The following is a 54,589-nucleotide window of genomic DNA, read 5'->3' on the forward strand; positions in this document are numbered from 1 at the left end:
GGCGAAGGGCGAGGCGGTCGTCCTCAAGGTCTCCAAGGGCATCGAGACGGTCCTGGTGCCCGATGTGACCGGTAAGACCAAGGAGGAGGCCACGGCCATGCTCCAGGACGCGGGCTTCTCGGTGACGCTGGCCTACAAGAACTCCTCCGCCGAGCAGGGCAAGGTCATCGAGACCAAGCCGGCGGCGGGCGCCGAGGCGCCGAAGGAGAGCAAGGTCCGGATCATCCTGCCGACCGAGCTGGTGGAGCTGCCGAGCGTGGTCGGCATCACCATCGAGGACGCCAGGACCACGCTGGAGCAGGCCGGCTTCAAGGTGAAGGAAGTGGAGCAGGCGAGCGACGTGGTGATCGCGGGTCAGGTCATCGACCAGTCCCCGGCGGCCGGGAGCAAGCACCCGCCGGGCCGGACGATCACGCTGATCGTGTCGAGCGGCCCGTCCAACGACTTCCCGACCGACCCGCCGACCGATGATCCGACCGACTTCCCGACCGACACCCCGACGGACGGCGAAGTGGACATCGGCGTCGATCCGAATCAATGATCGTCCAGGGCCTTCCCCTCCGGGGGGAGGCCCTGTTTTTGGCGTGAAAAGAGGGTTTCCGCCACTCGGGGGCGATGGCGGAAACCCTCACTCAGATGTCGTCTGGCGGTCGGCTGGTGTTACACGATTTGAGCGAGCCAGTTTCCGAATAGTTGATGGCCGTGTTCGGACAGGACCGATTCGGGGTGGAACTGCACGCCTTCGATGGGGGCGGTGCGGTGGCGCAGGCCCATGATGACGCCGTCCGGCGTGGTCGCGGTCACGTCGAGGTCGATGGGGACGGTGCCGGGTTCGACGGCCAGCGAGTGGTAGCGGGTCATCGTGACCGGGGTGGGCACGCCGCGGAAGACCCCGCGCCCGTCGTGCTCGATCCTGCTGGTACGCCCATGCATGAGCTCCGGCGCCCGGCCGACCTTCGCGCCGTACGCGATGGCGATGGCCTGGTGGCCGAGGCAGACGCCGAGCAGCGGGAGGTGGCGGGCGGCGCAGTGGTGGACCAGCGGCACGCTGACTCCGGCGGCTTCTGGGGTGCCGGGTCCCGGCGAGACGAGCACGCCGTCGAAGCCGTCGGCGTCGGCGGTGGAGACGACGTCGCGGGGCCGGACGTCGCAGTGGGCGCCCAGTTCGCGCAGGTACTGCACGATCGTGTGCACGAAGCTGTCGTGGTTGTCCACGACGAGGACGCGCATGGCGACTTGCTCCTTACCCGACGGTGACCCGGTCCAGCGGAATGTGGTGTTCCGCCCAAGGGAACACGACATACCAGAGTAGGGCGGTGATGACAGCGATCAGCACCAGGGTGGCGCAGAGCCGGAGCGTGGTGCCGCCGGGAAGCTTTCGCCAGATAAATCCGTACATGTCAGCTTTCGGTTAGGTACGGCGTTCGTGGGTGGCGTTGAGGACGCCGTACACGATCAGGCGTTGCCGGGCCGAGTATTCGGGGTGGCAGGTGGAGAGGGTGAGCAGGGCCTGTTTGGGGCGTTTGCCGGGATGTTCCGGGACGGGCTCGATCACGTCGACCTGGGTGGGGTAGACGATCTTCTTGCTGGTGACCCGGTAGGTGTAGCGGGCCTCGCGGGCGTCGATGATCACCTCGTCGCCGGCGCGGAGCTCGCCGATGCGGTTGAACGGGGCCGCGTACGTGGTGCGGTGGCCCGAAACCACGAAATTTCCTACTTCGCCGGGGAGGGCGGTGCCGGGGTAGTGCCCGGGGCCCTGGCGCAGGTGTTCGGCGTCGATGCCCTCGACGATGGCGTACTTGTAGTCCACCCCCAACCGGGGGATGCGGATCATCGCCAGCGCCCGGCCCAGCTCGATGCTGTCGAGCTTGCCGTCCCCCGTGATCGTGGTCTCCTGCGTCAGCTCGCGCTGGAGCATCTCCTGGTGCTGCTCGGTGTAGGCCGTGGTCCCCCACAGCAGATACGCGCAGAACATCAGCAGGACCAGGCCGAGGGTGATGCTGACCTCACCGAACGTCCGGAGCACCGCCCGCACCGCACACCCCCTCCTGTGACGATGCCCCACGCTATGACCGGCGGCGCCGCGGAGCCCGCCCGCCGGGCCCGCGTTTGGCGCATTGTTTGCATTTCATCGCCAGGGATCTGATCCCCGTCAACAGGATCGAACCTGCTCGGAATGGCCCTGACGACGGGCGGCGACTATTCTTACTCCGGACTTCGCTCGCCAGCGACTACGCTTACTGACAAACCCGCAAGACAGCGCGGGTGACCACCAGGAGACTTCCCGTGCCCAAGTCCAACGTACGCAAGAAGGCCGTCTACACGCCGCCGCAGAAGACCTCATCGGTCAAGGTCAGCCCGCGCTGGCTGGCGCCCGTGATGGTGGCGTCGTGGATCCTCGGCATCGGCTGGATCGCCGCGTACTACATCGTCAGCAACACCGGACCGGTCTTCGGGCCGCTCGGAAACTGGAACCTGCTCATCGGGTTCGCCCTGATCATCTTCGGTGTGGTGCTCTCCACGAAGTGGCGCTAGTCCGTCCCGGCGTTCCGGGCTGGAACTTTCCACAGGCTTTATCCACAGCCTGGGGAAACAGCCCGGAACCCTAGCCGAACCTGCGTTCTATCTCCGCGATCAGCGCGTACGGATCGCCGAGCACCACGGCCGCCACCAGGACGGCAAGGATCACCAGCGCGCCGGCCAGCTGGATCGTGTTCCTGTTTTTCTCCGGTGCGTACGCGAAGACGGCCGACACCAGGACGCCGACGACCAGGCCGCCCAGGTGGCCCTGCCAGCTGATCCCCGGAATCAGGAACGTGAGCACCACGTTGATGCCGATCAGCCAGACCACGCCCCTGGCGTCGTAGCCGAGCCGCCGTGAGACCACGAACAGCGCCCCGAACAGGCCGTAGATCGCGCCGGACGCGCCGACCGACGGGTAGATGCTGAACAGGAAGACGGCCACCGAGCCGCCCAGCGCCGACAGCAGGTAGAGCGCCGCGAACCGCACATGGCCGAGCCGCCGCTCCAGCTCGGGGCCGATCGCCCACAGCGCCCACATGTTGAAGAGGATGTGGGTGATCGCGAACGTGCCGGTCGGGCGCAGGTGCAGGAACGCGCCGGTGAGCAGCCGCCACCACTCGCCCTGCTCGATGGCGCCCGGCGAGGTGTTGAACTCGCTGACGAAGTCGCCGCCCAGCACGATCTCCCCGAAGTAGGCGACCACGTTGATGATCAGCAGCGTCCAGGTCACCCGGGGCACGCTCACCGCGGCGCCGCCGAACACCGCCTTCGCCTGCCGGACGCCCTTGTTCCCGTCCCGCACGCACTCCACGCACTGGAAGCCGACGGCGGCATCGCGCATGCAGTCGGGGCAGATCGGGCGGTCACAGCGCTGGCAGCGGACGTAGGTCTCTCGTTCGGGGTGCCGGTAGCAGGTGGGGACCGCTTCGGCACCCGGTTGCATCGAGGGTGGCTGGGTGGTCATGGGGTCCTTCCAAAGGGGTCTATCCACAGACTGCCACACGAAGACGCCGCCCTGGCCGCGAGATCAGCGGCCAGGGCGGCGTTCAGCGTGGGTCAGGAACGTTCGATGGTGACCGATTCGATCACGACGTCCTTGAGCGGCCGGTCCCGGCTGTCGGTCTCGGTACGGGCGATCTCGTCCACCACGTCGGTGCCCTCGATCACCTCGCCGAAGATGGTGTGACCCTGGTTCAGGTGCGGCGTGAGGCCGACCGTGATGAAGAACTGCGAGCCGTTGGTGCCCCGGCCGAGGCGCTTGCCCGCGTTGGCCATGGCCATCAGGTACTTGCGGTTGAAGATGTTCTCGGTGTGGATCTCGTCGTCGAAGTCGTAGCCCGGGCCCCCGATGCCCAGGCCCAGCGGGTCGCCGCCCTGGATCATGAATCCGCCGATGACCCGGTGGAAGATCGTTCCATCGTAGAGGCGAGCGGTGGTCTTGGCGCCGGTCTCCGGGTGGGTCCACTCCCGGGTGCCCTCGGCGAGCTCGACGAAGTTGCGCACGGTCTTGGGCGCGTGGTTCGGGAAGAGTTTGACGCGAATCGTGCCATGGTTGGTGCGCAGATTCGCGACGAGGTTCTCAGCCATGAGAAGCCGCCCCCTTGGTCGGTGATTGTTCCGGTCTCGGTGTTCATTCTCCGATGACAGGGTATCGAGGCTCCCGGCGGAGCCCGGCCAGGATTGAGGGCTAGTCAGGCGGGAAGGGGACGCAACGGGGCCCCAACCACAGGGGAGGTTTGCCGTGTCCCTAAATCTCAGAAGACGCCGCGTCGAAATGGTGATACCAACGACGTGGTCGGGCCGCATGAAGGCCCAGGCCGTGCGGGCAGCCGACAGGGTCGGCCCGATGGCCAGCAGCGCCCGCGAGGGCGCGTACCACCGATTGGAAGACGCCCGTTTCTGGGCTGCACCCAAGCTAGACCATGCGGCCCACTCGGTCGAGGATCAACTCGCGCCACGCCTGAGCATGTTGCTCGCGCAGGCGGCGCGTCGGGTGGATCCGACACCGATGAAGGTGAAGTCACGCTCCTGGCCGACAATGATCCTTTTCGCAGGGCTTGCGGTGGGAGCGGCCGGGTTCGTGATGTATCGCAGGAATGCCCAGCATTGGGCGGAAGTGATGAAGAGCAGCGCGGACGAGGCGAAGAGCAAGGTCGGCGAAACAGCTCAATCCATGGGTTCCATGGGCGAAAAGCTGAACAAGCGGACTGACGAGGTCCCCGGCAAGAAGCCGTAGACCTCTATCTCCAGGTACGGCCGGTTAACGGACCGGCCGTACCTTGATGTTGCAGGCTGGCTACTTTGTGGGGGCCTCGGCCGGTTTCGCGCAGATCGAGGCGTGGGTTATCGCGTCGGGGGGTGGCGGGGGGAGTTCGGTCGTGCCGTCTTCGTTTGTTGGGGCGGCCTTGCCGCTTATGTGTACGGCGCCGGCCTCGGTGGTCACGGTGAATTGGGGGGATCCGTCCGGTGCGTTTGGGGCGCCGGAGGGGACGGCCAAGGCCACCGAGTCGGGAAGGGTACCTGGTGCGGCATCGCCGGGCTGGGCGGGGATCGCCGGGATGGCGGGGACGGCGTCGACCTCTTCGCCGTTGACGAAGACCCTTCCGTCCTTGAGCTGCATGACTACGATCTTGCCTTCGCCCTTGGCTGCGCCGCAGACGGCGGTGGAGGTCGAGTCGGGGGTGGGTTCGGCGGCGTTGGCGGCGCCGGTGAGGGTGGTGGCGAGGGCGATCGCCAGGGCGCTCACGATGAGCACGCGTTTCGGGCGCATGCGGACTCCTTCTGATTGGGTGGGTCCACATTCGCGGGTCGTACCTGAAATGGAGCTTAAGGCGCCTGAAGTGATCTTCAGGCTGACTTTAGGTGGGTTCGGGCACGCTGAAGCGCATGCGCGTGCTGTTGGTGGAAGATGAGCGGCGGCTGGCCGACCTGATGAAAACCGGGCTGGCCGAGGAAGGGTTCGCTGTTGATATCGCCAACGATGGCGTAGAAGGTCTCTGGCTTGCCGGTGAGAACGCCTATGACGCGATCGTGCTGGATGTGATGTTGCCGCGTCTCAACGGGTATGCTGTGTGCCGGCAGCTCCGCGATGCGGAGAACTGGACGCCCATCATGATGCTCACCGCCAAAGACGGCGAATACGACGAAGCCGAAGCCCTCGATACCGGCGCTGACGATTTTCTCTCCAAACCCTTTTCGTACGTCGTGCTCCTGGCGCGGCTTCGTGCCCTGATCCGCCGAGGAGGCCGGGAACGCCCGGCTGCTCTGACGGTCGGGGATCTGGTTGTGGATCCCGCGAGCCTCACGTGCCGCCGGGGGGAGACCACGATTCCGCTCACCCCGAAGGAGTTCGCCGTGTTGCACGCACTCGCGCGCCGACCAGGGGAAGTCGTCTCCAAAGCGGAACTCCTCGCTCAGGCCTGGGATTTCGCCTATGACGGTGACCCCAGCATCATCGAGGTGTATGTCAGCGCGCTTCGCCGCAAAATCGACGCACCCTTTGGGCGTACCACCCTGACGACGATCAGAGGCGCCGGATACCGGCTGGAGGCAGGCCGATGAAGAGGCTGATCAAGGGGCGCTCAGCGAAAGAGCTGGTCCCACGATGGGCGGCGAGAAAGCCAGTCCCACGGCGGTCGGCGAAAGGGCTGGTCAGCGGGCGGTCGGCGAAGAGGCTAGTGCCACGGCGGTTGGTGAAGTGGCCAGTCCCACGATGGCCGGTGAAAGGGCTGGTTGGGGGGTGGTCGTTGCGGGTCCGGGCGACTGTGGTGGCGACCTTGGTGGTTGCGGTGGCGCTGGCGGGGGCGGCGTCTGTGCTGAATGGGGTGTTGCGGGGGAGTTTGGAGAGGAGCGCGACTGACCAGGCGGCGATGCGGGTGACCAGTGCGGCGGGGCATCTGGGTGTGGCCGCGGTTCCGGCGTTGCCTCTCTCCGGCGTGACAGGACCTTCCACCACAATCACCACCTCTGGGGAGGGACCACTCAGTGCGGTACTCGATCCGGACGTGCAGGTTCTGCCGGCGGGGACGCCGGGCAAGGCGTGGGCCGAAGAGGGTTACGTCGTTGTCGCGGAGACGGTGGCGACCAAGTCCGGGACGCTGGTGATCCACGGGAGAGCCTCGCTGGAGCCCGCCGAACGCGCCCTGACCGCCCTTCGGACACTGCTGATCTTCGGAATTCCTGCCCTGTTGATCCTGGTAGCCGTGCTGACCTGGCTCTTCATGAGCAAAGCCCTGGTTCCCGTATCCGGAATTACCGCCAAACTCGCCGACATAACGGCACGCGACCTGCACCAACGAGTTCCGGTGCCGAGCGGCCGCGACGAGATCAACGCCCTAGCCTGTACGGTCAACGCCACGCTTGACCGTCTGGAAACCGCGGTCGGACACCACAAACGATTCGTCGCCGATGCCGCGCACGAGCTGCGAAGCCCGATAGCCACCCTGCGTACCCGCCTTGAACTGGGCGAACGCGCCGCACCCGAGCTGGCCCGCGAATCCCTGACCGATGTGGCCCGGCTCCAGACCCTGGCCGCCGACCTGCTGCTCCTGGCCCGCCTGGACGCCGGCGAACCCTTGCGCACCCAAGAGGTCGACCTGGGCCAGTTGGCCACAGAAGAGACCCTCCACCTCAAGTCGGCACTCGCGACCGAACCGACGGCCGCACCCAGCCAACTAGCCGCTGAAGAGACCCTCCACCTCAGGTCGCCGCTCGCGACCGAACCGACGGCCACGCCCGGCCAGCCAACCGCAGAAGAGACCCTCCACCTCAGGTCGGCACTCGCGACCGAACCGGTAGCAGCACCCGGCCAATCAGCCACGGAAGAGACCCTCCGCCGCGGACCGTATCGCCGAGATCGAGGACGCACAGAAGACGCGGGCCAACCAGCCGCAGAAGAGGCCACCCGCCCACCGATCCCGATATTTCTGGATATAGCGCCCGATGTGCTCGTGAACGCCTCCCCCGCGCACCTCACCCGCGTGATTACCAACCTCCTCAGCAATGCCCTCCGCCACGCCGAATCGTCGATCACCGTGCGTCTCACCCCTGACGCCACCCTGGACATCATCGACGACGGCCCCGGCATCCCCCCGGGACACCGCGAATCCATTTTCGATCGCTTCACCCGCCTCGATGAGGCCCGCGACCGCGACGCCGGCGGCGCCGGGCTCGGCCTGGCGATCGCCCGCGACATCGCCCACGCCCACGGCGGCACCCTCACCGTCGCCGACACCCCGGAGACCACTCTGCGCCTTCGCCTCAAACCACTATGAACCACATCATCCCGGCGTCCGTTCACCGGTACGGGGGCATCCGTGTTCGTGCGATCAGAAGGGCACTTCCATGGAGGAACCGGGAACTTCCCGCCGCAAGTTCATCTTCCGCAGCCTTACCGGCGGTCTCACCGCCGCGCTCACCTCAGCCGTCGCGCTCGTCAGACCCGCGACCGCCGACACCGAAACCGAAGCCGCGCAGGGCGCCTTCCTGGCCAAGACCAAGAACATCCCGCTCCGCGGCGGAAAGATCATCAAAGTCAAGAGCGCCAGATACGTGGTAACCCAGCCCAGCAAGGGCGTCTTCCGCTGCTTCACCGCCAAGTGCACCCACCAGGGCTGCACCGTCGCCAGCGTCAGCGGCCGCACCATCAACTGCCCCTGCCACGGCAGCAAGTTCGCCATCACCGACGGCCACGTCGTCCAAGGCCCCGCCACCAAGTCCCTCCCCAAGAAGCGAATCACCATCAAGAAGGGCTCAATCCGCCTCGCGTAACCGGCCTGCACGTCGCCGGACGGCTTGGCGTAACGGATCTGTCCAATCCGTCTCGCGTAACCGCGCGCAATCGGTGGGGGCGGCCTCCGCCACTGTCGGATGGCGACGACCGCAATCCACCGCGTAACCCCGCGCGTAACACCCCTACGGATCCGCTTCAGGCCGCTGAGCCGCCCCGGAGCGGATCCCCATTTCCCTCGATAAGCGGTCCACCCGCGACCCAATTGCTACCGTGACCACCTGTGAACGTGTACGTAGGCAACGCGACCGTGGACGCGGCAACCGACCGAGGCTGGCTCCTGGGCCACTTCAAATCCCCCGACGACGTACGACACAGCGAGGACGTCGAGATCAAATGGGGCATCCACCCTGCCGGTGACGAGCGCGCCCAATGGGTGACCGGCGAACACCGCACCGCCCTGCTCATCCTGATCAGCGGCCGATTCCGCGTAGAACTCCCCGGCCAGACCGTCCTCCTGTCCACCCAGGGCGACTACGTCCTCTGGGGCAAGAACGTCGACCATTCCTGGCACGCCGAAGAAGAATCCGTCGTCATGACCGTCCGCTGGCCGTCGATCCCCGGCTACGCCACCCCGTAGGCCACCCAACAGAACAAGCGGGTCGCCAAGTCACTCGCCGTTATCCGGCGCCGTTCACGCAGGCGATGCTTCTCGCCGCACCGGCGCCTGCAGCGGTGGCGGCATCCTGTTGGGCTCTCGGGGTATCGGTGCCAGCAGTGGCAGTGAGTTGAGGTTTAGACGTGCACGTCGAGTCTGGCCGTGTAGCCGTTCGTGGTGTCGCCGGTGATGGTGGCGAGTTGGGTTGTGTAGCCGTCGCTGAATACGTTGTCGTTTTCTAGGGAGGAGCCTGCCAGGTTGGTGGCGCTCTGTTCGTAACCGGGGTTTGCGTATACCTCGGTGCAGGATTCCTGGGGGAATGCCAGTTGGGTGGTTTTTACGGGTTCCGAGGCGGTGGTTGCTTCGGTGAGGTTGCCGTACACCTCGAAGTGGATGTGTGGCCAGCGGCCGGCGTAGGCGCCGGGGAAGATTGTGGTGAAGCGGATCAGGCCGTCTGGAGTGGCTTCCTGGACGCCGCGGAGATAGTTCTCCTCGGTGATGCCTTCGGAGTACATCGAATATCTGCCTTCGCGGTCGCAGTGCCATAGGTAGACGGCGGCGCCCGCGTATGCCGCTCCTGCGTTGATGATGTTGAGTTCTACGACCAGCGGAATTCCTTGGGCTGTCCCCGTTGCGGAGCCGAAGCTCGATCGGATGTCCTGACGGACGACGCCGCTTTGGGTCAGCGCGTTGGGTCCGTTGGATCCGTCCCCGGGATAAGGCCCGGCTGTCTCGTCAGGAATCTCTTCCTGGGAGCTCACTGGTTGGCCGGTTGACTGGGTGGATGTGTTCTGTTCGGGTTCGGAGCAGCCCACTGCGCCGACCAACACTGCGCCGCCGAATAGCCCGAGCATCCCTCGGCGGCCCATCAAGCGGGAAAGATCGAACGCGAGTCCCCGGTCGTGATCGTGCATGTGCCCCTCCTCCGTTTGGTAGCGACCACCCTTCACCTCGCATCTGAGAATTCGATGACACCAACGCCAGATTCCGCTTAGCAGGCCGCTCCCCCTGTCGCTCAACGCCACGGGGAAGATCAGCGGTCTGTTCGGTTCTCCGGATACGGGGAGAGCTCAGCCTTCTTCTAGTTCGGCGGCTCGTTCGTACAGGCGGGCGGCCTGGAGGGGCTGGTTGTGGCGGTTGTGGAGTTCGGCGGCTCGGATCAGTTGGCCGTCGGATTCCAGGGCCCAGGCTTGGTCTTGCCAGCTGCCGCGCTCCATCGGTGTCGGCCTGATGCCGCGGGGTCCGGACCGCCTGGGGCGGCGCAGACCGGGGAGGAAATCGACCCGCCGGGTGCGTTCCGGAGGGGTCAGTCCATCGTCGATCAACCGTAGCGAACGCTCCATTTCGGGCGGCAGTTGCATGTCGACCTCGGGTGGTTCGCCCGCCCACAGCTGCCAGACGGGTACGGCGGTCCTGAGCAGGAACGCGTAGCAGGCGTCCGCGGTCAGCACGATCGCGTCGCCCTGGTCGGTCGGGAACAGGGCCCTGCGTGCCGCGGGTGGGAGCCGGGGCTTGAGCCGGAAGCCGAGCGGAAGGTAGAGCTGGCCGGGTCCGACGCAACGCAGCGGCTCCCCTACCGGCAGGTCCTCCAGCACGCCGCCGGTGGCCGTCAGCAGGTGGCGGTCACGGCCGAGCGTGAGCTGGGCGGTCTCGGCGAGGGGCAGGCCCTCCAGCACCAGGGGCAGGGCGGCCAGTCCCTCGTCACTGAGCAGCACCGCGTCGATCTTCTGGCCGTGCGCCCTGGCGGGCACCACGGTCAGGGTGGGCGGCTCCGGCACCGCGTCAGGCCATTCCGGGAGGGATTCCAGCGGTTGCAGGGGCCGGTCGACGGGCGAGCGTACGAACGCGGTTCCCGATTGGGGCTCGCCGTGGGCGGTCAGGCGGGCGCAGCCGTACCCGTCGGCGGCGAGCACCCAGACGCCGTGGTCGACGAGGGCGGCGAGGACCCGGTCGGGGAGGGGTGACGCGTGGCGGTGCTGGATCAGCAGCCGGTCCCGCACCCTGCGGCAGACCAGCACGAACGGGTCGCGTTCCAGCGCCGCGACCAGGGACGGCGAGACGTTCCCCGCACCCGCCACCAAGTCCACGACATATCCGGATCGGCCAGACCTGCCACCTGGAGCGGGCGCATACCCGGATCGCCCACCACCCGCGCCGTGAGCTCGATCGCTGGTTTCGAACAGCGGTGTGAGATCGACCCGCTGGTAGGTGACTGTCAGGTTCAGGTCGAGCGCGCGCCGGATCAGCTCCGCCAGCCGCAGCCCTGGAACCACGATCGTGACCTGGGACACCGGCGTCGGCGGCGTCTTGACCAACCCGGCGATCCTGACGGCCTCGACGAGCGGCGTCTCGGTGAGGGACGACAACTCCAGCCCGACGCCCTCGGTGGGCGGCTCGCCCCAACCACGGTCTGGCACGAGTTGCCCGGCACACGTCACGTGCACCCGCCCACCACAACTGAGCGCCGCCTCCCTGACCACGTCAAGGGACAGATCCACCCGCACCCACCAGGCGTCTTCCGAGCGCAGGAAGCCCATCCCGGCAAGATCGTCCGAACGGTGCAACTGCGCCGCGAACATCAACGCCGTGGTCGCGGCCCCGAATCGCACCACGAACCCAGGCCGCGACGACCCTTCCGAACCCAAAGGAAACCGCCCTTCCACGTCCTCTACCAAGGACAACCACTCGTCCGCCCGACGGAAACCACCCATTCGCGCCCCCCGCTCAAGGACAACCACTCATCCGATTCCCCACCCGAGGACGTCCGCGCCATTGCGAATGGGCAACCACATCCCCGCCCGAGGAAACCGCCCTGCCATCGCGACTACCTTTCGGGGATCACCAGCGGAGTGGCGAGCACCCGCTTGGCCCATTCGGTCCAGCGTTCCCCCGCGTTGTGCCGCCCGCCCTTGACCGCGGCCGCGAAGATCAGCGCGACCTGGTCGAACCGGCCCGCCAGCTCCGCCACCACGACTCCCCACAGTTCCAGCTCCCGATGCGGGAACGGGACGCTGATCGGATCGGCGAGATCTGCCCTGACCAGGTCAAGCGCGGGCACGACCAGCTCGAACGGGCGATGCTCGGCCAGATCGCACCGAGCCAGCACCAGCGCGCGGCGAGCACCGTCCTCAGCGGCCTCGACCGCCTCCCTGGCCGGTTCCGGCTGGTTCAGGTGGTGCACGCGCAGCCAGCCCGCGATCTCGAACTCGTCGGCCGCCAGGTAGTCCGTGGCGGCTTCGTCGTACCTGCCGATCTGCTCGTGCAGCGCGGCGGCGCGCAGCGGGATACCGGCCGCGCGGTAGCAGCGCGCCGCGTCCTCCCAATGCCTGGCCTGCTCATAACAAAGCGCCGCCTTCCGGTACAGCGTGGCGTCAACCATCACGACCCCGTCCCCGCAACGCGCAGTAAAGCGCCGCCCTCCGGCACAAGGTGCCTCGCAGCTCATAACAGAGCGCCACCTTCGGGCACGGCGTTGCGTCAACCATCGCGGCGCCGTTCCCGTTGTTCGTCCTCGGTCTCGGGTGTCTCGGTGGGTTCGATCATTCGGTCGGGGAGTTGGCCGGGGGCGACCTCGACGATGTGCGCGCCGCGTTCGATCAGGCCTGCGATCTCGGACGTGATCCGGTCGTGGCGGGCATTGTGGTCGGCCTCTTGGGGGCCGGTGGACACGTCCTCGACCTGGAACATCGCCACCTCGCCGGTGACGGGGTCGTACCGGAATTTGACCCGGACCCGCACCTCAGACCTCCAGCTCGAATTCGATGTCCAGGACGCCGTCGGGACCCTCCGTGGAGCTGATCCCGGTGGCCCTGCGGGTCCTCGCGTACGCCAGGATCGCGTCGCGGTAGGCCTCCGCCAGAGCGCGATGGAACAGCGCGCGGGCGTCGGCCCCGATGTCGGTGAGCAGCCGGGACGCCTCGTCGGCGAGTTCACGTTCCCGGGCTCCGCGCAGTACGGCCAGCGTGTCGAGGGCGTTGCGATGGGCCTGGCCGGCCAGGACGTCCCCGTGTGCCTTCTCAGCCTGTTCCCGCTGCTTGGCTCGTTCGGTCTCTGCTGCCGCATCGAGGGCGAGTTCGGCGTCGCGGTTGGCCTCCCTGGTGGCGTCCTCCTCGGTGATGCCGCCCCACTCGTCGTCGTAGTAGGTGCCGACGCCGGTCGCGGCCACGGTGTCCCTGATCTCGGCCCGGACCGTCGCCCTGGCCGCGCCGGTGGCACGCACCCGGTCACTCACCCGGGCCACGATCTCCAGGTCCCGGGAGTCGGGATCATAGGAGAGCACACCCCCGTCGAGCGGGTGCCGGAACACGCCGTCCTCGCCTTCCTCCCAGCCCTCGGTACGGCCCAGCACGCGGGCCAGCGCGGTCAGGGTCGGCAGCCCGACCGACCGGCTCAGCCGCTCCCGAACCCGGGCCTCGCCGACGACCTGGTCGGTGAGTTCGACCGACCGGCGTACCTCGTGATCCCAGGACTCGGCCAGCAGCCGGGTAGCGCGGACACGGATCCGGCGCGGGTTGCACATCAGCTCAGCCACCTTTCCGGGTCCAGTTCCCGGAGTTTGGTGATCAGCGCGATCTGTTCCTGCTCGACCGCCTTGATCAGGTCTGCCTCGCCCGGATGCTGCCGCAGCTCGTGGGCCAGACGCTTGTTGTCCTGCGCGAGTTTCTGCAGCTCCGCACCGGTGGTCGCCTGCTCCCGCAGCCGGGCGATGCTCCGCAGGTCGATCTTGATGAGCACCGGATCCCTGGCCCCGCTGCCGGGGGCCTCCACAGGCACGCCGTGATCGGCCACAATCCTGCGCAAGGTGCTCTCATCCGACAGATCCGTCCACAGGTGCACCAGCCGGGCGAGGTCGCTCTCATCGGCCGTCATCCGGCCGCGCAGCAGCGCCGACGCCGCGAACACCTTCTGCGCCTTCACCGCCCGCCGGTCGGAAAAGGTGACCCCCTCCGCCCGCAACGATCTGAGGATCTTGGTGTACGTGGCCCGCACCGGCGCCAGCTCCACCTTGCCGACCGCCTGCTGCAGGTCGGCGAGCTCCGCGGGCTGCAACGGGACCAGCTCCCGGTCCCAGCGGTCGTCGTCAGAAGACACGTCCGCCTTGATGCGGTTCTGCTCGTCCTTCCAGCCCTGGGTGAGGACGTCGTCCAGGTCGTCGTCGCCGACGTACTGCACGGTGCAGCGCAGCAGGAAGCGGTCGCTGAAGGCCTCCAGCTCGGGGTCGTTGGGGATCTCGTTGGCCGAGCCGACCAGCGAGATCAGCGGGCTACGCAGCACGGTCTGGCCGGTGTGGAAGGTCCGTTCGTTGATCAGGCTGAGCAGCGTGTTGAGGATGGCCGAGCTGCCCCGGAACACCTCGTCCAGGTGGGCGATCCTGGCCTCGGGCAACATCCCCGCCGTGTTGATCTTGTAGACGCTGTTGTCCTGGAACTCCTTCACGTCGATCGAGCCGAAGATCTCGGCCGGTTCGGTGAACCGGGTGAGCAGGTAGCTGAACGGCTTGGTCTCCAGCAACCGGCAGAAGCGTTCCAGCAGCCGCGACTTGGCGGTGCCCGGCGGGCCCACCACCAGCACATGCTCCCGGCTCAGCACGCCGAGGGCGAGCACGTCCACCACGTCGCCGCGGTCGACGAACATATCCTTGACATCATCGAGACGCCCCGCGAAAGCCTTCCCAAGCTTTTCCGGCGTACGTTTCACTCATCCTCCCGCGATGTGGGAACCGTCAGTTCCGCCAGGATCGGGCGGTGCCGCGGCGTGAGCGGCAGGTAGGAGGCGGCCTCGGCCGGCCGGCCCGTGGGGCGCCGCTGGTCGATCTCGCGCTGCTGTGCCGCCCGGCGAAGGGCGCCGATCAGCTCGCCCAGCCGTCGCGCGTCGGGGCGGGCGTCGGGGCCGCCGATCAGCTCGTCGGCGCGGGCGTCGCGGAAGATCGAGCGGATCTCGTCGCCGTTCATGCCCTCGGTGGCCCGGGCGATCGCGGCGAACAGCTCGTCGTCGGGTTGCTCGCGCAGGAACGTGCCCGCGTGCACGCGGGCGATCGCCGCCCTGGCCTCCTCGTCCGGCAGGTCGATCTTGATGGCCCGGAACCGGCTGGGCCGCAGCAGCGCGTCGTCGATGATGTCGATCCGGTTGGTGGTGCCGATGATGAGGACGGGTACTTCCGGGCGGAAGCCATCCAGTTCGGTCAGCAGCTGCGCCACCACCGCGTTGCCCGCGCGGCTGCCGCCGTCGTCCCGGCCGGTGCGTTTGGCCGCGATCGAGTCGAACTCATCGAAGACCAGCACCGAGGGGGCGTTCCGGCGGGCTTCGGCGAAGAGTTCGCGGACTTTGCGTTCGCTCTCGCCGACGTACATGTCGGTGACCTCGGGTCCTGACACGACCAGGATGGTGGCGTCCAGCTCGCTGGCCACCGCCTTGGCGAACAGCGTCTTTCCGGTGCCGGGCGGGCCGTGGAAGATGAAGCCGCGCGGCACCAGGTCCTGGCGCACCTCCTCGGGCAGGTCGGCCAAGCCCGCGGCGGCGCCGGAGATGATGGACAGCGCCCGGTTCAGCTCGTCCTTGACCGGCTGGTAGCCGCCGATCTTCCGGAAGGGCACGTTGGGGACCTCGAAGGAGTTCGAGGTGTGCGCCTTGAACAGGGCCAGCTCCTGGAGCAGGTCGGCGAAGGTGGGTTCGGGGCGCTGGTGGTGCTCGTGGTAGGCGAAGCGCAGGCCGTGCCGGAGGCGTACCGCGTTCATGCCGGCGATGTTCTTGTAGAGCGCGATCGGGTCGAAGTCGCGGAACAGCTCGGCTTCCTCCCGCCGTACGAGGGCTTGGCCGACGGGGACCCGGCGGCCGCCGGCGGTGGCGACCTCGCGGGGCAGCACGTCGAGCGAGAGGCGGACCGCGAACCGGTCGGCCAGGACCTCGGGCAGCACCAGGGACGGGTCGGTGAAGGCGAGCAGCACCCGGGTGCTGTTCTCGTAGAGGACGTCGGTGAGCTCGCGGGCCTCGGAGCTGATCGCCGTGTTGCTGCCACCCGCGAGCAGGTCGAGGTGGGGGACGACGACGATCCGCTCCTCGTCGGCGTCGTTGACCTCCTTCTCCAGCGCGGCCAGCTGGGCGCTGCGCCGGCCGGCGGGGGGCAGGCCGAGCGTGGAGTCGGTGTCCGGCTCCGCCTTGATCACGGTTCTGGCCCGGTCGGACTGGTGCACGATCTCGTCGATGAGATGCTCGACCAGGAGTTTCTCGCACTGGATGAGGACGGAGAAGCCGCGTTTGAGGTAGGCGCCGGCGCGGTCGATCTCCACTTGGTGGGCGATCAGCACGGCGGCGCGCTCGCTCAGGTGCTCGGGGTGGCCCTCGTCCGCGAACTCCCGCAAGGGTGCGGGCGCTGTCTCCACGATCAGTTCGGCGGGGGGCGGCTCGGCGGGCGTGAGCGAGGTCAGCGCGACACCCGGCGGCAGGTAGAGCGGACGGCCACCCGGATCGCCGGTCACGGTGAGCTTCAGCGATCTCAGGCCGACGTCGAGATGGGCGGGATCGAAGTCCGGTTCGAGCAGGAACGCGGGAACCTCCGCCAGGAGCTGCCCGAGCGTCCAGTCGTCGGAGTGCATGATGACGAGATCGTCGAACCGCTGTGGATCCGCGCTCACGAACCGGAAGTGCGGCCGGGGCGCCATCATCTCCCTCTCCAGGTGCGGTAGCGGTGGACCAGCCGGAGTGCGCTGTCGTAGCCGCGCGCGACCGGTCGTGTTCTGCCGAGGTCCACTCGCTCGGCGGCCGCCCAGTAGGCTCCGGTGGCTTTCATCACCGGGGTCGGCTTGCCCTCCCAGCGCAGTGCTTGGCCGATCTGCCTGGCCCACGCCTTGCCGTGCCGAAGCCAGGCCGTGGCGTAGACGTCCCGGACGAGGTCCAGCTCGCCGTGGCGCAGCCACTGGTTGAGCAGGTACGCCCGCCAGCTGAGCACCCGGACATCCGAGTCGCATTCGGCCATCGTGCCCACCACGACAGCCCGCCCACGTGGCCGCGCGACCAGCTCGGCCACGCGTTCCTGCACGGCGCGGTACTCCGAGGAATCCGGATCACCCGGCGGATGGTGCAGCACGGCGGTCAAGGGTGAGGCGCGCAGCAGGATGTCCGGCAGTCCTTCGACGCCCTCCCACGCCGGAACCCCGCGCAGCGCGGGCAGCACCACCGCGTGCCGGGCCGTCGCGTCCGGCAGCCACGACCGCGTCCGTACCAGCGAGTTCGCGATCATCATCGCCGGTTCCGGGTGATCGCGACCGCCGATCACAGCCGCCAGCAGCACCCCGCCGAGCCCGACCCGCGCCGCCTCCCCGAACGGCGGATTGCCCATCCCCCGCACCGCGTTACTCCGCCACGTGATCTCCGCAAGCCTGCGGACCACGTCCGGCGGCGGGTCGGCCAGCCGCGCGGCCTTCCACAAGGTGCCGTTGGGCACGTTTCCGGCCGGGCGGGCCACCCAGTCGAGCACCCGCTGCGCCGTCTCCACCGCCCCCATCAGGGCACCGTCCAGTACGGCGCCAGCATCATCCCCCTGGCGTCATCCCGGCAGTAGAACCGCAGCACCCGGGCGCCCCGCGAGATGTTGACCAGCGCCGCCACCTGCCACGGACGCTGGAACGTCGACCGGTGCAGCCGTACATCGACCGACGACAGCCCGAGACCGCGACCGGCCGCGAACAGATGGGTGTGATACCAGCCGACGAGCTCCTCGCCCTGCCGCCGCACCGCCAGCAGCTCGCCGACGCTCAGGAAGCTCTCGCCGGTGAAGGTGAAACTCAGCATGGAGGCGCCGGTGCGCTGCGCGGGGATCATCGCGGTCAGCTCGATCAGGTGCCGGCCGGGGGCCGCCGCGTCCCGGTAGACACGCCCGGCGAGGAAGCCGCCTTCCTCCACTTCGGTGGAGAACGGGTGGGTTTCGGTGAATGCGGTGTACATGCTCTTGCCGAGGACTACCGCGATAGGTTTGCCCGGACTCGGCGTGGCATCCGCGCCGAGTTCGGCGAGAGTGCTCAGCGGCGGGTCCGGCGGGGGTAACTCCTCCAGGTCGAAGATGCGGCCCCGGTGCGCGCCGACCTCGATGTGCACACCGTGCTCCATCTCGGGCACCGGACGCACCAGCGGTCCATGGTCGAAGTTCGGCCCGTGCAACCCGAACCCCCAATGCCGTTCGTCGGGTGCCAACTCCCTGAGTGTGTCTCGCAGCGCGCGTCCCAGCAATTCACTTACCGGGTGCGGATGCTGGTACAGCAGTTCGTCGTTGAGGAGCACCCGCACCTGTACGTGGCCGTACCTGGGGCGGAGGTTGGCGACGGAGAAGCCGCCGGTGTTCTCCAGCGAGACCGCTGGTCCTGGTTCCGGCTCCGGCAGGAAGAGCAGCTGGATGACTGCGCCGCTCAGCGCCTGGTCGAGCTGGCTCTCGAAGAACCGGCGCAGCACGGGTTCCAGCGGCACCCGGCGCACCGGCGTCTGGTCCCCGCCCCGGAAAAGCTCAACCTCGTAGCTCATGCTTCGTCGGCCCCGAGCCACTCGATCACGTTGAGGTAGCTGCCCTTCTGCTGGAGCCTGGCGTTCGACGGGGTGCCGCCGATCCGCGCGATGCGCGGGCCGCCCGCCAGCTCCGCCCATCGGGCCGCGTCGCCGTCGAAGAAGTCCACCGAGCCGTCGTCCTTCCACACGCTGTAGTTGCGGTACGCGGCGATCTCGCGCAGCATCGCGCACAGGGTGCCGAAGTCCAGGGAGGATTCATACGATTCGTCCAGCGCGCCGAGGCAGACCAGCCCGGCCGCGGACTTGTTCTCCCGCATCCGCGGGCTGTCGTAGTTGGGCCACACGTTCGGATGGAAGAACGGCGTCATCCAGAACACCTTGGGCGCGACCACCGGGAACTCCGGCCCCAGCGTGATCACGACCACGTGGAAGCCGATGTCCACCGGCTCGCCGCCCGGCACCTCCGGCGGCCCGAAACTGGGCTGCTCGAACTCCAGCCGGTATTCGGTGGGCGCGAGCAGCGAATTCGCCTCCACCCGGAAATCGGGGTGGGCGGCCGCGTAGTCGAGCACCTGGTTCTTGACCCGGAACAGGGCGTCCTCCCGGTCCACCGGGTTCACCGCGGCGGCGGTGGCGTGGAACCCGACCCGCAGGTGGTCGCCGTCGTGCACGCCCTCCTCATGCAGGGTTCCGTCCGGGTTCAACCGCCGGCCCGAGCCGTCCGGGTTGACGTAGTCGATCACCGTCGGCCGCTTCCCGCCCGGGAAGTTCTGGCCGTACGCGCCGACGACCTCGGCGGCGACATGCCCCACCGTCTGCTGCGCCGGGGCGTCCACGATCCGGAACCGGCGCCCGTCCGGGCCTTCGATGAACAGCTGTCTGAGCAGGTAGTCGGGGATGCCGGGTGGCACCACCGTCCAGCCGAAGTCGGTGTGGTCGAGGATCCGGCGGATCATCGTGGAGTCGGCGGAGCCGACCCGGAAGGACACCGCGGACGGGGTCGACCAGACCTCGGCCGGGGCCAGTCCGGCGGCCTCCAGCAGGTCGCGCGCCGCGGCCCGGTCGTTCTCGTTGTCGGCTCGGAAGATCACGTGGCAGGTCTCCGGCGGTGCCGCCCGCGCGGGCTCCTCGCGTTCCTCAGGTTCCGGCGCGGGCGCTGGCCGGGGTGACGGACGCAGGTAGCGGTCGCGCAATCGTTGCAGGTGCGGATTGTTGCCGTAGACGCGCAGCGCATGCTCCAGCAGCCCCCGGTAGCCGGCCTGCACGATGCCGTTGTTGATCTCGCGGAAGATGTCGTTCCAGGCGCTTTCCGCGGTGTCGGCGAACGAGGGCCGGCGCAGCGGCGGGAATTCGATGGCGTCCAAGATCAGGTCGGCGCGGGCGACCGTGGAGTAGATGTTGGCCAGCACGCCGTGGAATTCCGCCCGATCGGCCCGGGACATCTGGATGTCCTCGACGGCGTCCGGTCCGTCGGGCTCCTCCTCGCGGCCTAGCCGCGACTCAAACGCACACATCGGCGCTCTCCCTGTGCTCCGCGGACGGGCAGGATCTCCTCTGGTGCGACGCCCAACTCCCGCAGCCGGAGGTCAGGTACGGCGTCCCGCAGGCGCACGCTGGTGACGGACCGCAGCAGCGCGCCGCACCGCGCGCACAGCCGGACGTGGTCACGGTCGGTGACTCCGTCGTGCCGATCTGCCAGTTGAGGATAAAGGCCGCACACTCGGCAGAACAGGGGAAGCGGGAAGTCGGTCCATGTTTCGGGCTCGTCTTCTGGGGCGAACTCGGTGAGGAGTTCGGCCACGGTTGTCTCGGCGCTCGACTCCAGCGGCGACGGGGGATCTGTCCATGGATGGTGGTACGGGCAGGAGGGGTCGCGGCGGATTTGTACCGGGCCGGTGCGCCCGCTCAACTCGACGGAGAGGAGCCGCCAGGCTGGGGGGCGGCCCATCAGGAACTCCAGCGCGGCGGTGGTGGCCCAGGCTCCGACCAGTGCCGCGGCCGCGATGCTGGCGGGCTCCGGGCCGGTGTCACGTGGTTCGAGACAGCTCCAGGGCAGGTCGCTGTGGCTGCGCTGGTGTTCGGTCAGGGTGCAGGCGTAACACGGCTCGTCCGGCTGGGGCGGGCGGAAGCGGACCTCGCCGCCCCAGGGCTGGGTGCCCGAGTCGATGAGCGCGGCGCCGACCAGCGCGCAGCGGCCGAGCAGCTGCATGCGCGCCCTGATGGTGTCCACGGCGCCGACCACCAGGGTCGCGTCCGCCAGCTCGCCGAGACCGACGCCACTGATCAAGGGCGCGATCCGGGGCTCCACCTGGAGCGTGGGGACCAGTCGGCGCAGGCTCTCGGCCGCTGCCTCGGCCTTCGCGCCGTGCAGGTCATCGGGGGTGAACAGGACGGTACGGCTCAGATTGGTGACGGACACGGTGTCCGGGTCGCACAGAATCAACCGGCCGACACCCGCGAGCGCGAGGTTCTTGGCGATCTCATTGCCGACAGCGCCCACCCCGGCGACCACCACCGTCGCAGCGGCCAGCCGGTCCTGATCCCAGCCGGGGATAAGCCGCTGCCGATCGTACGCGGACTCCCGGCCAGCCATTCCGGTCGCTGTGGACTCCCGTCCGGGGTCGATCACCGTGGACGCCGGGTTGGGGTGGCTATCAGCCATGGTCGGTCACCTTGGTCTTGGCGACCGGGCAGATGGCGACCACGCCGTCCGGTTGCCAGCGTTCCCAGCAGGACAGGCCGCGCGCCGGGTCGCGGTGCACGGCCGCGCCGCAGGAGGGATCACCGACCCGGCACGGGCACACCACGACGTGCTCGCCTGGGCGGAACGTGTGGGCGCAGTAGCGGCAGCGCGGGGCGGCCTGGCGCTGTCCCGGGCGTGGCACCCGCCAGTCGTCCTTCGCCAGCCGTATCAAAGGGACGGACGCGGGCCAGCCGTCCTGTAGGCCGGCGGCGAATTCAGCGACTGTGGCGGACGGCTCGGCGCCGGGTCCACCCGCGCAGTCCAGTCCCGGTTCGAGATGCCGCACCATACGGGCCACCAAGTCGACCAGGACCGCGTCGCCGCGCCGGAACGTATGCCCGCACGTGCGGCAGACCAGGTTGAACCACCAGTGCGACGGCACGGTCACCGCCCGGCCCTCGCGCGTCTCCGGTTCGCTCGGCGCCGGCGCGAGACCGGCCTCGATGCCGCGCGTCAACTCCTCCTCTAATCGCACGGGGCTTTCCTCCTCGCACCGGTGAGGGCGTCATCTACCGGCACAATGCCTTCAGGACCCGCGAGGGCGTCATCTAGCCGCACAGCATCTGCTCCATCTCGGGGCCTTCCTCGTCCGGGCCGTTGAGGGCGTCGAGCACCGCTTCGATCTGCTCGGGGCGCATCCCGTCGCCGAGCACCTCCACGCCCGTGTCCGTGACGGTGATCCGTAGCCGGATCAGGCCGCCGTCCGGGTGGGCGTCATATTCGGCGGGGTCGATCAAGTCGGGCAGGGAGGCGACGAACCTGTGGTCGGCCATCGGGCTGACTCCTCACGGGCGTGGTCGGGTGGAGGCTTGGCGGGCCGTTCCGGGGAGCAGGAGCGCGTTGATGAGCGCGGTGAGATCGGCGCCGCCCGGACTGGGCGACAGTTCGTGGTGGTACGCGTTTCCGGCGCGCGGCCCCACCGGCTCGGCCGGGTGCCGGGTGGTGACGAAAGGGACGGACGAGCTGGCGGTGTGGCCGCGGCGTGGTGCGTGCTGGTGCAGCAGGGCCACTGTCGTTCTGGCGGTCGCCGAGGCGGTGTCGAGGGCCTTCTCCAGGGCGGGATGCGGGGCTTCGAGAGTTCTGCTCGTCCACATTCGCAGGAGTTGCTCGATTCCTGCGAGGGGCATCGGCTGGTCGGGGTCGGTCAGGGTGATCAGGATGGGTTCCAGTCCGTACGCCCAGGAGGCCACCGTGAGGGCGTGGGCGGCCAGGCGCAGGGCTTGTTCTGCTGGGCCGTACGTGGGAGGGGTGGTGTCGAGGATGAGGGTCAGCGGGCGGGGGACCGGGGGTTGGGGGGTGGTGTGGCGGCGGTAGAGCAGTTGGCTTTGCAGGCTGCGGAGGTTGAACAGGTCGACCGGGAGGGCCAGGTCGGTGTGGAGGAGGTGGGTCGGCTGGCCATGGCGGATGATGCCCGCTGTACCGGGGGTGTGCCGGAGCGTTCCACCACCGGAGCGGCGTAACCGCCGGTCAGGGGTGTGGCTTTGGTCGGCGAGCAGGCGGAGTTGGCGTTCGGTGAGGGTTGGGAGGTGCGGGACGTGGTGGTTCATCCGGAGGGGGAGCAGCGGGTCGTCCATGGCGGTCTGTGACCCGATCAGCGACAGGAGGGTGATCGTCTGTTCGGTGATTCCGTAGGCGGCGCGGCTCAGCTGGTCCAGGTCGAAGCCGGTGGCGACGGCGCGGATGGGGTCGGTGGTGAGGGCGTAGGCGAGGGCTGTCTCGATCTCGTCCGATCCGTCGGTCGGCGGGGTGAAGATCGGGCTGTGGTCGAGGGGGGCCAGGAGCAGGGCGGCGAATGCGGTGCGGGCCGCTTCCGGCCAGGCGAGGGCGCGGAGCCGGACGATGCCCGGGTGCTGCTCGAAGGCTTTGAGCTGGGGATCGTGCAGCGAGCCGATCGCGGGGGCGGTGAGGCTGATCAGATCAGCGACCAATCCGAGCGCGGGCCACAGGGCTCCTTCGCCCAGTTTGAGCAGTCCCGCTGCGATCGACCCGGGAAGGACACGCTCGATCGGCGGAGGGGGTGCTGGCTTTACCGGCTCAACCGGTGGGAGCGGTGGGGTGATCTTGACCTCGAAGCGGTCGGTGCCGCTGGATGATCTGGTCCACAGCTCGATGGTGCCGTCCGGGCGGATCTCCCAGCTGAGCGAGATGACCGGCCCGCCATATCCGGTCACCTGGGTCAGCACTTTTCCGGTATGTCCGTTGTGGACGAGGACGACGGAGTCACTGCCGCCGCTCGCGAGCAGCAGCCTGCCATCGGGAAGCGCAGCCCACGCGACCGCATTGGCGGCCTTGCTGTGCTTGGACAAGTGCGTGACCTGGTCGTTGTCGGCATCCCAGATATTGACCTCGCCGTCGACACCGCAACTCGCCAGACGCAGATCTCCATCTGGAAGCACCGCCCATGCGACCGCGTTCGGCGAGGGAGTGTGGTGCAGCGTTGCGATGGTTTCGTTCATCCAGTCGCGGATCTCGATGCCCACGCGGGGAACCGCGACGGCCAACCGAAGCTGTCCGTCGGGGAGGTTGGCCCAAGAGACCGAACTAGCCCCCATTTCATGCATAAGCCAGGGTGATTGCCGGTCGAGCGTGGAGAGTACAACGCCCGCAGTACCCACTGCGGCGAAAATGGCCTCACCATCTGGACGCGTCCCCCAGGCCACACTACGCATCTGGCCGAATGATGGCGATGCAATGGCCACCCGACTGGCATCGGTGACGTCCCATGCTTGCCTACCGTCAACCACCGCGCTCCCCGACATAAGGGGCAACCGGCTGGGTACCGCCTCAATCCCTCCAGAGCGAGGGCTGACCTTCCACACGTGCGCTCCGTCATGCGCCGCGCTTCCGACCAGAAGTCGCCCAGCGGCGTCGAGATATCCCTCTACCGACAGAACCAATCCCTCGTGGCCTTCAAGATCCATCACCCACTCGCCGGTTCGGTTGACCACGCGTATCGTGTGGTTCTTGAGCGTGGTGGCGATCAGATCGCCGGGCAGGGGCCAGGATCTGAGGTTCGGGTCCACTTCGGCGGGCAGCGGGGCAAGGTCGGCGGTGAGCGACTCGATTGGCTTGACCTTCTTGGCCGCTTTGGCCTTGCGCGGGTCAGCCGTCGAGGTGTCGATGTTCAGCGTGAAGACGTCGAGGCCGCCGGCCGCGCCGCCGGCCACCAGTCTGAGCCTGCCGTCGCGGGTGGGTCCCCAGATGACGGCGTGGAGGATGTCGCCGAGCGGGGGGCCCTCGGTCAGGCGGGCGCCGGTCTGGCCGTCCCACACCCGGACGATCTGGTCGTAACCACTCGATGCCAGCAGCGCCCGGCCGTTGGGGAGCACCGTCCACGCGACGCAGGAGACCTCCATCATGTGGCCGGTCAGCGTGTGGATCAATTCGCCGGTGAGGGGGTTCCAGACGCGTACCTTTCCGTCCTGGGCGGCGGTCGCCAGGAGCATGGTGCCGTCGGGGAGTTCCGCGAAGGCCACGTGCGACACCCAGCCGCGGTGGTCGAGCGTCTGGAGGAGCCGGCCGGTCTTGCCGTTCCACACCTTGGCGGTGCCGTCCGCGCTCGCGCTGGCCAGGAGATCACGGCACCAGGCCAGGTCGACGACCCAGTCGCGATGCCCGAGCAGGGTGGAGTCCCGGGTCAGCCCATGGGACCGGCTCAGGCGGAACAGGACCACTTCCTTGCTCAGCCCGGCGGCCGCGAACAGGGAATTCTCCGAGGAGGCGGCGACGGTCTGAATGGCCGTGCCGAGGGGGGCCGCGCGGATCTCGGGCCGCTCCGGGGAATCGCCGTGCGGGTGGAAGAGCAACGCCAGGTCGCCGTTAGCGATCATGAGATAGTCGGCGTCCGGCTTTTTCCGCCGCCACCATCGGACGACCGCGGTGGGTGTCCCCCAGCCTGACATGATCGCGCCGGTCTCCCCGTCCAGCACGTACACCGAGGCACCGTCGGAGCACGCGAGCGCCGGGCGGCCGTCCTCGAGGAACGTCCAGTCCAGGGCGCGGATCGCGGTGTCGCGGGGGAGCCAGGTTTCCTGGTCGACGAGTTCGATGGCGCCTGCCGTACCGGCGGACTGGTGCATGCCCGAGCGGCCCGCCGAGCGGGCGTGGGCGGTGGCCCAGGCGCGGAGGCGTGGGTCGGTCATGGGCGAACCTCCCAGCGACCGGGGATGTGGGCGCCGCAGTTGGGGCATTTGTCGCCGCGGAGGTGGACTTCGTGGGTCGCCCAGATTCCGCGTTCGACCAGCGTGGTCGCGCAAGCCGGGCATTCCGTTCGTCGGCCTGGCGCGCCTAGTGCCCGTTCTACGTAGACGAACCGGAGGCCAGCCTGGTGCCCGATCTTCCGGGCGGATTCGAGCATGGCGGGTGGGGTGGGTGGGTCCAGCAGCATTTTGAAGTCCGGCGTGAAGCGCAGGAGATGCCAGGGCAGGTCGGGGGAGATCGCGGCCAGCCGGTGGGCGATGGTGTCGAGTTGTTCGGGTGAGGCGGACACTCCGGGGATCAGGGGCGTACAGACCTCAACCCAGACACCGGCGGCGAGGAAACGTTCGATCGCGTCCAGAACTGGTCGGAGTGGGGCGCCTGTGAGATCCCGGTGCGAGCGGGTATCGGCCGCTTTCACGTCGATGTTGACGCCGAGCAGCACCGGGGCCACCAGGTCGATCGCCGCCGGGGTAAGGAAGCCGTTGGTCTTCCACACGATCGGCAGGCCTTGTTCCGCCAGCGCCAAGGTCAGCTCGGGCGCGAGGCCCGGTTCGGTGTAGGACAGGCCCAGCATGGCGTCGGCCGCCCGAGCCTGGGCCGCGAGTTCGGCGGGGACCGCCGCGGATCCGAGCCATGGCGCCGTAGCTTCCCGGCCGTACTGGGAGAGCCGGTGGTTGATGCAGTATCCACAGGAGAACGTGCACCCGGGACTGGCCACCGTGAGCACACGCGCGCCGGGCCGCAGATGGTAGAACGGCTTGCGTTCGATCGCGTCGACGTGGGCGACCGCCGCCGTGAACGTGGCCGTCTCCAGCACCCCGTCCCGATTTCTGCGCACTTGGCAGGGCCCGGTCTGGCCCTCGTCAAGCCCGCAGTTGTACGGACAGAGTCCACACCGGACCCGCCCCCCAGGCAGAGGCGCGGTCAGCACCGCCGGACGCCACTCGGGTTCCACGTCAGGCCCGCCCCACGAGGACGATCACGTTGTCGCGGAAGTCGCAGCTCGGCTCGTCGTCCGCGCTCGCATTCCGTACTGCTGAGGGCAGGGACGGGGTGTCCCGCAACTCCTCGTACAACCGTCCGGCGAACAGGGCGGCGCAGGCGTCGTCGATCCGGCCCCGATGCGCGACGACGACCTCGGCGACGTCCAGGAACTCCGCGGCGACCGACTCGCTCTCGCACGACTGGAGGATCAGCCCGGTCAGCCTGACCTGGTCGGCGTCGCGATAACGCGCCAGCGTGGTCACCACGTCGCGGGCCGCGACGGGTTGCCCGTCCCCGAGCGCCGACTCGAAATACAGGTATGTCCCATCCCCATGCACGGACAAATGCAGAATGTCCGGCCGCTCCGCTAGTACGGCTCGCAAATCGGACACCTGCGCCGCGAGCACCGAGGCCACCTCCAGATGACCCAGCCGAGCCGCCTTGCGGATCTCCCTGAGCTCACGGTCGGCCCGCAGCGCGTCCTCCTCATCGGGACTGGCCCCGACCAGCAGAACTCGCCGAACCCGCCCGGCGGCGAACGCGGCGTTAGCCGGGAAACTGCGGTGCGCGATCGCGAGTAGACGCCGCCGCCCTCCCGGAAACGCGCCGTTGGCCAGCACGCGGGATACTTCGCTCCAGAAGTCACCGGCGTTCAATACGGTGCTTGGAATCACCGAGTCGGGAAATCTCGCGGTCCACAGGAGTTTCTCGGCTCGTACCGTCGGATAGGCGGCGGCGAATGCCGCCACCTCGGCGTCGGAAAGCGCGTCGCTCATCAGAGATCGGCCGCGAGCCGCAGCGGAGTGGGCAGCGCCCGATATCGCCGCAAGATCGATGACCTGGTGGCCGCCGTGACCTCCACGGCCATTGTGGCCACCGCCCCGGCGTCGGCCCGGACGACCAGCACCACGCGTTGCGTCCCGGCCAAGGGCAGATTCTTGGTCCGCTTGAGCTCCCACCGGGGATCGGACCGCAGTTCCCGCGTCGCTCGCAGGAACGGGGTGCGTGAACCGGGCAGATTCCCGCCCAGCATGCCGATCGAGGCCTCGATTCCGGCCACCTTGAGCTGCGGCTTGATCTCGAACTGGACGTCCCGCTGGCTCGGATCGTCGATCCTGGCGGGCGCCATCGACCACGCGATCGGCTGGTCCGCCGGAGCCTTCGCCGCGAGATTCACCCGAAGGGTGACCGAATGCAACGGCGGCCCGTCCTGCTTCTCTACGAAGGTGACCGACAGATGGACCTCGTGATAGCGATGGTGAGCGGCCTCCTGCTCGATGTAGGCGGCGACATCGGGATAGCGTTCGGCCGTCATCGGAAAGGCCACCGGCCCGCCGAGAACAACCCGGCCCGCCAGTTCGGGCGCCTCATCCTCCGGCTCTTCTTCTTCCGCCGCCTCCGGTCCGGACGGAGCACGCACCCGGCCGTCGACAACAAAGCTGAGAGTGTGTTCCGGCAGTTCAGGAAGCTGCACGTGGGCCATTGGCGTCCTTAGCCTGTCATGAACCGAGAGTGATGATATTGTCACCCACTCGCCCGTGAATTTCACGCCATATCCATAATGGAGGGTCCGGTGGGCGGCGACCCCGGGGCTATCCCTCGGCTTCGGTAACGTCGAGGTCATGCGGCTTCATGTGGGATGGGTCAAACCGCCTTCATAGCATGCGTTCTGGCCAGCGAAGTCGCGGCGGAACGGCATGGCAAGGTGTCCGCACGGGCCATCGCCGAGATGACCAGGGCGAGGCGGGAGCCAGACGGCAACTATCCGCGGGGCTCCCGCCTTATGCCGGGGGGCTCAGCGCCCGGTGGCGTCTCCGGGAGCGATCAGGAGCGCTTGGGGGGCAGCATGTGCGTCGGTGCGCCGATGCGGTTCCATGCGTTGATGGTCGCGACCTGGGCGACCAGGTGAGCGGCCTCCTCCGGCTTGAAGTGGGCGGTGACCTCGTCCCAGACCTCGTCGGTCACGCCGCTCGGCTGTTCCGTCGCCGCCTCGGCGTACGCGAGCGCGGCGCGTTCGGCCGCTGTGTAGAGTTCGGACTCGCGCCAAGCGGAGAGCTGGAAGATCCGGTCCTGCGTCTCACCCAGGTCCAGCGCCTCGTGGGAATGCATGTCGATGCAGAACACACAGCCGTTCAGCTGCGACGCCCGGATTTTGACCAGCTCGCGCACGGTGGGGTCCAGCGGTCCCTTGCGGATCACGCCCTCGGTGTGGACCAGTGCTCGGTAGAAGTCCGGCGCGGTCTCGGAAACGTTGATGCGCGACATGGCGTCTTCCCTTCTCTCTATCGGTTTCCTTATCGGTCGTCAGGGAGACGAGACGGCCGCCGTCGGCGTGACGGCACCGTCGATGTGGGCGAGCTTGTCGGGGTTGAGCATCCGGTGGATCGTGCGGATCTGGCCGTCGCCGGCGATATCGAACGTATCCACAACGAGCAACCCGGCCCGGCGGATGAGAACCGCTGGTTCGCCGCCGACCTCCAAGATGGCCGCGACGGCGAGCGGGTTGCGGCGCCGGAGCCGGACCAGCACGGCCGCGATCCGCTCGCCGCCGATGATGGGCTTGCGGGCCGCAGAGACCTGGCCGCCGCCGTCCGTAAGGTACACGGCGTCGGGATGGAGGAGCTCGACCAGTCCTTTCAGATCACCGCCGAGGTACGCGGAGCGGAATGCCTTGACCACCCGCTCGTGCTCCGCGCGGCCGGCCCGCGGACGCTCCTTGACCGCGGTGACGCGCCGCCGCGCGCGGGAGGCGAGTTGACGGCTCGCCGCGATCGTCGTGCCGAGCACCTCGGCAATCCGCGCGTACGGCACCTCGAAGACGTCGTGCAGCACCAGCGCCACCCGCTCCTGCGGGCGCAACTCCTCCATGACCAGCAGCATCGCGGTGTTCACCAAGTCATCGACGAGCACGGGCTCGGCGGCGTCCGGACCGGTCAGCAGCGGCGCCGGCAGCCAGGGCCCGACGTAGGTCTCGCGGCGCACCCGCGCCGATCTGAGGATGTCGTACGCACGCCGCGCGGCCACGGTGACGAGCCAGGCCCGCAGGTCACGCACGTCGGACAGATCGGCCGCGGCGGCGCGCAACCACACATCCTGCTCGACATCCTCGGCGTCACTGACCGTCCCGAGCAGCCGGTACGCCACGCCGAACACCGCCGGCCGATGCTCGGCCCATTCCTCTACGGTCACCCTTTCGACGCTACACAGCACCCGCCCGGGTGTCGTCACCAGCCACCTGCGACGCCCCCTTGGGTAGCGTCGGGGCCATGCGGCTTCATGTGGGATGCGCGATGTGGACTCACGCGCCTTGGCAGGGGCGCTTCCTGCCTCATCCGCTTTCGCCCAAGGAGCGGCTGAAGGCGTACGCGACCTGGTGCGATGCGGTTGAGGGCAACACGACCTTCTATGCGACGCCCGCGAGGAGCACCGTGGAGTCGTGGTCCCAGCAGACCGCTCCGGAGTTTCGTTTCGTGGTCAAGCTGCCCAAGGTGATCACGCATGAGCGGCGGCTCGCCGATACCGACGAGGACCTCGGCTCGTTTCTGGACGCGATCGAGCCGCTCGGTCCGCGGATGCACGCGCTCTGGGTGCAGCTTCCGGGGTCGTTCGGGCCTGCCGACCTTGGCACGCTGGCGGCTTTCCTGCACCGTCTTCCGCGCTCACAGCGCTATGCCGTCGAGGTCCGCCATCGTGCTTTCTTCGATGACCCGCGGTCCGCGCAGCTTCTCGAAAAGGTGCTTGTCAACGCCAACGCGGAGTGGATTCCTTTCGATACGACGACTCTGTTCGAGAGTCCGCCGACCACTAATGCCGAACGTGAAGCCTGGATGAGGAAGCCTCGCGTGGCTCGCCGCATGCGGGCGCTTACCGACCGCCCCATCGTCCGTTATCTCGGCCGTGATTCCACAGCCCGCACAGTCGAGGGCTGGCAGCCCTGGGTCGACACTGTTATCACGTGGCTCCGCGAAGGGCGCTCGCCGACCGTGTTCATCCACACGCCCGACAACGCGGATGCCTTGATACTCGCCCGCCGCTTTCACGACGACGTACGCACCCGGCTACCTGCCCTCGACCCACTCCCCGACCCAATGCCAGCCGAACCCCCAACCCTTTTTTGATCGACCACCCCGAGACGGGGGTGACGCTGGTCGATAAGTGGCGATTTGTCCAAAACATGCCCAGTAGGCAATAATGTCGCCTCACTCCGCCGAGAGACGAGGCCATGACCGCATCGTTAGCCGCCCTGACCCATCCTTTCCCGCTGATTCGGGGCGGTGGCATCTTTCTCATCTGCGTAGGGCTCGGCTTCTTCCTCGGGCTGTTCTTCCGCGCCGGTGGATTCCCCTGGCCGCCGGCGGGTTCATCGTCGGCTTCACCGGCTCAGGACTGAGCGCACTCCTGCCCTCACTCGGCGCCCCCTCCGTTCTCAACATCGCCGCCCTCGTGGTCGCCGTCGCGTTCGAGGCAGCCGTGATCGTCTACCTGGTCAAGAAGATCGGCGACAGCGACGAGCGACGCCTAACCCTGAGCATCATGCTCGTGGTAGGCCTGCACTTCGTGATCATGGGCCTGGCCCACGGCCCACTGATCGCCGCACTGGGCATCCTGACCGCGATCAACGCCACCATCGGCCTCTTCACCAAGGCACCTATCAGGGCGTTCTTCCTGTCGGACAGCCTCCTGAAGATCGCGTTCGGCGTGTGGATGCTGGCCTTCTATCCCGCGTACACATTCTGACCGCGCATCTTGTGCTACCACGTGGCACTTGATGGCACATCCGCTGTAAACTTGAGGAGTGAGTACTCCCGAACCCGACCCCTCGCACCAGATCTCCCAGCGCGACCTTCGCAACCGGTCAGCCGAGATCATGGACGGCTTGGAACGGGGAGAGCGATACGCCGTAACCCGCAATGGGCACCACATCGGCGACCTGGTGCCCATCCGTCGTCGGCGCCGGGCTGTCACTCGGGCAGAGTTCGCGGCCGTTTCCCGAGGTATGCCTCGTCTGGACGACAGGAAGTATCGCGAAGACATGGATCACCACGTCAACGACGATCTCTACGATCCTTACGACCGCGCCTACGGCAGAGGTGAGTTCGCGCAGGACGACGAATGACCCACACGCAAGGATTGCTCGATACCAACATCCTCATCCTGCGCGCGGGCATCGACCCTGACGAACTGCCTGACGAGATGATGATCAGCGCCATCACCACGGCAGAACTTTCCGTCGGCGTGCTGGTGACGAGCGGACCACAGGAACTCGCCCAGCGGATGAAGATCCTGCAGACCGTTGAGGCCGAGTTCGATCCCCTGCCCTTCGACGACACCGCCGCCCGCGAGTACGGCCAGTTGTGGACCGCTGTCATCGCTTCGGGCCGCAAACCTCGCCCCCGAACAGCGGACCTGATGATCGCCTGCGTGGCCATCGCCAACCGGCTACCCCTCTACACCTGCAACCCGAAGGACTTCAAGGGCCTCGACCACCTCCTCACCGTGGTCCCGGTCACCCGCCCACAATGAGGCATCCCGTACGAGACCTTGCCCTAGCTGACAATGGCTGCCCCCTGGACTGTGGCGTGCGGGTCGGTGGGTTGGGAGACTGCGGGCGTGTGCGGCGCATTTGTCGGCCGACGCCGTGAACTGGCCGAGCATCGGCGCACTGCCGATCAACCAGCGCTGGACGACGATCGTCACCTCCACCGGGGAGCTCGCGGCCGCCCTGGGCGATCGGGACACGGCCGCGTTGTGTTATCGGCTGCTCCTGCCGTACGGCGGGTATTACGACAATCAGGCCGCCGCCTGTAATGGCGCGATTGCCCGTACTCTCGGCATCCTCGCCGCCGCGACCGACCGGCTTGACGACGCCGACCGGCACCTCGCTACCGCGGCGACGATGGAACGCCGCATCGCCGCGCTGCCGCACCTGGCGCTGGCCCAGCTCGCGCACGCGCAGACGCTGCTCGCCCGCGGCGCGACCGGGGACCGTACACGCGCTCTGGATCTCGCCGAGCAGGCGGCGCTCACCGCCCGCCGCCTGCGCATGGCACCAGCGGCAAGGACGGCCGCTCGGCTGGCTGACGAGCTCGCCGGAGTCCGCGGCGGCCCGGCTGCGCTCACCAAGCGGGAGCGAGAGATCACCGCACTGGTCGCGGCCGGGCTGGCCAACCGAGAGATCGCCGAGCGGCTCGTCGTGTCGGAGCGCACCGTCGAGACCCACGTCAGCCATGTCCTCGGCAAGCTCGGGCTGGCCAACCGTACCCAGCTGACCGCCTGGGCCTTGCGCGCCGGGATACGTGGCTGACCTCCGTACCAGTACCGAGGTGAGTCCGCCCTGTCCCGGCGAGGATCGCCTTATGGAGATGACCCGCATGTACGCAACGTTCCACGACACCGCCCCATCCGCGCCCGCGGAGCGCTACCTGCTCCAGCATGTCGGGGACGGGCGACAGATCACGATTACCCTCTCCGAGGAGAGCGTCGGCAGTGCCGATGAGGTCTACGAGGTGCTCGACGACTGGTACGGCCCGGCGGCCGAGCAGGCAGCCCACGCCGCGTCCGTCGCTGTCTTCGAAGGGCCCGTGAGTGCCGCCCGCTTCGAGGCCGGTATGCGTGACCACGAGAAGCGGTTGAAGCCGGCAGGCGCGACAGCCGAGGGATTCATTCGCGGACTCCTCCTCTGGCAGCCGAACGCCAGGTCGATCCGCATGGTTGCCCTGGCCACGTCCATGGAGACGCTGGAAGCCGGCTCCCGGACGGTCCACACCACGCCGCTTCCTCCGGGTGAGGATCCGGCCCTGCTCATAACACCGGACCGGGTCGAGGTCTGCCGAGTTCTCGATCACGTCCCCGAACCGTGAACCCGGCGGTCACCCCGGCCATGCTGCGGTGACGCCCTTCGGCGTACGCCGTCTGATGTCGCAGTACTACCTCGGCCGCCACACCACACGCTCTCAGAGATCACCAACAGTTTCATCGCGATTAGTATGCACGTTCGATATCGAGGGATAGCTGTGCGGTCGGCGACCTGGTACTAGTCTGGCCACCTGGCTCGTTGGGACAGCAGGGAACGTGCCGCGCTGGTCGCGGCACTACACCGTGCGCCCTCGGAGAGGGACCAGCGGGAGCTCGTCCAGCGCGTCACCGAAGAAGGGCACCACATGGTCGTCCTGGAGGACACTCGGGTTCAGGGAGGCCACGCCCAATCGGCTGCCTCCACCGTCCTCAAAGCCGGTGCGGCAGAGGTGACAATCGTGGTCATCGCCCGTCGGATATGTGACCAGTCTGCTCGGTCACTCATCGAACAAGCCTGAAGGACTCACTCCGCCAGACACGGGAATACGGATTGGACATCTGCCCCGTCACCGGTCGCGCATGCCCACCATCTTAAGATCAAACAGTGTTGTCGATCATTGTCGCTCGCTCTTCCTGTTCTGCCAATCGAAGTACGGCGCCATGGTTCCGAAGCTCTCGTGGCGGCGTCGTCGTGTGCACCCCTGTCTCGGTGAAGAAACTCCAGGCCGTTGGCATCGGATTATTGGGCCATGCGGCGCCAGCGGCGCGAGCGACGTACGGCGAGGACCAGGAGGGCGACCGCCACCAGCGACCCGATGATGACGAGAGCCCGCGGTAGGAACGAGTCTAGGAGGGCTGGCAGGCCCCAGGTCGCAGGCTTCTCTGGAAAGGTGAGCGTGCCGGTGACCGTGTGGTGGACCCGGCCGCTTTCCAGCATGAGTTTGACCTGCCATGGACCGTCAGGCAACCGGTCGTCGAGCATGACCATGACGGGCGCGCTGTAGCCGGGTGCAAGCGTCGTACCTACCTGCGCGCGGAATGGTCCGGCATTGAGCCCACCCGGCCCGTCGGACAACCACATCTGTCCGCCCAGGTCGAGGGCACGTTCCCCCGTGTTGTTGACCGTTGCCTTCACCACTGGCATGCCGACCTCGGTACGGCCGGGTGTCAGTTGCTCGATGCGGAAGTCCGATGGTGGATCACCGCCTGGCCCGATGTCGAGATAGACCCTTATTCCTACCCGGTTGATCAACTGAATATTTCCGGCAGACCCTGGCTTAACGGAGGGGGAGGCCACCTCGGCCCAGATGGCGCCGTACCGTTCTCCTTCGGATGCGGATTTCGGGATGCTGATCTTCGCGTTCAGTTGGATACGGCTGTTTGGCGGCGCGATAAGCTCGGAGCGGTCGATAGATATCCACGAACCCAGCTCGTTGGCATTGCGATTTGCCGCCGGCACGAACGTGTTGTGGCGAATCTCCGCTGCGCCTGGGTAAAGCTTGATGCGCTGGGATCTGCTGGAGGTATTCTTGATCTCGAATCGCCGGGAGACCCTCGTGCCGGGGTTGATGTGGTCGACGATATAGAGGTAAGCGCGAGGGTCGTTCTTACGATTAGATGAGGCTTCGAGCAACTTGATGCCGATGCTGCCGTCGGGCTCCCGGTGGCTCGGATACGAAGTACCCGAGCCACCTTCTGCGAGCGCCGAGACGCCCAACGCTCCATGCAGCAGAAGACAAAGGACCCCAATGGAGGTGAGCAGCTTGGAACGCAGTGTCACGTGGCTACACCACTGTGTGGGCGATCGTGCCGGTGTACTGGCCCGACACGTTGCTGAGGGCCAGTGCTGCCGTGATGTACGGGTTCCAGGTCGCGGAGTTGTTGCCGGTGCCACCTGTGTGGCCGTATGCGGTGCGCGAGGCAGCCAGCGTCTGCCCCTGCGGGGTGGTAGGTGGTTCGGTGAACGTACCCGGCTGGCCGGCTGTGAAGGTTCCGTCGCCGGTCGTGGCCGTGGCATTACCTGAGAAGTAGTACACGCTGGTCTCGGGAATGACCTCGCCCGCGCCGTCGCCGCCGGCGGTCGTAAAGCCCGTCGTCCCGGTCATGTCCACGCTAGCCGTCCAGGCGGGAGTGGCCGACGCGCGCTCGTCGTTCACCGTGATCGCCCCCAGCTGTCCGTAGGCGTTTTCGCCTGGCGCTGCGTCGTTGGCGAGGTCGGCTGTATCGGGCACGGTGATGTCCAGCACGCCCGCAGTCACGTCGAACGTGGTCGTGGTGCTGCACGCCGTGCTCGCGGCGCACGTGTCCGCGTGGGCGGGCGTTGAGGTCAGCACCCCCGCCCCGAGCGCGATTGCTCCTATCAGTCCCATCAAACGGGTGCTAATGAAATGCCTGCTCATTCCCCTGGATTCCCCCGAAATAGCTTATTCTTGGACTCCGAACCATTTGGATCAAAGTCATCAGCACGCTAACAGCGCAGGAAGCTAACCTCTGCGACCATTCGGTCAAGTGCCGATCAAGAAATCCGGGTAGTTCGCGCGAGGGCGCATCCGCCGAGAGGCGCCCTCGCGCGTTCCGTGGGACTTCTTGATCAGAAGTCGTCGGCGGTGCGGATCCGGTCGCGGACCCAGACGCCGGCCTCCTTCAACCTGCTCGTCCCCGCGTAGGGGCCGTTCGGGCAGGTGCCGGTGGTGAAGGCCGCGCCGGTGCGGAAGTCGTCGGAGTAGTTCCAGCTCACCCAGCTGATCTTCTTCTGGGCCATCAGATCGATGTACTGCTGGGACCTGGTGAGGTTGTTGGCGCCGTCGCCGGAGGCAGTCTGGGTGCCGAACTCGCTCACGAACATGGGCAGGAGGTCGGCCGCGCGGGACAGCGCGTTCAGGTACGCGGTGCCGTGCGAGGCCGCGTAGAAGTGGAAGGTGTACATGATGTTCGTCCCGCTGACCGGGTTGCTGCGGATGGTGTCGGTCTGGTCGCCGGGACCGGAGACGCCGAGCGAGGACCAGGCGGGAGTGCCGACCAGGATCGGGGCGTCGGGGTCGTACTGGCGGATCACCGGGACGAGCTGGTTGGCGTAGTTGCGGATGACGGACCAGGTGACGGAGTCGCCGTTCGGCTCGTTGGCGATCTCGTAGAGCACGTTCTTCTTGGCGTTGTGCCGCTGGGCGATCTCGGTGAAGAACGTCCTGGCCCGGCTGAGGTTGTAGTTCGGGTCGCCGGGGGTGAGCATGTGCCAGTCCACCAGGGCGTACATGCCGCGCGCGGTGGCCATCTCGATCAACTGGTGAACCCGGTCGGTGAACGCCCGGGGGTTGGTCTCGTAGCCGCCTTCCTGGATGTACATCGAGATCCGGAGGATGTCGGCCTTCCAGTCATTGGCCAGGGCGTCAAGCGAGGCGTTGTTGAGACACTGGTCGTACCACTGGATGCCGTGGCTACTCATGCCGCGCAGCTGGATCTGCTTGCCGGCCTCGTTGCACAGCTTGGTGCCACACACCCGGAGCTGCCCGTTGGCCGCGGCCGGGGTGCTTCCGCCGCCACTTCCGGTCTGTACGGTGACCGCGGTGCTGGCCCCCGAACGATTGCCGGCGGCGTCACGGGCACGGACGGTGTACGTGTAGGACGTGGCGGCGGTCAGGCCGGTGTCGGTGTGGCTGGTGCCGGTGACCGTGGCCACCTGGGTGCCGCCCCGGTAGACCTCGTAGCCGGTGACGCCGACGTTGTCGGTGGCGGCGTTCCAGGCGAGCGACACGCTGCTGGAGGTCGTGCCCGTCGAGCGCAGGTTGCCGGGCACGCTGGGGGCAGTGGTGTCATCGCCACCCCCGGCTGGAGTGCCGTAGACGTCGAACTCCCACAGGGAGTAGCCCCACTCGGTGCCCCGCGCGGTGCCGTACACCCGCACATAGCGGCCGGTCCCCGAGACGGTCTGGTCGTCGACGGCGCCGTCGGCCGAGCCGGTGGAATAGACGCTGGTCCAGCTGCTGCCGTTGGGGGAGACCTCGATCCGGTACGCCGAACCGTAGGCCACCTCCCAGTTCAACCGCACCCGGGAAATCGAGTACGAGCCGCCCAGGTCGATCCGAATCCACTGCGGGTCTATACCCTCAGCCGAAGCCCAACGGCTGGCGGTGTTCCCATCCACCGCCAAGCCTGCCTCGAATCCCGCGCCCTCGATCGACGAGGCCGTGGCGGGCTTTCCTCTGGAGATGAGCTGGACGGGCGCGGTGATCGCGGCGCTGACGCCCAGCGCGCGAGCGGCGGTCGCTGGGGTCGCGATCATGGATGGTACGGCGAACGTGAGCACTGTTACAGCGGCCGCCACAAGCGAGCGGCGGCGTCTGGGGCGGTCTTGCGTGGGGGGCGGTGGGTGCTCCGCACGTAACATTGGCGCTCCTGACGAGAGGTAAAGGACGGATCGTTAGGAAGGTTTCCTAATTTGACCGGGAGCGTAAAGGACCATGAATCGTTGCGCAAGGCCCAGTCGCTCGCGAAACGACATGAACCCTGGACTCCCCTCGGCAACGAGCTGTTCCTGGAGCGTGACCAGCCCGGACGGACAGCGTGTGCGGCGGAGTCGGGCTCGGCGACCGAACGGGCGCTGCGCTTTCTCGGCCGGGTTCAGGGGCGGGTGTATTGGATAGCGATTTCCGCGATATCGGCGGGACTCACCCGGCAGCATCCGCCCACGATCCGCGCTCCGGCGGCCACCCAGTGCCGGGCTTGCTCGGCGGAGTAGCGCGATGCTCCTGCCCACGTCTTCCGCTGCGCGTCCCAACCCTCGCCGCTGTTCGGATAGACGATCACCGGTTTTCCGGTGATCTCGCGCGCGACGGCGATGGCCTGCGGCACATCGGACGGCGCACAGCAGTTGACGCCCACAGCCACGACCTCCGGCACATCCCTGGCGACCGCGAACGCCTGGGCCATGGGTTGCCCGGCACGAGTGCGATCCCCATCAACGCTGTACGTCAACCACGCCGGCACTCCCATCCTGGAAACCACCGTCATCAGCGCCTCCGCCTCATCGATGTCCGGCACCGTTTCCAACGCCAGCACGTCCGGCTTCGCATCGACCAACACCTCCACCCGGGGTTGGTGCCACGCCACCAACTCGGCCACGCTCAGCCCGTAGCGCCCCCGATACTCCGACCCATCCGCCAAAGCCGCCCCATAAGGCCCGACAGAAGCCGCCACCCACCGCTCCCGCCCGTCACCGGCCATCTCGGCACGAGCAGCCTGCGCCAACTCGACACTCCGTCGTATCAACCGCACAGCGTCCTTCCGCCCGATCCCCCGCGCCGCGAACCCATCGAACGAAGCTTGATAACTCGCCGTCGTGGCGATCACGGCACCCGCGCCAAAAAACGTCAGGTGAGCCGCTTTGATCTCCTCGGGTGCGTCTACCAGCAACCGCGCCGACCACAACGGGTCCGAAAGATCATGCCCACGCGCCTCAAGCTCAGTCGCCAAACCACCATCAGTGATCAACAAGGTCTCACCTGGCGTGAAAGTCCCCATATCGCCACCCTAGGTCTGTGCAGCTAGGTCGCCTCGCGTTCGCCGAGCGTGTCCAGGTGGAGGCGAGTCCAGATGGAACGGGATGGAACGCAGAAGAGGTAGCTGGAACAGCGACCTCGGGTCGCAGGATCTCGGCCACCCCGAACATGCCGACGGCGACCGACACGAAGTCGATGCCGCCGTACAGCTCGCGCTGGTCGAACACGAACCGGGGCGTACCGGTGTAGATGTCCTGGCCGACCGCGCCGAACAGGACGCCGAGCGCGATCATCGCCAGTGCCTTGAGCGCCGTGCCACGCGCCAGCGCGATCGACACGACCAGACCGAGCACCACCAGCGAGAAGTATTCGGCCGGCCCGAACTGCAACGCGACGCGGGCCAACGGTGGGGCCGCGACGGCCAGGACGACGGTGGCCACCGTACCCGCGATGAAGGACCCGACCGCGGCGGCGGCCAGGCCGCGCCGGCCCGGCCCTGCCGGGCCATCTCGTGTCCGTCCAGCGCGGTGACCGCCGCCGACGACTCACCGGGCAGGTTGATCAGGATGGCGGTCGTCGAGCCGCCGTACTGTGCGCCGTAATAGATGCCGGCCAGCATGATCAGCGCCGTCACCGGCTCGAAGTTGAACGTGATCGGCAGCAGCATCGCCACCGTCGCCGTCGGCCCGATGCCGGGCAGCACGCCGACCGCCGTCCCGAGCAGCACTCCCACGAAGCAGTAGAGGACATTCTGGAGCAGGAGGGCGGTCGAGAAGCCCAGCGCGAGGTTGTCGAGAAGTTCCATGCCTCAATCCGGATGCCGCGTCAGAACCCTAGCCACGGACCCCAGAGCGGGATCCGCAGCTGAAGCCCGACGACGAAGATGAGCGTGCTGGCAACGGTCCAGCCCGGCGGTCACAGCCACGGCCGCGAGCAGCCGTACGCGCGCGCTGGCCAGCGTGGTGAGCAGGGCGGTCACCGCGGACGTGGGGACGAAGCCGAGGCCCCGGACGGTGAAGCCGAAGAACAGGACCGCGAGCACGATGAGGGCGACGGCACGCCAGGGGACCAGTCCGAACGAGACCATCTCAGAAGACCGAGTACGGCATCGACCACGTCACCTCCTGCCGGGCGTTGGGGGTGTCGCAAGTGGTTCTACAAGTGGAAGAACCGCATCGGACAGGAAACGCCAACCGCCCGGGAATGTCGGCGGGCCGACCTGGAAGCGCGGACCACCCGCCTGTTTGAGGCCTCTGGCGGCACCTACGGCTCGCCGCAGATCACCCGTGACCTGCACGAGGCGGGCTGGCGGATGTCGGAGAACACGGTCGCGGCGTGGATGGCCGAGCTCGGCCTCATCGCCCGGCAACGAGGCAAGCCTCCGTCACTGACCTGCCAAGGCAAGCGGCACGCCGCCCCGGACCTGGTCCGGCGTAAGTTCACCGCGCCTGCTCCGGACGTGCTGTGGTGCGGCGATGTGACCATGATCGACACCGACGAGGGCAACCTGTACCTGGCCACGGTCGAGGACTTGTTCTCCCGCCGGCTGCTCGGCTACGCCATGTCGCAACACCACAATGCCGCGCTGACCTGCGCTACAACTTTGGTTCACATTCGCAATCCAGGCGATGACACCCCAGGTCCGACTTTGGCAGAAGCGATCAACCGCTCCGACCAGCCCTGAATCTGGATGAGTAAGACGTCTCAGATGGGCGTCTATCGTGCGTTCGCTATGGGAGGCGAGCGCCTCTCAGTTCTCAGGAGACTGGATGTACCTACTAACTGTCCGCGCTGCAGTAGTCGTCATCGCTGCCTCGGTCGTCGCGGCAATCACCGTCGCGCTCGTCCTTTCCACAGGCAGCTCCTGGCAGCTTGCAGTTCTGACGGGCGCGTCGGCGTTCGCCTTCAGCGTGCATTTCTTCAATGGCATCATCCCGCCTGGCGATGAGGAGAACTCCCGCTCGAAGTCGGAGCCTCGCTAAGACGAACCCACGAAGCCGAACAACCGTGGCCCGAGCACGGCCATGCGCGAGAACGGCCGCAGGCCACACGCGCAGCGCATGGCCGAGCGCAGGGCCATCTTGATCCTCTATGAGCGCAATTCGGCAAGAACCTTGAGCGTCTGTTCCCACGGGTAAGCGTCCAGACGATCGCCGCCTGAGCTGGGCGGATGAGGCTGGAACTGCCCTGGGCCGAGGAGGATGTGTACGCCTTCGGTCCGCAGGGTGTCCACGGCGTGCTGGAAGGGTGTGCGTTGGGCGAGTGCGCTGTTGACGAAGGGCAGGATGATCACGGGGATGCCTAGGCCGGGGGCTTCGGCGAGGAGGCCGAGGGCGTAGGTGTCGGCGATTCCCTGGGCGAATTTGTTGATGGTGTTGTAGGTGGCGGGGGCGACGATGATGGCGTCGGCTCTAGGGGATTTGGGTTCGCCTGGCGTGCGGTACTGGCTGCGGACGGGGCGGCCGGTCTGCTCCTCTAACTGCTGGACGTCGATGAAGGTCAGCGCGGGTGGAGTGGCAATGATCTGGACAGTCCACTGCTGGCGTTGGGCCATGGTGACGAGTTTGCCGACGTCTGCGGCGGGGCCGGCGGCGCACACGATGATATAGAGGACCTTGCCGGGTGAGGTGGTCACGGGGTGACTCCGAGGGCTTCGGCGTATTCGCGGGTTTCCCGGCGGGTGCTGATCGGTGCGGTTTCGATGAGGTCGCGGACCAGGCGCAGGGTGGCCGGTCGGCCGGTGATCTCTTCGGGGGCTATCTGCCCAGCTGCCCGCAGAACGTGGAGGGCTTGTTCGTGCTTGCCCCACATGAGGAACGCGCGGCTGGCGTCCAGGAGAAGCGTGGCCTTGCGCTCGTTGATCGGCAAAGCGTCGATGTCAACGCGGCGGGCGGCTTCGATGGCGGTTCCGGCGTCGCCCATGCTGAGGGCGATGTTCACCCGGTGGCACAGCACGTTGCCGGAGCCGAACGCGGTCCACATGTGGTTGCCTTCGTGCTCGAGACGTTGCCCGGCCTGGTCGGCTTCGTCCAGGAGTTCGGCGGTGGTGGTGCGGTTGCCGTGCTGGGCGGCGGCGATGGCTCCCCGGAGCAGCAGGGAGCCGTAGACCGACAGGTCGTTGGGGGTCGGCTGGGTGAAGGTGGCGGCCATGCGTTCCGCGGCTGTCGCTGCGTTGGTGTAGGCGGCGCGGTGGTGGGTGCCGTCCATGAGGGCGTGGGTGATGATCCGGGCGCTGGAGGCGATCATGAGCGGGCTCTCGGACGCATGGGCAGCTTGTAGGCTCCGGTCTGCGGCTAGCCAGGCCAGGCCCTTGTCGTCCTGTTTGAGCAGGATCGATGCGGCCACGTGGTGCGCTTCCGCCGAGAACGCGTGAACCCGTCGCCGTTGATCGCCGTCCATCACGCTGGGAGCGATGCGCAGCGTGCGGAGGAGCGGCGGGAGAAGGGCGAGGACTTCGGTGTAGTAGCACGCCTGGTATGCCTGTTTGGCCGCTGCCACCACACGGGCAAGAGCCTCGATGTCCGGCGCTTCGTTGAGGAGCGTGGGAGATGGTTCGGTCAGGATGGCCGCCAGGTCGTCGATGCTGCTTGATTCCGGTTGGGGGTCTTGACCGATGGGGCCACGTCCGATGACCGCGTTGAACAGGGCGGCTCCGGTGAGACCAACGAATTGACGGCGTCGCACAGATTCCCCCTCGTCTGAGGCCCGGACCACCTCCACGTTAGAAGTTGCCTGCTGGGGGGCGAATCCCTGGGCGTCATCCTTTCGTGGGATATGCAGGGCGGTGACGTTGCGAGGGGCCAGGCCGAGGGCTATGCGGGCTGGGTCGGGCATGGACAAGCCGTTTGCGATGCGTTCGATGACCTCAAAGACGACGACCTTCTGGCGGCCGTTCATGATGTCGCTGACCTTGCCCTGGGACAGGTTGGTATGGCTGCCGATGGTGGTCTGGGAGCGTCCGGCGTACTGGCGCAGGAGATGAAACAGGCGGCCGATGTCGCGGGCGCGCAGGGCGGCGATCGTGTCGGGGCGCTCCCACAGTGAATCGGGGATGTCGGGCTTCACGGGGATGGTCTTCCCTTCGTGTTCGACGGGCCGGGGTGTGGGCGCCGGTCCCATCGTGCAGCGCCGGTAGCCGACCCCGTCAAGGGATATCGGGGCGGGATGGGAGCGCCGTAAGGAACTGGCCAGGCTGGATGCATGATCAGCCACGACACCACAGCTACCGCATCCGCTGCGCCGTCGTGCTCTTTGTGTGGCGAACGTGGATGGAAGTACGCCACTCGCCGCCGGGCGGTCATTGCCGTGCACGGCGGGGATGGCGCCTCAGTGCCCTCCCGTATGCGGGTCGCCTGCCTCGGATGCCCGGACGAACATGCGACCCGAACGCTCGGCGCGTGATCGCCATGGCCGAGCACTCACAGGATTTTCGGGTCTGGCCAGCGCCGCTGACCGATGCCGGTGGGGACGCCGCCCGGGAAGCAGCCGGAGCGTTACGGGTGGAACTGTCCAAGCAGTACGGGATCACCGGTCACGTGCATGCCGGGTTCGGGGTCGCGTTCGTGTCGGTGAAGATGGGTCTCTGGTCTGGAGCGACGGCTACGGGTTCTGGTGGGCGTCGGGGCGGCCGTCCAAACCGTGGGATCCGGACTACGCCTTCCACGACGCCCGGGACATCGTGACAGCGGCCCGGCGGGTGGCTCTTCGGTTTGAGGCGGTACGGCTCCAGCATCCGGACGCTCATTGATCCGGTTTCCCGCCGGGGCGGCGCTGGCGTTCCGTTGAACGACGGCGACGGAGGGGGTCGCCCATTGCTTGCAGATCTTCTTGTCAGGTATCGCGATTTCGGGCTGAGGGGGCAGGCCGGGGATGGGACTGATCGTGTCCGTATCGTTCGGGCGTGTTCAAGAGGCTGTTGCTCCGGGGGCGGTGGAGCTGGATCGCACGGGACCAGTTCCGCTGTATCGGCAGATCGCGCGCATACTCCGGGAGCGGATCACCAGCCGCGAGCTGATGGATGACGACGCACTTCCGAGCGTGCCCGAGTTGGTGAAGTGGTTCGGGGTGGCCGCCAAGACCGCCGGTAAGGCGTTGCGGGTCCTCCGACATGAGAATGTGGCGTACCTGGCGCCTGGTTGCGGGACCTTCGTCGGCCGGTGGTATCCGGGTCGGCCGCTTCCCCGGACCCGTCATCCTCACCGGATAACCCTCTATCAGATGATCGCCGACGAGGTCATGGAGAACATTCGTGAGGGGAGCTATCTGCCTCATGAGGCGCTGCCCAGCGAGGCCCAGATGATGCGGATGCACCACGTGAGCAGGGGGACCGTTCGCCGTGCGCTGGCGTTCCTTCGCCTGCTGGGGTGGGTGTACACCGTGCCCTGTATTGGGTCCTTCCCGGTGGATGAGGAGGAGTAGGGCTTTCTCTACTCGAAGCGCACAGCGTCATGCCTGGTGGCGCTGTCGATCAGGGGCAGCGTCAGCGTCGTCATGGCCAAGGCCGCCAGCACACCGCCGCCGAGAAGCGCGGCGAAATTCCAGCCGGGTGCTGCGTACGGCTGCGCCGCGATGATCGAGATCTCCACAGGAGGCACCGACGCCAGCCCGACCGCCAGGAGCACCATGGATACCAAGGGCTTGGTGAAGGCGAGGCTGGGAGCGTTCTCGGGGAAGGGCGAACTCATTGGGCACGTGGCCAATGAGACTGAACACGCCGACGAAGCCGACCACTTACTGCTAGCGCTTGTCCGGCTGACCCTTGCAGCAGGCCCACGGTGCACGGGCGAAGAGCCGTTTATCCACTCAGCGGTTGCCAGTCTGGGCCGTTGAACGGGCGGTACCCAGGAGAAACTTGGCCGGTTAGCTTGACGCATAGCCGCAGATGCCAAGGAACGCTGGCGGTGTTGGCACGCTCGACGGTGAGAGTCAGGGGGCTGGTTGCAAGGACGGTGTGGACATAGCTGAGGAGCACATCCGGCACCCAGCCGAGGGGGTGATCGTCAGTCGAAGTGATGATGAGTGCTTGGTTGTTGACGGGGTTCGTTGGGTCGGGCTTCAACCGGAGCTGATCGCCTGGACGCAGGGTCGAGAGGCGGCTTAGGACTCCAAATTTCGCCATGTGCCGCATGCCGTGCACAAGGAATGTGCAGTGGGTGGAGCCACTAGGGTCGACCGTCGGTTCGGGAAACAGCAGGATGGCATCGCCGGGCCGGACTCCGGACGACCGGCCGAGGATCTCCATTGGGGCGGCGTCTTCGCCGAGGCCGAGAGTTTCGAGATACCGGATGTAGTCCGGGCGCTTGGGGTCCATCACACGCTGCCGGAACAGAGGGAAGAGCTGGGTGGACTCATAGCGACGGTACAGGTCAGGGAAGCCGATGAAGGCCCGGAAATCTTCGACCTGCTCGGCTAGGCGGAGGTAGGAGAAGGCGTAGCCATCATCGTGCTGCTCGAGGGCCCCGACAGCTGAGATAAGGCGGCTAGTTGGGTGCTGCCAAGCAACGATGAGGCGTCGCAAGGTCTGATCCAAAGTATGGGTTCCGAGGCCGGGCAGGGTGACGCTACGCATCGAGCAGCCTCCTTCGGTTGGTCTCCAGCAACTCAACAACAAAGCTACGCGCTACCTCTGACATTTCCGGAGTGGCATGGACGATGCTCGCCCACTCGTGGGAGTCGACTGCGGCGAGCCGGTCTAGCCAGTGATCACGCGCGCTCGCCGATGCCGCACGGAGCGCTGAATGAGCGAACTCTACGAGTGTCTGGCTCATGCCATCTTCATAGCGGTAGGCGCTGTCCCTGCGAGTGGCAAACCAGCCCACGCCGCGGCCGTTGATGATCTCCTCAAGGCGACGTTGGGTGAGATGGTATCCAAGGCAACTGGCGTGGTCGTAGCTCGGCGACAGACTGGGCGGACCGCCGCCCAGAGGGCCACGCAGAACAGCCCAGTTCTCCGAGTGGCGGTCTCGGTTGGCGATCCAGGCATCGAAGACGACGTAGCCGGCGAAGACATCGAAGGCGTTGAATCCGGCAGGGAGGCGGGTCCAGCCGAGGGGAGCGCAGTATCCGTCGAGGACACGCTGGATGTTGTCGAGCGTATGGCCATGATGCCCTCCCCTCGGGGTCGGGTCGTAACCAGGGACGATCTCGCTGAGCAAGACCGTTCCAGGCTGCATCTCCCATCCCGGCGGCACCAGGTTGAGCGAGATGCAGCCCGGAGTGCCCAGCCGTTGGGCCATTTCGATGGCAGCAGCGGGAACTCCTAGCCGACGCGCGAGCTCGGAAGTGATCTTCTCTGCCCAGTTCTCTCCCTGTACTGGATCAAGATTTCGTTCGGCCCAGTTCTGGTGTCGCGTCACCGGCTTGTATAGCCACAGCTCGCTTGTTGCGGGATCCGCTAGCCAGACCTTCTCATCCATACCGGCGGCCTCGAAGGCGACCACCTCCCACTCCGTTACGTCTACGATCGGGAAATGAGGTGCGGCCACTGTCCCACGGTAGGGCCTACCGGGAGACGACGCTGAGGATCCCGCATGCGCCAGCCTTGGCTCTGCGGTAGTGAGGTTGCTGCGAGCCAGACTCTGACTTGAGGGAGAGCAGTGGTCCGCTTTGTCTGAGGGCCTTCTCTACTCGAAGCGCACGGCGTCATGCCTGGTGGCGCTATCGATCAGGGGTAGCGTCAGCGTCGTCATGGCCAAGGCCGCCAGTACGCCGCCGCCGAGGAGCGCGGCGAAATCCCAGCCGGGCGCTGCGTACGGCTGCGCCGCGATGATCGAGATCGCCACCGGAGGCACCGACGCCAGCCCGACCGCCAGGAGCACCATGGATACCAGGGGCACGGTCGTCTCCAGCAGCGCGATGCGGCGCAGCTCGCCGAGGCCGAGCCCGGCGGCACGGAGTAGCGCGAAGGGTCGGCGCCGTTCGGTCAGCCCGCCGATGAGAGAGATCGTCAGGCTGCAGCCCGCCACCAGGAGGACGAAGAGCATGACGACGCGCATCCCGGTGCCTATATCGGAGAAGACGCGGAACTCGACGGTCTGGCGGAAGACGTCACGGCTGGTGCTGACGATCGCCCGCGGCAGCAGGGACGATGCCTGCGTACGGATGCGTTCCTCGGCGGCGACGCTGCCGTCGGTCTGCACGTAGAGGGCGTGCACCGGCAGGCCGGCGGCATCGGGCCCGGGCTCGACCACCCGCCCACCCGTGACCCACATCCCCATGGCGGCGGTGTCGGGCATCTGGAATTCCGACGGCAGCGGGCAGGTCACGCGGACGACCCGGGCTAGCTCGGCACAGGCCACGGCAACACCGCCGCCAGGTACGGCACCTGCCACGACCACCCCGCTGGACATCAGCGGTGCCAGCGCGGTGGCGGGCTGGCCGCCCGCGTAGATCTCCACCACGCCGGGACGAAGCCGTAAATCGGACGACACGCCAGGCGCCCCAGTGGAACCGATACCGGAGAAGCTGGCCACCAACGTGGTGACGAACACAGCCACGGCGACACCGCCGACCGACCGGTAGGCCGCCCATGGGTCACCCGCAATGCGCCGTGCCGCGATGAGGGTGGTGGCACGTCGGCCGTACCGGACCATGGCCCGGCCGACGACCAGGCACGCCCACGGCCCGATCACGACGGCACCTGTCAGGCTGCACAGCAGCAGGGCGGGCATGACCCAGTCGTTCGCGGCCATGAGGTCGGGCCGGTAGCGCAGCACGACGGCGTCGACGGCAAACCCGGCGACACCCACCACCAACGGCAGCGCCCGCCAGGCCGTGGGCGGCCTCCGGGGTACGCGGCTGCCGACTCTCAGCGGCGTGATCTGCACCCGGCGCAGCGAGAGGACCGTGGTGAGCGTCGCCAACACCGGCACACCGGCAAGGACGACGATCAGCTGGTCGAGCGGTACGACGAGGTCGGCGGGGAAGAAGTGACCTCCCTGATAGCCGCCGTATTCCACGATGTTCGCCAGGATCGGCCGCGCCGTCAGATAGCCCAGCAATCCGGCGATGGTGCCGACCACGGCGCCCACCCCGGTCTCCGCGGCTGCCATCGCCGCGGTCTGCAGCCTGGTCGCCCCGACCATGCGCATCGTGGCGAGGCGCTGCTCGTGGCGGGCGGCGGCCAGCCTGGCGACCATGATCATGAAGACCAGGATCGGGAAGAGCATGAGGATCGTCGCCAGCATGACGCCGGCTTTGAGAAACTCGAGGAGGTCGAGAGACTGCGTCTCTATTCCGTGCACCACCTGGGCTCCGCCGAGCCGGCGCAGTTCCTCGGGCGTATGGCCGATAACCGCCACGAGGTGGTCGGGATGGCGGAGCCCAGCAGCACCGATGGTCATGGTGACCCGGCCGGGGATACGGTCGTCGAGTTGATCGTCCGGCGTGGCCGCGAGAAGGTCACGCATCGCGGGTGAGACGGCGACCTCGCCCGGCGATGGCAGCCGATCCAGTCCTGGCGGGACAGGGGGACGCGACCCAAGCGCCGCCACATGGACGCGGTGCAGTGGCCTGTCCGCGTAATGATCGCTGACCGCGAGCCACAGCGCCGGATCGGGCGCCGTCGCCTCGGTCGAGGCCTCCGTGTCCTGCCACGCCGACCTTTCCAACCGCCCCTGGAGCGCGGACTGGCCGGCCAGACCGAACAGGAGCAGCATGACCCCGGCAGCGACGCCGACAGCCGTCAGCACCAGCCCGGGCAGGCTCCTTCGCCCGCCGGTAAGCGCCATCCTTAACCCGAGCAGCGCACTCATCACACGGCCTCCCATTCCCTGGCGGGGTGGACGACCCGCCCGTCTCGTACGGTGACCGTCCGATCGGCATAGGCGGCGACCCGCGGTTCGTGGGTCACCATGAGCACGCAGGTGCCCTGCGCCCGAACCTCGTCCATCAGCACCTCCATGACCTGGTCAGCGGCCACAGAGTCCAGCGCCCCGGTCGGCTCATCGGCGAACAGCACCCGGGGACCCGCGATCAGCGCCCGGGCGATCGCCACCCGCTGCGCCTGCCCTCCCGACAGGTCGCCGGGCAGCCGGTCGTGGAGCCCGTCCAGACCCAGTCGCGGCAGCCAATCCCGGGCAGCGGAGAGCGCGGCCCGGCGGCGGTCCCCGGCCAGCAGCAGCGGCAGCGCGATGTTCTCCGCCACCGGCAGCTCGGCCACCAGCTGCCCGAACTGGAAGACGAAACCGAAGATCGTCCGTCGCAGCCGGGTGCGCCGGTGGTCACCGAGCAGGTCGATCCGCATGCCGTCGAGGCTCACCTCGCCGGAGTCGGGGGTGAGAATGCCCGCCAGGCACTGGAGCAGCGTCGACTTGCCGGATCCGCTGGGGCCCATGACCGCCAGCACCTCCCCGGCACTCACCGAGAGGTTGGCGCCGCGCAATGCGTGGGTGAGGCCGAAACTCTTGTGCAGGTCGCGGCAGGCCAGCGCGTCCATCATCATCGCACCTCCGCTGCGAGCGCGCCCAGACGACCCGCCGCGTGGTCGATCCAGCGCAGGTCGGCCTCGATGTGAAAGAGCTGGTAGTCGGCGAGCAGCGCGGCGTGCGTCTCCGTCGCCTCGCGCCGCAGCTTGGTCAGCTCACGCATTCTGGCCATGTGGCGCTCCCGCTGAGCGTCGAGAAACTCCTCGGCGGAGCGGCCGGAGATCAGCGCCAGCACAACCTTGGTGAACAGCACGTTCTGGAGCTGGGGCTGCGGATCCTCCGGCTCGGCCAGCCAGCGGTCCAAATCGGCCACACCATCCGGAGTGATCGCATACCGCTTGCGGTCCGGTCCCGCGCCGGGTTCCACACCGACGACCTCGGCCCGCCCATCGCGTACCAACTGGGCGAGGATGCGGTAGATCTGGCCGAACCGGATCGGCTTGGCATCGCCGAATCGGCGGTCGTAGGACTGCTTCAGGTCATAGCCGTGGCGAGCGTTCTCTTCGATCAGCCCCAGCAGCGTGTACGGAACGGACATGTCGACGACTATACCTGGCGAGTATACTCATTGGGTAGAGTTCTTTCCGTGCCGGACGAGGACGGTCGGCACAGATCGCCCAGCTATCGCGAAGTGTCTTCGGAGGCTGTTGGGTGTGCGCGCACCTGCAAGGCCGTGCCGAGGATGATCAGCTCCCGCATCCGCCCGCGCGTCTTGACAGGCAGCCATTTGGCTGCCTAAATTAAAGGTAGCCGAAAGGCTGCATATCGACACGCGGCAACCTGGGTACGGGGGCGAGCATGGACGAGGTGTTCAAGGCGCTGGCCGATCCGAGTCGGCGCGCGCTGCTCGACTCGCTCAACGCCCGCAATGGGCAGACGCTGCGCGAGCTGTGCGCCGGACTCGACATGGCCAGGCAGTCCGTCAGCAAGCACCTCGCGGTGTTGGAGGAGGCCGGGCTCGTCGCCACCGTGCGGCGGGGCCGGGAGAAGCTGCACTACCTCAACGCCGCGCCCGTGCACGAGATCGCCCATCGGTGGATCAGCCGCTACGACCAGGCCAGGGTCCAAGCCCTGGCGGACCTGAAACTCGCCCTGGAGGAGACCTCGATGGACGCGCCGACCTTCGTCTACACCACCTACATCCGCACCACCCCGCAGAAGCTCTGGCAGGCGCTGACCGAGCCCGCCTTCACCCGCCGCTACTGGGCCACGGAGTTCACTACGGACTGGTCCGTCGGCTCGCCGATGACCTGGGACAACCACGGCGTGCTGATCAGCGACCCGGAGCAGGTCGTGCTGGAGGCCGAACCCTACAGTCGGCTCTCCTACACCTGGCACGCCATCACCCCGGAGCTCGCCAAGCGCTTCGGCTGGGACGAGGAACTGCTCACCCGGCTGTCCGGCGAGGCCCGATCGAAGGTCACCTTCACGATTGAGGAGGCCGCCGCGCAGGTCGTGAAGCTCACCGTCATGCACGACGGCTTCGAGCCCGGATCGAGCCTGGCCGAGATGGTCAGCCACGGCTGGCCGAACGTGGTGGCGAGCCTGAAGTCGCTGCTGGAGACCGGCGAACCGCTGCCGGAAGATGCCTGACCTCCCCGATCAGGACTCGATGACACCGCGAGGTGCCGCCAGGCCGGGCCTGCCGTGCCTATCACTGGCAGAGTGTGGCTGGGTCGCGAACCGGCCGCGAATACTGTGAGCCATGAACACGAGACGACAGCTCGGGGAGTTCCTTCAAACAAGGCGCTCTCAGCTGCGACCTGAGGACGTGGGGGTGGCCACGTACGGTGGCCAACGCCGAGTCCCCGGGCTGCGTCGAGAGGAACTGGCGCTGCTGGCCGGGGTGAGCGCGTCATACTACTCACGGCTGGAGCAGGGTCAGGCCTCCAATGCCTCGCCCGAGGTACTGGATGCGCTGGCCCGGGCGCTGCGCCTGGACGATGCGGAGCGTCGGCACCTGCATGAACTGGCCTCCGGCGGCCGCCGCCGGGGCGCCGGGCGCCGACCAGTCCCCGAACGGGTCAGCCCGGTGACACGTCAGCTGATCACGGTGCTCGGCGATGTGCCTATGGTGGTGCTCGGCCGGCGCAGCGATGTGCTGGCGTGGAACACCCTGGGGCCATGCCTTGTACGCCGGCCATCTGGACCCGGACGGCCCGGACGCACCGCGGCAGCGGCCCAACATGGCGCGCCTGGTGTTTTTGGACGCGCACACCCGTGACCTGTACGCCGACTGGGCCGCCAAAGCACAGGGCGTGGTGGCGACCCTGCGGATGGCCTCCGGGCGCCACCCGGACGACCCGCTGCTGGCCGCGCTAATCGGGGAGTTGACGGTCAAGAGCCCGGAGTTCGCCGCGATGTGGGCCGACCACCGCGTCAAGACCGGCGGCGACGCGATCTACGAGATGCGGCACCCGCTGGTGGGCACCATGCGGGTGACCCAGCAGACGCTGCGGACCGCCGACGACCAGGCGGTGGTCGTCGCGACCACCGAACCCGGCTCGCCCTCGCACTCCGCGATGACGCTGCTCGTCCACAGCGTGGTCACCGGGCGTGCCTCCGCTCAGGGCCCTCGGCGCGATGCGCCGACGCGGAAATGACCGGCTGACTCCTTCCCCACGTTTCCCAGACGCTCCGAACGGAGCGTCCCATCTCGCGCGCCCACGAACTCCACGTTCGCGAAGCCATGCAGAAAGGACCAGGAATGCGCAACAGAATGCTCACCCTCGCGGTCGCCGCCGGAATCGGACTGGTGACCGTACCGACGTCGAACGCGGCGCAGGCCCGCCCGTCGGTGACATCACGGATCGCGGTGCACTTCGACCTGGCCAAGGGGCAACTGCCGGAAAATGTTGCGCTCGGTCCGGACGGTACGGCGTACGTCACCTTCGCGAGCGCCCGCCAGGTTGCCGCGATCAGCCCGGCCGGCGCCATTCGGATCCTGGCGACCCTCCCCGCGCCCGCCGACGGTGGTGCCGACACTCCTGCTCTCGGGTTCGCGCTCACCACGGGTATCGTCCGTACCGCCGACGGCACGCTGTACTTCCTGTACGCCAGTGGCGACGCCGCGACCACCGGCCTCTACCGGCTGCGTCCGGGGCAGCAGCCACGGCGCATCGCCGCGCTGCCGGCCACCGGGCTGCCCAACGGCCTGGCGTACGACGAACCGGCGAAGACCTTCTACCTCACCGACTCGGTTCTCGGTTCCATCTCCACGGTGCCCCTCAACGGCGGCAACGCCAGGGTCTGGTCGTCGGCACCTGAACTCGCCGCAACCGGATTCCTCGGTGCCAACGGCATCAAGGTACGGCATGGCGCGGTCTGGGCCACCAATCTCGACCTGGGCACCCTGCTGCGGATCCCGATCAGGCAAGGCCGCCCCGGACCCGTACAGGTCAAGGCCGCCGGGCTGGCCGGTATCGACGACATCGCCTTCGCCGGAACCCGGGACGACCAGGTCATCGCGACCCTCAACGCGCCGAACAAGGTGGTACGAATCGATGCGGACGGCCACGCCATCACGCTTCTCACCGCCGGACTCCAGAACCCCACGTCGGTAGCCGTACGCGGCCGGACCCTCTACGTGCTCAGCGCCGCCTACCTCACCGCCACCGACCCCAACCTGGTGCTGGCCACCCTGCCGCGCCGCTGACCCCTGGTCACTCGGCAACGCTCGCCGGCCGAGGCTCCGTTGCACTCTTGTCCGGCAGGACGACGAGGCTGACGATGCGACGTGTGCGGCCGTCACCCGGGGCATGACCGACCCGGGCGACGACCGCCCGCTCGATCTCCTCGATCATCGCCGCGAATTCGTCGTCGGACAGGTACACCGCCGCCTGCCGGTAGACCACGCCGTCCGAGGTGGGATCGGCGTCTTCGAGCCCGAGGTAGCGCTCGAAATCCGTCAGCAACGAGGCGACGAACGCGGTGAACGCCCGTCTGTGGTCATCCTGCGTCATGGCCGCCCGCGCCGCCGGGTCGACCACCGCCTTCTCCGCGCGAACCCGGTAACTGCGCACCATGATGCCGCGCACGCGTGTCTCGCCCGCCACCTCCAGCACCCCCGCGTCGGTCAACAGGGCGATGTGCCGGTACATCGTCGCCGGCGCGATGTCGGGCAAGCGGTCTCGTAGCTGGGTGGTGGTCAGCGGATCGGCGTCGAACAGCGCTTGCAGGATGCGCATCCGTACGGGGTGCAGGAGAAGATCTGCGGTTGCCATAGGCGAATTATCTCACATACGATAAAGTTCTCAATATTGAGAACTTCCCCAAAAATGAGAGACATGGTGAGCGAGGCATGCGGGATGTCGACATGACAGCCATCGCAGCCGACGGACTGCCGCTGGCCGGCACGTTGACCCTGCCCGCGGGGCCTGGCCCGCACCCGGCCGTCCTGCTCCTGCAGGGATCCGGCCGGCTGGACCGCGACGCCAACACCGACCGGCTCCGCATGGGGCTCGGACCACCGCTGGCCGCAGCGATCGCGGACCATGGGATAGCCACGCTGCGTTATGACCGGCGTGGCGTCGGCGCCACACCCGGCAACTGGCGTGCGACCGGATTCACCGATAACCACCGCGACGCCGCCGCCGCTCTACGCGCCCTGGCCGCACGACCCGACATCCGGGCCGACGCCATCGGCGTGGTCGGGCACAGCGAAGGTGCGATCCACGCCATGTCCCTCGGCACCCACCCCGAGGTCGCAGCGGTAGTGCTGTTGGCCGGGTTCGCCCGCCCGGGTGAGAGCGCCCTGCGCTGGCAGGCCGGCATGCTCGCCCGCGATCTCCCGGCGATCCTGAAACCGCTGATGCCGGCTCTGCGAGCCCTCGCCGCCCGGTACCTGGCTCGGATCAAGACGACCCGCACAGACGTGGCCCGCGTCGCCGGGCTGCCAGTGAATGCGCGGTGGATGCGCGAGCTGCTCATCCATGACCCCCGCCCGGACCTGGCGGCCATCAAGGCCCCCGTCCTGGCGATCACCGGCGGCAAGGACATCCAGGTCGACCCCGCGGACTTGGCGGAGATCCGCAGACTGGTGCCCGGTGAGGTCGAGATCCATCTGATCCCCGACCTCACCCACCTGTTGCGTCGTGACCCCAGCCCCGCCTCGGTGCGCTCTTATCCTCGGCTGCTGCGCCAGCCGATCGACCCCGACCTGCTTACGCAGGTGGCCGCCTGGCTCGCCCACCGACTCCGGCCGTAGGAGATTCGCGCCACAGAACCCATGGATTCTCCCGCACAAAGGAGGAATCCCTGACCTGCTGCTCTCCGGCTCCCGGTCAACCGTTGAGACTTCCTCACCCGATACCCATGAAAGGGAAAGACGTGACCGCCACACCCCCCGCCGGCCAGAAAAGCGGCCTTGCTCTTTTCTTCACTGTCACATTCGCTACGACCTGGGCATTCTGGCTTACCGCGATCGCACTCGGTGGATCGCCAATGAGTTTCCCCACCGTCATCCCCTACCTCCTCGGCGGCTTCGGCCCCGTGATCGGCGCAATCGTGATCCGGGCACGCCGGGCCCGCCTCCGTCAATCCGTCCCT

61 protein-coding genes and 1 pseudogene (2 of these 62 only partly in view) are annotated in these 54,589 nt (G+C 67.6%); 23 read left to right on the forward strand and 39 right to left on the reverse strand.

Annotation, left to right across the window (positions count from 1 at the left end; translation table 11 throughout):
• Positions 1-541: the 3' portion of a Stk1 family PASTA domain-containing Ser/Thr kinase gene (pknB, locus tag ABGB08_RS11675; protein ID WP_347589282.1), read on the forward strand. It extends 1,298 nt beyond the left edge of the window; the window shows 541 of its 1,839 coding nt (coding positions 1,299-1,839); its start codon lies beyond the left edge, outside the window; its stop codon occupies positions 539-541.
• 119 nt (positions 542-660) lie between these two features.
• On the opposite strand, the gene ABGB08_RS11680 is transcribed toward pknB, so the two are convergent.
• Genes ABGB08_RS11680 through ABGB08_RS11690 form a run of 3 tightly spaced genes read right to left on the reverse strand, consistent with a single transcriptional unit; the run spans position 661 to position 2,035 of the window.
• Positions 661-1,230 (reverse strand): gamma-glutamyl-gamma-aminobutyrate hydrolase family protein, encoded by a 570-nt coding sequence (locus tag ABGB08_RS11680; protein ID WP_347589284.1) that lies wholly within the window; start codon positions 1,228-1,230, stop codon positions 661-663.
• A 13-nt stretch (positions 1,231-1,243) separates the two neighbouring features.
• Positions 1,244-1,399, reverse strand: coding sequence for a hypothetical protein (locus tag ABGB08_RS11685; protein WP_170322382.1), 156 nt, complete (start codon positions 1,397-1,399; stop codon positions 1,244-1,246).
• 12 nt (positions 1,400-1,411) lie between these two features.
• Positions 1,412-2,035, reverse strand: coding sequence for a class E sortase (locus ABGB08_RS11690; protein ID WP_347589286.1), 624 nt, complete (start codon positions 2,033-2,035; stop codon positions 1,412-1,414).
• A 251-nt stretch (positions 2,036-2,286) separates the two neighbouring features.
• On the opposite strand from ABGB08_RS11690, the gene ABGB08_RS11695 reads away from it, so the two are divergent.
• Positions 2,287-2,535: a cell division protein CrgA gene (locus ABGB08_RS11695; RefSeq protein ID WP_155353690.1), complete on the forward strand. Its 249-nt coding sequence runs from the start codon at positions 2,287-2,289 to the stop codon at positions 2,533-2,535.
• 70 nt (positions 2,536-2,605) lie between these two features.
• Here ABGB08_RS11695 and ABGB08_RS11700 read toward each other — a convergent pair whose 3' ends face one another.
• Both ABGB08_RS11700 and ABGB08_RS11705 read right to left on the reverse strand, forming a co-directional pair.
• Positions 2,606-3,487 (reverse strand): rhomboid family intramembrane serine protease, encoded by an 882-nt coding sequence (locus tag ABGB08_RS11700; protein WP_347589288.1) that lies wholly within the window; start codon positions 3,485-3,487, stop codon positions 2,606-2,608.
• A 92-nt stretch (positions 3,488-3,579) separates the two neighbouring features.
• On the reverse strand, positions 3,580-4,110 hold the full coding sequence (locus ABGB08_RS11705) for a peptidylprolyl isomerase (protein WP_155353688.1): 531 nt from the start codon (positions 4,108-4,110) through the stop codon (positions 3,580-3,582).
• A 217-nt stretch (positions 4,111-4,327) separates the two neighbouring features.
• Between ABGB08_RS11705 and ABGB08_RS11710 the strand changes: the two genes are divergently transcribed.
• The gene (locus ABGB08_RS11710; protein WP_347589291.1) at positions 4,328-4,759 is read left to right on the forward strand and encodes a hypothetical protein; all 432 of its coding nucleotides are present in this window, start codon (positions 4,328-4,330) and stop codon (positions 4,757-4,759) included.
• A gap of 60 nt (positions 4,760-4,819) precedes the next feature.
• Here the strand turns inward: ABGB08_RS11710 and ABGB08_RS11715 are convergent, their stop codons facing one another.
• Complete coding sequence (locus ABGB08_RS11715; protein ID WP_347589293.1) at positions 4,820-5,293, reverse strand: hypothetical protein; 474 nt, start codon at positions 5,291-5,293, stop codon at positions 4,820-4,822.
• A 116-nt stretch (positions 5,294-5,409) separates the two neighbouring features.
• Here ABGB08_RS11715 and ABGB08_RS11720 point away from each other — a divergent pair, with 116 nt between their 5' ends.
• The 4 genes from ABGB08_RS11720 to ABGB08_RS11735 all read left to right on the forward strand — a co-directional run bounded on the left by ABGB08_RS11720 (position 5,410) and on the right by ABGB08_RS11735 (position 8,891).
• Entirely contained in the window at positions 5,410-6,084 is a 675-nt protein-coding gene (locus ABGB08_RS11720; RefSeq protein ID WP_347589295.1) for a response regulator transcription factor, read from the forward strand.
• Positions 6,085-6,302: 218 nt separating this feature from the next.
• Positions 6,303-7,796 (forward strand): ATP-binding protein, encoded by a 1,494-nt coding sequence (locus ABGB08_RS11725; protein WP_347589561.1) that lies wholly within the window; start codon positions 6,303-6,305, stop codon positions 7,794-7,796.
• Between the two features lie 70 nt (positions 7,797-7,866).
• Complete coding sequence (locus ABGB08_RS11730) at positions 7,867-8,292, forward strand: Rieske (2Fe-2S) protein (RefSeq protein ID WP_347589297.1); 426 nt, start codon at positions 7,867-7,869, stop codon at positions 8,290-8,292.
• A gap of 248 nt (positions 8,293-8,540) precedes the next feature.
• Positions 8,541-8,891 carry a signal peptidase I gene (locus tag ABGB08_RS11735; RefSeq protein WP_347589563.1) on the forward strand — a complete coding sequence of 117 codons (351 nt, stop codon included), beginning with the start codon at positions 8,541-8,543 and terminating at the stop codon, positions 8,889-8,891.
• Positions 8,892-9,046: 155 nt separating this feature from the next.
• On the opposite strand, the gene ABGB08_RS11740 is transcribed toward ABGB08_RS11735, so the two are convergent.
• The 19 genes from ABGB08_RS11740 to sigJ form a co-directional block, all read right to left on the reverse strand.
• The gene (locus tag ABGB08_RS11740) at positions 9,047-9,823 is read right to left on the reverse strand and encodes a hypothetical protein (RefSeq protein WP_347589299.1); all 777 of its coding nucleotides are present in this window, start codon (positions 9,821-9,823) and stop codon (positions 9,047-9,049) included.
• A 156-nt stretch (positions 9,824-9,979) separates the two neighbouring features.
• Entirely contained in the window at positions 9,980-11,521 is a 1,542-nt protein-coding gene (locus ABGB08_RS11745; protein WP_347589301.1) for a hypothetical protein, read from the reverse strand.
• Positions 11,522-11,733: 212 nt separating this feature from the next.
• A complete protein-coding gene (locus ABGB08_RS11750; RefSeq protein WP_347589303.1) occupies positions 11,734-12,291 on the reverse strand; it encodes a hypothetical protein in 558 nt (185 codons plus the stop codon).
• A gap of 95 nt (positions 12,292-12,386) precedes the next feature.
• Positions 12,387-12,647: a hypothetical protein gene (locus tag ABGB08_RS11755; protein WP_347589305.1), complete on the reverse strand. Its 261-nt coding sequence runs from the start codon at positions 12,645-12,647 to the stop codon at positions 12,387-12,389.
• A 1-nt stretch (position 12,648) separates the two neighbouring features.
• On the reverse strand, positions 12,649-13,440 hold the full coding sequence (locus ABGB08_RS11760; protein ID WP_347589307.1) for a hypothetical protein: 792 nt from the start codon (positions 13,438-13,440) through the stop codon (positions 12,649-12,651).
• A complete protein-coding gene (locus ABGB08_RS11765) occupies positions 13,428-14,606 on the reverse strand; it encodes an AAA family ATPase (protein WP_347589309.1) in 1,179 nt (392 codons plus the stop codon). The genes ABGB08_RS11760 and ABGB08_RS11765 overlap by 13 nt, the downstream gene beginning before the upstream one ends.
• Positions 14,603-16,570, reverse strand: a complete 1,968-nt coding sequence (locus tag ABGB08_RS11770; RefSeq protein WP_347589311.1) for an ATP-binding protein — start codon at positions 16,568-16,570, stop codon at positions 14,603-14,605. The genes ABGB08_RS11765 and ABGB08_RS11770 overlap by 4 nt, the downstream gene beginning before the upstream one ends.
• Entirely contained in the window at positions 16,567-17,409 is an 843-nt protein-coding gene (locus tag ABGB08_RS11775) for a hypothetical protein (RefSeq protein WP_347589313.1), read from the reverse strand. The genes ABGB08_RS11770 and ABGB08_RS11775 overlap by 4 nt, the downstream gene beginning before the upstream one ends.
• A complete protein-coding gene (locus tag ABGB08_RS11780; RefSeq protein ID WP_347589315.1) occupies positions 17,409-18,419 on the reverse strand; it encodes a JAB N-terminal domain-containing protein in 1,011 nt (336 codons plus the stop codon). The genes ABGB08_RS11775 and ABGB08_RS11780 overlap by 1 nt, the downstream gene beginning before the upstream one ends.
• Positions 18,416-19,915 (reverse strand): effector-associated domain EAD1-containing protein, encoded by a 1,500-nt coding sequence (locus ABGB08_RS11785; protein ID WP_347589317.1) that lies wholly within the window; start codon positions 19,913-19,915, stop codon positions 18,416-18,418. The genes ABGB08_RS11780 and ABGB08_RS11785 overlap by 4 nt, the downstream gene beginning before the upstream one ends.
• On the reverse strand, positions 19,891-21,063 hold the full coding sequence (locus tag ABGB08_RS11790) for a ThiF family adenylyltransferase (RefSeq protein WP_347589319.1): 1,173 nt from the start codon (positions 21,061-21,063) through the stop codon (positions 19,891-19,893). Before ABGB08_RS11790 ends, ABGB08_RS11785 begins: the two co-directional genes overlap by 25 nt.
• Positions 21,056-21,619 carry a hypothetical protein gene (locus tag ABGB08_RS11795; RefSeq protein ID WP_347589321.1) on the reverse strand — a complete coding sequence of 188 codons (564 nt, stop codon included), beginning with the start codon at positions 21,617-21,619 and terminating at the stop codon, positions 21,056-21,058. The genes ABGB08_RS11790 and ABGB08_RS11795 overlap by 8 nt, the downstream gene beginning before the upstream one ends.
• 73 nt (positions 21,620-21,692) lie before the next feature.
• Positions 21,693-21,917: a radical SAM-modified peptide, FtsH ternary system-associated gene (locus ABGB08_RS11800; RefSeq protein ID WP_155353665.1), complete on the reverse strand. Its 225-nt coding sequence runs from the start codon at positions 21,915-21,917 to the stop codon at positions 21,693-21,695.
• A 12-nt stretch (positions 21,918-21,929) separates the two neighbouring features.
• Positions 21,930-25,286 carry a WD40 repeat domain-containing protein gene (locus ABGB08_RS11805; RefSeq protein ID WP_347589324.1) on the reverse strand — a complete coding sequence of 1,119 codons (3,357 nt, stop codon included), beginning with the start codon at positions 25,284-25,286 and terminating at the stop codon, positions 21,930-21,932.
• On the reverse strand, positions 25,283-26,182 hold the full coding sequence (locus ABGB08_RS11810) for a radical SAM protein (protein ID WP_347589326.1): 900 nt from the start codon (positions 26,180-26,182) through the stop codon (positions 25,283-25,285). The genes ABGB08_RS11805 and ABGB08_RS11810 overlap by 4 nt, the downstream gene beginning before the upstream one ends.
• A gap of 118 nt (positions 26,183-26,300) precedes the next feature.
• The gene (locus ABGB08_RS11815; RefSeq protein WP_347589328.1) at positions 26,301-27,104 is read right to left on the reverse strand and encodes an effector-associated domain EAD1-containing protein; all 804 of its coding nucleotides are present in this window, start codon (positions 27,102-27,104) and stop codon (positions 26,301-26,303) included.
• The gene (locus tag ABGB08_RS11820) at positions 27,104-27,811 is read right to left on the reverse strand and encodes a hypothetical protein (protein ID WP_347589330.1); all 708 of its coding nucleotides are present in this window, start codon (positions 27,809-27,811) and stop codon (positions 27,104-27,106) included. The genes ABGB08_RS11815 and ABGB08_RS11820 overlap by 1 nt, the downstream gene beginning before the upstream one ends.
• A gap of 341 nt (positions 27,812-28,152) precedes the next feature.
• Complete coding sequence (locus ABGB08_RS11825) at positions 28,153-28,593, reverse strand: carboxymuconolactone decarboxylase family protein (protein WP_347589332.1); 441 nt, start codon at positions 28,591-28,593, stop codon at positions 28,153-28,155.
• 39 nt (positions 28,594-28,632) lie between these two features.
• Positions 28,633-29,517, reverse strand: a complete 885-nt coding sequence (gene sigJ / locus ABGB08_RS11830; protein ID WP_347589334.1) for an RNA polymerase sigma factor SigJ — start codon at positions 29,515-29,517, stop codon at positions 28,633-28,635.
• Between the two features lie 77 nt (positions 29,518-29,594).
• Here sigJ and ABGB08_RS11835 point away from each other — a divergent pair, with 77 nt between their 5' ends.
• The 6 genes from ABGB08_RS11835 (at position 29,595) to ABGB08_RS11860 (ending at position 33,188) form a co-directional block, all read left to right on the forward strand.
• Positions 29,595-30,446 carry a DUF72 domain-containing protein gene (locus tag ABGB08_RS11835; protein ID WP_347589336.1) on the forward strand — a complete coding sequence of 284 codons (852 nt, stop codon included), beginning with the start codon at positions 29,595-29,597 and terminating at the stop codon, positions 30,444-30,446.
• A 325-nt stretch (positions 30,447-30,771) separates the two neighbouring features.
• Positions 30,772-31,065 (forward strand): DUF6609 family protein, encoded by a 294-nt coding sequence (locus tag ABGB08_RS11840; protein WP_347589338.1) that lies wholly within the window; start codon positions 30,772-30,774, stop codon positions 31,063-31,065.
• A 58-nt stretch (positions 31,066-31,123) separates the two neighbouring features.
• The gene (locus ABGB08_RS11845) at positions 31,124-31,444 is read left to right on the forward strand and encodes a prevent-host-death protein (protein WP_347589340.1); all 321 of its coding nucleotides are present in this window, start codon (positions 31,124-31,126) and stop codon (positions 31,442-31,444) included.
• Positions 31,441-31,851 (forward strand): type II toxin-antitoxin system VapC family toxin, encoded by a 411-nt coding sequence (locus ABGB08_RS11850; RefSeq protein WP_347589342.1) that lies wholly within the window; start codon positions 31,441-31,443, stop codon positions 31,849-31,851. Before ABGB08_RS11845 ends, ABGB08_RS11850 begins: the two co-directional genes overlap by 4 nt.
• 115 nt (positions 31,852-31,966) lie before the next feature.
• Positions 31,967-32,632 carry a response regulator transcription factor gene (locus ABGB08_RS11855; RefSeq protein ID WP_347589344.1) on the forward strand — a complete coding sequence of 222 codons (666 nt, stop codon included), beginning with the start codon at positions 31,967-31,969 and terminating at the stop codon, positions 32,630-32,632.
• Between the two features lie 67 nt (positions 32,633-32,699).
• Positions 32,700-33,188 carry a hypothetical protein gene (locus tag ABGB08_RS11860; protein ID WP_347589346.1) on the forward strand — a complete coding sequence of 163 codons (489 nt, stop codon included), beginning with the start codon at positions 32,700-32,702 and terminating at the stop codon, positions 33,186-33,188.
• 674 nt (positions 33,189-33,862) lie between these two features.
• On the opposite strand, the gene ABGB08_RS11865 is transcribed toward ABGB08_RS11860, so the two are convergent.
• The 5 genes and pseudogenes from ABGB08_RS11865 to ABGB08_RS11885 all read right to left on the reverse strand — a co-directional run.
• Positions 33,863-34,903 carry a hypothetical protein gene (locus ABGB08_RS11865; protein WP_347589348.1) on the reverse strand — a complete coding sequence of 347 codons (1,041 nt, stop codon included), beginning with the start codon at positions 34,901-34,903 and terminating at the stop codon, positions 33,863-33,865.
• Positions 34,904-34,907: 4 nt separating this feature from the next.
• A complete protein-coding gene (locus tag ABGB08_RS11870) occupies positions 34,908-35,492 on the reverse strand; it encodes a hypothetical protein (RefSeq protein ID WP_347589350.1) in 585 nt (194 codons plus the stop codon).
• Between the two features lie 221 nt (positions 35,493-35,713).
• Positions 35,714-37,402, reverse strand: coding sequence for a cellulase family glycosylhydrolase (locus ABGB08_RS11875; protein ID WP_347589352.1), 1,689 nt, complete (start codon positions 37,400-37,402; stop codon positions 35,714-35,716).
• A 338-nt stretch (positions 37,403-37,740) separates the two neighbouring features.
• Positions 37,741-38,640, reverse strand: coding sequence for a homocysteine S-methyltransferase (gene mmuM, locus ABGB08_RS11880; RefSeq protein WP_347589354.1), 900 nt, complete (start codon positions 38,638-38,640; stop codon positions 37,741-37,743).
• Positions 38,618-39,103 (reverse strand): annotated as a pseudogene (locus ABGB08_RS11885) (tripartite tricarboxylate transporter permease); the annotation flags it as partial. The pseudogene ABGB08_RS11885 and the gene mmuM, both read right to left, overlap by 23 nt.
• A 132-nt stretch (positions 39,104-39,235) precedes the next feature.
• On the opposite strand from ABGB08_RS11885, the gene ABGB08_RS11890 reads away from it, so the two are divergent.
• From ABGB08_RS11890 to ABGB08_RS11900, 3 genes are all read left to right on the forward strand, one after another.
• Complete coding sequence (locus ABGB08_RS11890; RefSeq protein WP_347589356.1) at positions 39,236-39,361, forward strand: hypothetical protein; 126 nt, start codon at positions 39,236-39,238, stop codon at positions 39,359-39,361.
• Between the two features lie 140 nt (positions 39,362-39,501).
• Complete coding sequence (locus ABGB08_RS11895) at positions 39,502-40,302, forward strand: IS3 family transposase (protein WP_347589358.1); 801 nt, start codon at positions 39,502-39,504, stop codon at positions 40,300-40,302.
• Positions 40,303-40,387: 85 nt separating this feature from the next.
• Positions 40,388-40,600: a hypothetical protein gene (locus ABGB08_RS11900; protein WP_347589360.1), complete on the forward strand. Its 213-nt coding sequence runs from the start codon at positions 40,388-40,390 to the stop codon at positions 40,598-40,600.
• Between the two features lie 107 nt (positions 40,601-40,707).
• Here ABGB08_RS11900 and ABGB08_RS11905 read toward each other — a convergent pair whose 3' ends face one another.
• Together ABGB08_RS11905 and ABGB08_RS11910 are read right to left on the reverse strand one after the other, a co-directional pair.
• Positions 40,708-41,253, reverse strand: a complete 546-nt coding sequence (locus ABGB08_RS11905) for a flavoprotein (protein ID WP_347589362.1) — start codon at positions 41,251-41,253, stop codon at positions 40,708-40,710.
• The gene (locus tag ABGB08_RS11910) at positions 41,250-42,683 is read right to left on the reverse strand and encodes a helix-turn-helix transcriptional regulator (protein ID WP_347589364.1); all 1,434 of its coding nucleotides are present in this window, start codon (positions 42,681-42,683) and stop codon (positions 41,250-41,252) included. The genes ABGB08_RS11905 and ABGB08_RS11910 overlap by 4 nt, the downstream gene beginning before the upstream one ends.
• An 816-nt stretch (positions 42,684-43,499) precedes the next feature.
• On the opposite strand from ABGB08_RS11910, the gene ABGB08_RS11915 reads away from it, so the two are divergent.
• Positions 43,500-44,036 (forward strand): winged helix-turn-helix domain-containing protein, encoded by a 537-nt coding sequence (locus ABGB08_RS11915; protein ID WP_347589366.1) that lies wholly within the window; start codon positions 43,500-43,502, stop codon positions 44,034-44,036.
• An 8-nt stretch (positions 44,037-44,044) separates the two neighbouring features.
• Here the strand turns inward: ABGB08_RS11915 and ABGB08_RS11920 are convergent, their stop codons facing one another.
• The 6 genes from ABGB08_RS11920 to ABGB08_RS11945 form a co-directional block, all read right to left on the reverse strand.
• Entirely contained in the window at positions 44,045-44,302 is a 258-nt protein-coding gene (locus ABGB08_RS11920; RefSeq protein ID WP_347589368.1) for a hypothetical protein, read from the reverse strand.
• A gap of 110 nt (positions 44,303-44,412) precedes the next feature.
• Positions 44,413-45,186 (reverse strand): hypothetical protein, encoded by a 774-nt coding sequence (locus ABGB08_RS11925; protein ID WP_347589370.1) that lies wholly within the window; start codon positions 45,184-45,186, stop codon positions 44,413-44,415.
• Positions 45,179-46,057, reverse strand: a complete 879-nt coding sequence (locus tag ABGB08_RS11930) for a hypothetical protein (RefSeq protein WP_347589372.1) — start codon at positions 46,055-46,057, stop codon at positions 45,179-45,181. The genes ABGB08_RS11925 and ABGB08_RS11930 overlap by 8 nt, the downstream gene beginning before the upstream one ends.
• Before the next feature lie 183 nt (positions 46,058-46,240).
• Positions 46,241-48,370, reverse strand: coding sequence for an FtsX-like permease family protein (locus tag ABGB08_RS11935; RefSeq protein WP_347589374.1), 2,130 nt, complete (start codon positions 48,368-48,370; stop codon positions 46,241-46,243).
• Positions 48,370-49,056 carry an ABC transporter ATP-binding protein gene (locus ABGB08_RS11940; RefSeq protein WP_347589565.1) on the reverse strand — a complete coding sequence of 229 codons (687 nt, stop codon included), beginning with the start codon at positions 49,054-49,056 and terminating at the stop codon, positions 48,370-48,372. The genes ABGB08_RS11935 and ABGB08_RS11940 overlap by 1 nt, the downstream gene beginning before the upstream one ends.
• Positions 49,056-49,580 (reverse strand): PadR family transcriptional regulator, encoded by a 525-nt coding sequence (locus ABGB08_RS11945; RefSeq protein WP_347589376.1) that lies wholly within the window; start codon positions 49,578-49,580, stop codon positions 49,056-49,058. The genes ABGB08_RS11940 and ABGB08_RS11945 overlap by 1 nt, the downstream gene beginning before the upstream one ends.
• Before the next feature lie 260 nt (positions 49,581-49,840).
• Here ABGB08_RS11945 and ABGB08_RS11950 point away from each other — a divergent pair, with 260 nt between their 5' ends.
• From ABGB08_RS11950 to ABGB08_RS11965, 4 genes are all read left to right on the forward strand, one after another.
• Positions 49,841-50,635 carry a metalloregulator ArsR/SmtB family transcription factor gene (locus ABGB08_RS11950; protein WP_347589378.1) on the forward strand — a complete coding sequence of 265 codons (795 nt, stop codon included), beginning with the start codon at positions 49,841-49,843 and terminating at the stop codon, positions 50,633-50,635.
• Positions 50,636-50,747: 112 nt separating this feature from the next.
• A complete protein-coding gene (locus ABGB08_RS11955; RefSeq protein WP_347589380.1) occupies positions 50,748-51,266 on the forward strand; it encodes a helix-turn-helix domain-containing protein in 519 nt (172 codons plus the stop codon).
• Positions 51,172-51,645, forward strand: a complete 474-nt coding sequence (locus tag ABGB08_RS11960) for a hypothetical protein (protein ID WP_347589382.1) — start codon at positions 51,172-51,174, stop codon at positions 51,643-51,645. Before ABGB08_RS11955 ends, ABGB08_RS11960 begins: the two co-directional genes overlap by 95 nt.
• A gap of 104 nt (positions 51,646-51,749) precedes the next feature.
• On the forward strand, positions 51,750-52,697 hold the full coding sequence (locus ABGB08_RS11965) for a hypothetical protein (protein ID WP_347589384.1): 948 nt from the start codon (positions 51,750-51,752) through the stop codon (positions 52,695-52,697).
• 7 nt (positions 52,698-52,704) lie between these two features.
• Here ABGB08_RS11965 and ABGB08_RS11970 read toward each other — a convergent pair whose 3' ends face one another.
• Complete coding sequence (locus ABGB08_RS11970; protein ID WP_347589386.1) at positions 52,705-53,265, reverse strand: helix-turn-helix domain-containing protein; 561 nt, start codon at positions 53,263-53,265, stop codon at positions 52,705-52,707.
• A gap of 92 nt (positions 53,266-53,357) precedes the next feature.
• Between ABGB08_RS11970 and ABGB08_RS11975 the strand changes: the two genes are divergently transcribed.
• Both ABGB08_RS11975 and ABGB08_RS11980 read left to right on the forward strand, forming a co-directional pair.
• The gene (locus ABGB08_RS11975; RefSeq protein WP_347589388.1) at positions 53,358-54,248 is read left to right on the forward strand and encodes an alpha/beta fold hydrolase; all 891 of its coding nucleotides are present in this window, start codon (positions 53,358-53,360) and stop codon (positions 54,246-54,248) included.
• Between the two features lie 236 nt (positions 54,249-54,484).
• Positions 54,485-54,589, forward strand: partial view of a hypothetical protein gene (locus ABGB08_RS11980; RefSeq protein ID WP_347589390.1) — the start only. It continues 273 nt past the right edge of the window; the window shows 105 of its 378 coding nt (coding positions 1-105); its start codon is at positions 54,485-54,487; its stop codon lies beyond the right edge, outside the window.

Source organism: Acrocarpospora sp. B8E8, from assembly GCF_039871605.1.
GTDB classification, from domain to species: Bacteria; Actinomycetota; Actinomycetes; order Streptosporangiales; family Streptosporangiaceae; genus Acrocarpospora; species Acrocarpospora macrocephala.

What these genes read in the sequence shown, in the direction of transcription:
- ABGB08_RS11920 (WP_347589368.1), bottom strand. Translation starts at nt 44,302, where the DNA reads ATGAGTTCGCCCTTCCCCGAGAACGCTCCCAGCCTCGCCTTCACCAAG.
- ABGB08_RS11935 (WP_347589374.1), bottom strand. Translation starts at nt 48,370, where the DNA reads ATGAGTGCGCTGCTCGGGTTAAGGATGGCGCTTACCGGCGGGCGAAGG.
- ABGB08_RS11775 (WP_347589313.1), bottom strand. Translation starts at nt 17,409, where the DNA reads ATGGGGGCGGTGGAGACGGCGCAGCGGGTGCTCGACTGGGTGGCCCGC.
- ABGB08_RS11850 (WP_347589342.1), top strand. Translation starts at nt 31,441, where the DNA reads ATGACCCACACGCAAGGATTGCTCGATACCAACATCCTCATCCTGCGC.
- ABGB08_RS11925 (WP_347589370.1), bottom strand. Translation starts at nt 45,186, where the DNA reads ATGCGTAGCGTCACCCTGCCCGGCCTCGGAACCCATACTTTGGATCAG.
- ABGB08_RS11800 (WP_155353665.1), bottom strand. Translation starts at nt 21,917, where the DNA reads ATGGCCGACCACAGGTTCGTCGCCTCCCTGCCCGACTTGATCGACCCC.
- ABGB08_RS11815 (WP_347589328.1), bottom strand. Translation starts at nt 27,104, where the DNA reads ATGAGCGACGCGCTTTCCGACGCCGAGGTGGCGGCATTCGCCGCCGCC.
- ABGB08_RS11835 (WP_347589336.1), top strand. Translation starts at nt 29,595, where the DNA reads ATGCGGCTTCATGTGGGATGCGCGATGTGGACTCACGCGCCTTGGCAG.
- ABGB08_RS11965 (WP_347589384.1), top strand. Translation starts at nt 51,750, where the DNA reads ATGCGCAACAGAATGCTCACCCTCGCGGTCGCCGCCGGAATCGGACTG.
- ABGB08_RS11890 (WP_347589356.1), top strand. Translation starts at nt 39,236, where the DNA reads ATGATCAGCGCCGTCACCGGCTCGAAGTTGAACGTGATCGGCAGCAGC.
- ABGB08_RS11790 (WP_347589319.1), bottom strand. Translation starts at nt 21,063, where the DNA reads ATGGCTGATAGCCACCCCAACCCGGCGTCCACGGTGATCGACCCCGGA.
- ABGB08_RS11870 (WP_347589350.1), bottom strand. Translation starts at nt 35,492, where the DNA reads ATGGGACTGATAGGAGCAATCGCGCTCGGGGCGGGGGTGCTGACCTCA.
- ABGB08_RS11940 (WP_347589565.1), bottom strand. Translation starts at nt 49,056, where the DNA reads ATGATGGACGCGCTGGCCTGCCGCGACCTGCACAAGAGTTTCGGCCTC.
- mmuM (WP_347589354.1), bottom strand. Translation starts at nt 38,640, where the DNA reads ATGGGGACTTTCACGCCAGGTGAGACCTTGTTGATCACTGATGGTGGT.
- ABGB08_RS11785 (WP_347589317.1), bottom strand. Translation starts at nt 19,915, where the DNA reads ATGTGTGCGTTTGAGTCGCGGCTAGGCCGCGAGGAGGAGCCCGACGGA.
- ABGB08_RS11720 (WP_347589295.1), top strand. Translation starts at nt 5,410, where the DNA reads ATGCGCGTGCTGTTGGTGGAAGATGAGCGGCGGCTGGCCGACCTGATG.
- ABGB08_RS11875 (WP_347589352.1), bottom strand. Translation starts at nt 37,402, where the DNA reads ATGATCGCGACCCCAGCGACCGCCGCTCGCGCGCTGGGCGTCAGCGCC.
- ABGB08_RS11715 (WP_347589293.1), bottom strand. Translation starts at nt 5,293, where the DNA reads ATGCGCCCGAAACGCGTGCTCATCGTGAGCGCCCTGGCGATCGCCCTC.
- ABGB08_RS11825 (WP_347589332.1), bottom strand. Translation starts at nt 28,593, where the DNA reads ATGTCGCGCATCAACGTTTCCGAGACCGCGCCGGACTTCTACCGAGCA.
- ABGB08_RS11950 (WP_347589378.1), top strand. Translation starts at nt 49,841, where the DNA reads ATGGACGAGGTGTTCAAGGCGCTGGCCGATCCGAGTCGGCGCGCGCTG.
- ABGB08_RS11740 (WP_347589299.1), bottom strand. Translation starts at nt 9,823, where the DNA reads ATGCACGATCACGACCGGGGACTCGCGTTCGATCTTTCCCGCTTGATG.
- ABGB08_RS11900 (WP_347589360.1), top strand. Translation starts at nt 40,388, where the DNA reads ATGTACCTACTAACTGTCCGCGCTGCAGTAGTCGTCATCGCTGCCTCG.
- ABGB08_RS11945 (WP_347589376.1), bottom strand. Translation starts at nt 49,580, where the DNA reads ATGTCCGTTCCGTACACGCTGCTGGGGCTGATCGAAGAGAACGCTCGC.
- ABGB08_RS11680 (WP_347589284.1), bottom strand. Translation starts at nt 1,230, where the DNA reads ATGCGCGTCCTCGTCGTGGACAACCACGACAGCTTCGTGCACACGATC.
- ABGB08_RS11780 (WP_347589315.1), bottom strand. Translation starts at nt 18,419, where the DNA reads ATGAGCTACGAGGTTGAGCTTTTCCGGGGCGGGGACCAGACGCCGGTG.
- ABGB08_RS11975 (WP_347589388.1), top strand. Translation starts at nt 53,358, where the DNA reads ATGACAGCCATCGCAGCCGACGGACTGCCGCTGGCCGGCACGTTGACC.
- ABGB08_RS11895 (WP_347589358.1), top strand. Translation starts at nt 39,502, where the DNA reads ATGAGCGTGCTGGCAACGGTCCAGCCCGGCGGTCACAGCCACGGCCGC.
- ABGB08_RS11970 (WP_347589386.1), bottom strand. Translation starts at nt 53,265, where the DNA reads ATGGCAACCGCAGATCTTCTCCTGCACCCCGTACGGATGCGCATCCTG.
- ABGB08_RS11700 (WP_347589288.1), bottom strand. Translation starts at nt 3,487, where the DNA reads ATGACCACCCAGCCACCCTCGATGCAACCGGGTGCCGAAGCGGTCCCC.
- ABGB08_RS11860 (WP_347589346.1), top strand. Translation starts at nt 32,700, where the DNA reads ATGTACGCAACGTTCCACGACACCGCCCCATCCGCGCCCGCGGAGCGC.
- ABGB08_RS11730 (WP_347589297.1), top strand. Translation starts at nt 7,867, where the DNA reads ATGGAGGAACCGGGAACTTCCCGCCGCAAGTTCATCTTCCGCAGCCTT.
- ABGB08_RS11685 (WP_170322382.1), bottom strand. Translation starts at nt 1,399, where the DNA reads ATGTACGGATTTATCTGGCGAAAGCTTCCCGGCGGCACCACGCTCCGG.
- ABGB08_RS11805 (WP_347589324.1), bottom strand. Translation starts at nt 25,286, where the DNA reads ATGACCGACCCACGCCTCCGCGCCTGGGCCACCGCCCACGCCCGCTCG.
- ABGB08_RS11770 (WP_347589311.1), bottom strand. Translation starts at nt 16,570, where the DNA reads ATGATGGCGCCCCGGCCGCACTTCCGGTTCGTGAGCGCGGATCCACAG.
- ABGB08_RS11955 (WP_347589380.1), top strand. Translation starts at nt 50,748, where the DNA reads ATGAACACGAGACGACAGCTCGGGGAGTTCCTTCAAACAAGGCGCTCT.
- ABGB08_RS11710 (WP_347589291.1), top strand. Translation starts at nt 4,328, where the DNA reads ATGAAGGCCCAGGCCGTGCGGGCAGCCGACAGGGTCGGCCCGATGGCC.
- ABGB08_RS11705 (WP_155353688.1), bottom strand. Translation starts at nt 4,110, where the DNA reads ATGGCTGAGAACCTCGTCGCGAATCTGCGCACCAACCATGGCACGATT.
- ABGB08_RS11820 (WP_347589330.1), bottom strand. Translation starts at nt 27,811, where the DNA reads ATGGCCCACGTGCAGCTTCCTGAACTGCCGGAACACACTCTCAGCTTT.